The following is a 57,671-nucleotide window of genomic DNA, read 5'->3' as shown; positions in this document are numbered from 1 at the left end:
TATTTATAATGATAAAAAACACTCATTATCAATACATTACACAAACCAAGCGGCGGCCCGTGCGATTCCCCTCTTGAGAGGGGCGGAGGGGTGTGTTCTATGCGAGCGATTATAAATAGCATCTGGAGCCCTTGCATAAGTATATTGCCATTTTATAAACAACCCCATTTCGTAACTAAACGACATTGATTTATAATAACTTAATAACATCACCAGCCTATAGTTCTATCCTACCAATATCTCCTCGCCCAGGCCTTTAATCCATTGATCAAACAAAGCACGCTCCATAACCACTGCGTTATCGGCGTGTAATTGCCAATCCGGCGAGAAAGCTTTAAGTTGATTGATCATCTCTTCCAGGTGCCCTTCTTCCTCTAAAATGATGGATTTAACGTTAACCTTGCTGCCTGCGTTATCCAGGGCTTGCTGATAAATGGGATATAGCTCGTCAGCACGAACTTCGATGGCATAGGTTACCAGTAAATAGGCGGCAAACCTTAAATCAGCCCCGCTTAACTTGAGCTCGCGTTTCAGGTATCGGCACACTTCAACATCCAACTGGTTTAAATAATATTTGCTTTGAGCCGGGGCCAGCAAAAACTCACGGGCATAGGTGGGGCATACACCCTCGCCTATCTTATCTATTTGCTTTTTTAAATAAAAGGCATGGCGATGCTCTTCGGCGGCGTGTTTAAGGATGATATAGGTTACGTTAACGGTATCCTCGCTGGCCGAAATTTTTCGGGCGCCGGTATTCTCCATCAGCGATAGGGTGTTTAACCAGCGGGCGTGCAAATCAGGGTTAGCTACAATGGTATTCAATAAGTTCTCCATAGTCAATCAGTTAAAAAACATCCAGCGCATGTTCAATCTGGCTGTAAATATAATCCAGTTGCTCATTGGTAATGCAATATGGGGGTAAAATGTAAAGTACATTACCTAAGGGGCGCAAAATAATACCAGCTTCCAAAAAATGATTGTAAAGTTTATCGCGCAGGTTGCTAAAGTACGATGTTTGGCTACCTGTTTCCCACTCCAGGGCAATAATGGTTCCTGTTTGGCGGCACTCTTTGATTTTGGGATGCTGGCCCACCTTCAAACCAAAACGGGAGTGCCGCTCTTCAATCCGCTTGATATTAGCCATGGTTTCGGGCAACAAAAACAAATCCAGACTGGCCAGCGCAGCCGCACAGGCAATGGGGTTGGCGGTAAACGAGTGCCCGTGAAACAAGGTTTTAAGCTTATCTGCCGATAAAAATGCATCGTATATAGCCTGTGTGCAGGTAGTTAAACCCAGGGCCATTGTTCCGCCTGTTAAACCTTTGGAGAAACACATGATATCCGGCTGCTGCTGCAGATGATCGCAGGCGAAACGCTTCCCGGTACGGCCAAAGCCGGTAAGCACTTCATCAGCAATGGTTAAAACATTTTCGGCGCGGCAATGAGCCATCAACTCGTCCAGGTATGGCGCATCGTACATCAACATCCCACCCGAACCCTGTAGCAAGGGCTCAAAAATAAAGCAGGCTAAGTTAGCTTTGAGGTTGGTGATATGAGATTTGAGGTCTGAGATGTTAGCGGCATTTGGCAAGTCGATAAATTCCACTTCAAACAACAACGCCTCAAAAACATTGGTAAAGGCGCTGCGTGCGCTAACTGCCATGGCACCAAAGGTATCGCCATGATAAGCATTTTTAAACGCCAGCAATTTGGTGCGCGGCGCGCCCTGGTTGTGCCAGTATTGCAGGCACATTTTTATAGCCACTTCGATAGCGGTTGAACCGTTATCAGAGTAAAACACTTTAGACTGATTTTGTGGCAATATTTCCAATAACCTTTCGGCGAGTTCAACGGCACCAGTATGGGTAAAGCCCGCAAATATCACATGCTCCAATTGCGATAACTGAGCCGAAACTTTTTGGGCGATGTATGGGTGCGAGTGCCCATGAATATTTACCCACCAGGATGAAACCGCATCGATATAGCTTTTGCCTTCCTCATCAAACAGTAAAGCCCCCTCGCCCCTAACAATGGGGATAGGCGGCGCGGCGGTTTGCATTTGGGTATAAGGGTGCCATATTACTTTCAGATCGCGCTCAACTAAGTTCATGTTCGTTTTTTAATAATTCAACCACGTGTTTATCAATGGGGAAGGTAACATCATCGGGCGTAATGCTATCGATACTTACCCACCTAAACGCCTGTAAAACTTCGCCTTCGGCATCAAAATCAAACGGTTTGTGTTTAATAACCAGGCTGATGGGCGAAACATTTTTCACCAGGTAATATACGCTGATCAGCTGCCCGCCAACAAAAAGAGCCTCAACAAAAAAATGCGTTGTATAAAAGTGCTTCACCACATCTATCTCCATATCGCACTCCTCTAAAAACTCACGCTTTAAACCATCTATTAAACCTTCACCATATTCCAGCCCACCACCGGGGAATTTTGAAAACAGCGTGCCATATTCCTTTTCGTCGCTAATCAGCACCTCGCGCTTATCATTAATCAATAAGCCATAAACCCTTACATTAAATGACGGCATTATTCAAAGTGTTTTTTGTTACGTGTTACATTATCCATGGTCCATTCAATATCTTTTGATTTTGGCTCGCTGCGGATAGGGCAATCGGGCATGCTGCAATAATGGCAACAGGCGGGTATACAGGGGTCGGTATGGATAAACAGTTCAGTTTTAATACTTGCTTCCTGGTTAATCAATACATCAACCAACTGCACCTCGTGGTGCACGCGGTTCAGATCGAAATAGTTTGGCAGCGTCATGTGGCAATCAATATGCAACTCGTTACCATATTTTTGCGCTCGCAGGTTGTGTACATCAATCCACTCCACCTTGCGTTTGGCGTTTAAAATAGCAATAACATGTTCTACAATTTTAAAGTCGGCCTCGTCCATTAAGCCGGCTATGGCCCTGCGGGTAAGCTTATAGCCTGTAAAAATAATGTATCCGGCAACGGCTATCGAGAGTACATTATCAAGTATGGCTATCTTGGTAAAATAAATTAAGGTTAAACCTATTACCAGGCCGCCGCTGGTAACCATATCGGTTAATAAATGGCGCCCATCGGCATCCAGCGTCATCGATCGTAAACTTTCGCCCTTTTTTATCAGGTACCAGCCCAATACACCGTTAATAATGCCGGTTGCACCGATGATGGATGCGCCTTTTAAAACATCGTGTACCTCGTTAGGGTGAAACAGGCCGTAGGCAGATTTAACCACGATAACGATACCCGCTATCAGGATCAAAATTCCCTCAACAAATACCGAAAAAAACTCCACCTTGCCATGCCCGTAAGGGTGATTGATATCTTTTGGCCGCGACGAAAGGTAGATGCTGAAAAACGCGAAGGCACTGGCCACTACATTAACGATGCTCTCGGCGGCATCGGTTAGTATAAAGTTAGAAGCTGTTAAAAAATAGGCCGAAAATTTGGCTACCATTAACACGATACCTGTGATTAAAGAAATCAGAATTATCTTTCGTTGTTCCTGCAAGTTGTTTTTATTTTACGGCAAACTTATATAAAATTTCTCCTATAAATTTTACAGAAACGCAGTATGCCAGTTAATAGCCTATTCATCAATTAGTTTTAAAAGTGAAATTTATATTGGGCAGTATAACAGCAGCAAAGTTATTTTCTATATTTGGGCGCAATAACAACCAAATATTATGAATGTATTAAGCGACAGGATCCAAAATCTATCTGAGTCAGCAACGATTAAAATGGCAAAGCTGGGCCGCGAACTTTCAGCTAAAGGGGTTGATGTGATCAGCCTGAGTTTTGGTGAGCCCGATTTTCACACACCGGAGCATATCAAAGCCGCTGCCAAGCAAGCCATGGACGATAACTTCACCTACTATACCCCTGTATCCGGTTACCCGGAACTACGTAAGGCTATTGCCGCCAAGTTAAAAAACGAAAACGGCCTGGATTACGACTTTAGCCAGATTGTTGTTTCAACCGGTGCTAAGCAGGCTATTGCTAACGCGCTATTATGTTTGGTTAACCCCGGCGAGGAGGTAATTATACCTACACCGTACTGGGTTTCATACTCGGAAGTGGTTAAATTAACCGAAGGAACAAGCGTTTTTATCGACTCGACCGTTGAGCAAAACTTTAAAATTACGCCGCAACAGTTAGAGGCTGCCATTACGCCTAAAACCAGGTTATTTATGTTCTCATCGCCGTGTAACCCTACCGGCAGTGTTTACAGCAAAGAAGAACTGGCCGGTTTGGTAGAAGTGTTTGAACGCTATCCTGAAATTTACATCCTGTCTGACGAGATCTATGAGCATATCAACTTTGTTGAGGCCCACGAATCCATCGCACAATTTGAATCCGTTAAAGACCGCGTGATCATCATCAACGGTTTCTCAAAATCATACGCCATGACGGGCTGGCGCATTGGCTACTCGGCATCAAGCAAAGAAACCGCTGCTGCTTTTGATAAATTACAAGGTCAAATTACCTCGGGTACCTGCTCCATCACCCAGCGTGCAGGCATTGCCGCTTACGAAGGTGGCTTGGAGAGCGTTTTAGAAATGCGTGAAGCTTTCCGAAAACGCCGTGGTATTGTTTACGATATGTTATCAAAAATACCGGGCATACAAACTAACCTGCCGGATGGCGCCTTTTACTTTTTCCCTAACGTGACCTCGTTTTTTGGAAAAAGCTATAACGGCAAAACCATTAACGATGCCGACGAATTGAGCATCTTTTTGCTGGAAGAAGGACACGTAGCCACCGTAGGCGGTGATTCGTTTGGCGATCCAAAATCTATCCGGATATCATACGCTGCATCGGAAGAAAAACTGATTGAAGCCATGAACCGGATTGCTGCCGCTTTGGCCAAGTTACAATAATCACTTCATTTTATATTGTTTAACAGGATATATACCTTATGGGTATATATCCTGTTTTAGTTTGGTGCCAACGGTAAATTGAGTTAGCGCTGCGTTAAAAGCCATCTATACTCCATCAAAACGCCACAATGCTACTACGGGCTAAGTACTCTTGACTCCACATTAGTTTGCGCCCGCCCTGCCCTGCTCATCTTCGTCGCCGGTACTCCTCCTTCGCACGGGCTTAACAGACCGGCTTCCAAAAACAAAAGAAAAGCTAAGCTGGACTAACCTGAAAGAATTTTTTTGATTACCGCCGATGTTCAGATTCTGGTAATACGAAGTGTAGATATTTTTGTCTGTGTTAAATACATCATCCACCCTTAAAGATACCGTCGCTTGCTTTTTAAACAGGCCTTTACTCAGGCCTGCGTTAAAGTAGTAGTTGGGCTTGTACCTAAAAATGCCAAAGGTGGTGGCTGTTTCGTAAAGGCCGAACAGCTCCAGTCTAAAATTAAGGGGAAGCTTTAAATAATGCGTTGTTTTTAAAGTAACATCGGGGCTGCCGCTATCCAGGCTACCTCCCGACGATAGGTTACTAAAATGCTGATAAAGCATACTCAAATCAAAATCCACACTGTAGTAATTATTAAAAGCAATGGGCGTCATCAAATGTATGCCGTAGTTATAACGGTCGCCCAGATTCATTTTACTTAATGTAACAATCTGACTGTTATTGTTTTGCGTGTAAACAACCTGTGTAAACCGGTTAATAAGGGCAAAGCTTAATACAGTGGTTAGCTTCTCTTTATAGATATGAGTTAGCTCAAACGTATTTGAATAAAATGGTCGTAAATAGGGCGTACCGATTTGATAGGTATACTGATCGATGTAAGATAAAAAAGGGTTAAGATCTTCATACCTGGGCCTGGTGATGCGGCGGCTGTAGGTAAACAATAGCTGATGATTAGCGCTGATGGTATTGTTTAACTGCACATTAGGAAAAATATCGAAATAATTACTGCTGATGTTTTCCTTCTGATCCGGCGACAGGCCGTCGGATATGGTTTGTTCCACCCTTGTGCCTATTTCAAGGCCCATCTTTTTACTGAAGAGATGGTTATAATTAATATAGGCTGAGTTGATGCGCTCGGTATATTTAAACTGGTTGGTAAACAACGTATCGGCATGGTATGTGCCGTTAATTAACTGCCCAAAATCCGAATTGTTATCGGTTTTAACATAGCTGGCTTTAAAGCCAGCGGCAATTCTGTTGGTTAGGCTAATTTTGAGCTGGTAAGTAGCGTTAAAGGTATATAAATCAAACTCTGATGGCGAGGTATTTTGCAATGTTAAAAAACGGTACGCCGATTTATCATCGTCCTTAGTGTATTCGCTCTGAATCAGTTCGGTTGAGTGGCGGATGTAGTTGCTGTAATCTGCATCGATGGTAAGTTGCCCACCGCGACTAAAATCGCCCCGGTAATTAACGTTGAGCATCAAATTGGATAATTTTTTTTGCAAGTTGGATTTGGTCAGGATGGTAGAATCAATAACACCCAGAGTTGATATTAATGATGATGTGTTTTTATTGGCTGATAAATTACTTACCGAGCCGTTAACCAAAAAGCCAAGGATATGCTTAGGGTTGATACTATAATCCACGCCGAGCCTGTAATTATTGATCTGCCTGCGTTGCTGGCTAAACCAGTTTACATTGATCTGATCAAGCTCGTTTAGATAAGTAACCAGCCTGTCTGACGATGAAGACCTGTCTATCGGCGCACTGTTGTAGGCATATCCGCCAAATATATTTATCCTGCCTGTGTGATGGTTAAAGTTGAAGCCGGTATTCAATTTAACTTCCGAGCTGCGGTTTCCTCCCGGCTGATACAAACCCATACTGTTGATTACCTGCACGTTGGTGCCCGTACCCCTATCTTTTTTTTGTTTAATATTAATTACGCCGCCTGTACCGGCCGCGTCAAAACTTGAATTAGGATTGCTGATCAGTTCTATTTTATCAATCATGCTCGCTGGCATGCCTCCTAACAAATCAGCAAGGGCCTGGCCCGATAAATATGTGGGCTTATTATCTATCATTACCAACACATCGCTTCTGCCGTTTAATGATATATTATCGCTGTTATCTACCTGTACACCAGGGGCCCTTTTTAAAATTTCTATGACGTTACTACCTGCTGATAAAATATTATTACGCACGTTTAGCGTAATTAAACCAGGCAAAGCATCAGTAAAGTGATTGTTGTTGTTAACGGCAACTTCGGCCAGTTTAATTGTATTGGCAGCCAAATTAATGGCCCCTGCATTGAAGTTGATACCACTTTTTAAATCAAAGGCGGCTGTAGTTATCGCCTTGTATCCCACAAGTGTGGCCTTTATTAAATACTTGCCGGCCGTAACATCACTAAAGCTAAACATGCCATGCTGATCTGTAATGGCAAGTTTAACTACGGCAGAATCCTGACCTTTTAATAAAAAAACCGAAGCCGCCAGCAGGGGATTATTTTGAGCATCAGTTATTTCACCCTTAATGCCCGCATTTTGATATTGCCCGCAAGCAATAGATATGCACGACAAATTAAGCATGCAGATAAGCAGATACCTTGTTTGAAGCATTAAATAGAAGTCAGTTAATTATTATAAAAAAGCAATTTTACCAGCCTAAGGGCTAAAGCAACTTAAAAGCAAGTTTAATATTAAATTCCGGTATTAATTAAAAAATTAACAATTTATTATATTAATAATTACTTATATCGTTATTTAATATGTAAGCCATCGCAATATAGCAATTAGCCACAAAGTGCGCCTATCGATAAAACAAATAATTTTTTAACAATACAGTAATAAATATTTTATTTACTTTACAACTTCAAGCAAATGGTTAAAAATTTTAGTAGCTAATTAATTCATGGCAAATCCGGTTAAAAACGCAGAGCAAACAAGGTTAGACGAAAACGCAAAAAAGCCTGTTCCGTTAGAGCACTGGGGGCCTTACGTAAGCGAGCGGCAATGGGCAACCGTTCGCGAAGATTACAGCTCTAACGGTGATGCCTGGGGGCACTTCACGCACGACCAGGCCCGCAGCCGCAGCTACCGCTGGGGCGAAGACGGCATAGCTGGGATATCCGATTACTTTCAGCGTTTATGTTTTGCCGTAGCGGTTTGGAACGGTAAAGATCCCATTTTGAAAGAACGTTTATTTGGCTTGCCAAACGGGCAGGGTAACCACGGCGAGGATGTTAAAGAGCTGTATTACTACCTGGATAATGTGCCATCGCATTATTACATGAAGTATTTGTACAAATACCCGCAAACAGGTTTCCCGTACGATGAGTTGGTGAGTGTAAACATCCATCGCTCCAAAATGGAACCCGAGTACGAGCTTTTAGATACCAATGTATTTGATAACGATAAGTATTTTGATATATACATTACCTACGCCAAACACCACTCGGAAGATATACAGATCTGTATTGAAATTGTTAACCGAGGCCCTTTAACTGCCGATATTACCGTATTGCCCACGCTCTGGTTTTTTAATTACTGGCAAACAGATAAATCAAAGCCCAAACCGCTTATAACGCGGCTAAACCATAAAAGCGTTAAGGCCAGCCATTACATCATCGGCGATTATTATTTTTATTTTCAGGATACCGGCAAATCGTTATTTACAGAAAACGAAACCAACCGCGAGCGCATATACAGGCAACCCAACGAAAACGTGTTTGTAAAAGACGCTTTCCATGAGGCTATTATTGATGGTGATAACTTTGATGAATTAGCAGCCAAAAACGACGGAACAAAGTTTGCGCCCGTTTATAAATACACCATCAGGCCTAAGCAATCAAAAAAAATATTTATGCGCCTGAGCAAGGAGCCGGTTGAAAACCCGATAGGCCATAATTTTGAAGAGTTATTTGAACTGAGAAAGAAGGAGGCCGATGAGTTTTATAACAGCCTGATGCCTAAATCGCTCTCGCCCGAACTGGCTAACATTCAGCGGCAGGCTTTTGCGGGTTTGCTGTGGAACAAGCAATATTACCACTACGATACCAGGGAATGGCACCGCGCCAGTACCCACTCAGACCCATCACTGGCAACCCGGCCCAACGGCCGTAACGGCAACTGGAAATACCTTAACAACCAGGATGTGATATCCATGCCCGATAAATGGGAATACCCCTGGTATGCTGCCTGGGATTTGGCTTTCCACTGCGTGCCTATGGCTATTATTGACCCTGAGTTTGCAAAAAATCAATTGATATTGATTATGCGCGAGTGGTACATGAACCCCGAAGGGCAGGTACCTGCCTATGAGTGGAACTTTAGCGATGTTAACCCCCCCGTGCAGGCCTGGGCGGCCTTGCAGGTATACCGGATTGAAAAAGAGAAAAAGGGCGTTGGCGATCTGCGGTTTTTAAAACGGATATTCCAGAAGCTGATTATCAATTTTACCTGGTGGGCCAACCGCAAGGATGTTAACGGCAACAATATATTTGCCGGCGGATTTTTGGGGCTGGATAACATCGGCGTGTTTGACCGCAGCAGCCAGATCAAAGATGCCGTATTGGAGCAGGTTGACGGTACAAGCTGGATGGGCACCTTTGCCCTCAACATGATGGATATTGCGCTCGAGATATCCATGTACGACGATTCTTTCGAGGATATGGCCCTCAAGTTTTACGAGCACTTTGTATTGATTGCCGAAGCCCTGAACGAACTGGGCTTATGGAACGAGGAGGATTCGTTTTTTTACGATATGCTACGCATGAAGCACGGCAACCACCACTTAAAAGTACGATCGTTGGTGGGGCTTACCTCGATGTTTGCAGTATCGGTTTTCAACTATGATAAGCTCGAGGCTTTGAGGGATTTTACCAAAAGGGCGTCATGGCTCAATAAATACCGCACCCAGAATAAATTATTTTTGCCGATACACGATGACGGAAAGGGCAAAGTATTGCTATCCCTGGTACCTTTTGAGCGCCTGGCTAAATTACTGGAACGGATATGCGATGAGAGCGAATTTTTAGCCAAGGGAGGGATAAGAGCCTTATCCAAATTCCATGAAAAAAACCCTTATACCGCCAATATTGACGGGCGCCACTACTCTATCAAATACGAGCCCGGCGACTCGACAACAAACTTATTTGGCGGTAACTCCAACTGGCGCGGCCCCATCTGGATGCCTATGAATTTTATATTGATCAACTCGCTTAAAAAGTATTATGAGTTTTATGGCGACGAAAAGAAATTCAATTTCCCTACAGACGAAGGCATTAAACAAATATCGCTCGGCGAAATAGCCAACCAGTTGATCCGCAGGTTAATATCAACCTTTGAGACCGATAAAAATGGCGACAGGCCGGTTAATTATAAAACCCACCAGGCTTTTTACCGAAAACCAGAAAATGCCGACCTGATACTTTATTACGAATATTTCCACGGCGACGACAGTTATGGCCTTGGCGCAAGCCACCAAACCGGCTGGAGCGCGCTCATTGCCAATATGATTAACGATATTTATTGAGCCGGGGCTCAATAAATATCGTTTTAAAAGCTGGTATAGTGGACTACCCTTGTACCCATATCTTTTGCATGCCATTAGAATGCTCTATTGAAGTAAAATCGCAGTAGAATGATCAATCACAAAAGGTTTCGTGCCGTACGTACAATACCATGATGTATGCAGTTCATGCAGTATGCAGAGTTCGTCGTACGGTGAACACCTCCCAGCCAGCCGCAAGCCAAACCCGCACCCTCTCGAGAGAGACGAATAAAAAAAAACGCTCATTATCAATACAATACACAAGACAAGCGGCGGCCCGTGCGATTCCCCTCTCGAGAGGTGCGGAGGGGTGTGTTCTATGCGAGCGATCATAAAGCTAAGAGATTTTGTATTATAATCTTCTGTTCGTTAGCGCATTGTATCAATACAAAAACAACAAAACCATTCACGCGGCGATTGAGCGGGCCGATGCTGTAAATTAAGAATATATGCAAATTGACAATCATCGACTTAAGTAAGCGAATGATAAGGTACATCAAAAAAAACTTATACAGGGCCATGCCGCACATCCTTCGACAGGCTCAGGAGGACAGCCTTCGCGCACAGAAAAAGAACGTCATTCTGAGTGACGGACCCGGACATTCGGAAAAAAACAGGGATGACGTTTGAACCTTATAGATTACCAAGCGCAGATAGGAAAAGCGGACAAAGCCCCGACAGCACGCCGGGCCGGGTGTTGGCCTGTGGGCGGAAGGATCGGCAGTCTTGACTTTATTCACACCTATGTTTGTTTTTTTAAGGTGTTCATGAGCTTCCTCCGGTCGGTATTTGGTTCTTTTTGTGTCAAGACAAAATTGCGATAGCAACCATTCACACCAAAAACAAACAACAGTGAATAACGAACAAAGCCCTTCACGCGGCGTTTGAGCGGGCCGATGATCTAAATTAAAGAATACTGATTGTCGGAGCAAAGATTCAAATACTCTTCCCCTTGTCCCTACTATGGCCTTTTTAATAACTGATACACCCAATACCCCAGCCAAAGCAATATATTGGAGTAAACCCCGGCTAAAACATCATCCATCATAACGCCTAAGCCACCCGGAAAATCCTCCATCTTGCGGATGTATAATGGCTTCAGGATATCAAAAAAGCGAAAAAGAATAAGCCCCGCTATCAGGAAATAAATATTGGGCTGTATAAACAACATCGCGATAAGCATCCCGGCAACTTCGTCAATGACCACGCGCGAACTATCTTCGCCCCAGTCGGGCTCCACCTTATTGCCTACGTAAACGCCCAAGAGTGTAACCAAAACGGTAAAAACCAGCAAATACCAGGGGTTTTGCAAGGCCGGGTTTTGCCACCACAGCCAAATCAAACCGCAGGTTAATATGGCGGCATAAGTGCCCCCTCCTTTTAAAAACCCAACGCCACCAATTGATGCTATGGCTTTGTTAGCAAACTTAAACCCGTCCATCGATCTCTAAATATCTAAATCAAACCGGGATTAAAATTTATCAACCACATCCTCAGCAGATTCGGCCACCTCGGGTTTAATGATATTCTTTTTAGGAAAATTAAACAGCAAGGAAGTAATTACCGGTATCAAAAATATGGCTACCGTAAATACAGAAACCAATATATCTGCCGTTTCGCCTTCCATAGCTTCGGCCACGGGGCTGGCCGGGTAAAAGTGTACATAAATAGAAGCTGTTAATTTGATACCCAGCACGCCAATTACAATAAAGGCCACGGTTTCTAAAAAGCTAAATTTCTCCATCAGCTTCACAAAAGCCTGCGCCACAAAACGCATGGCCAGTATGCCAATAAATACGCCGGTATAAATTAAAAAAACATGATCGGTAAAGGCTACAGCAGCAAACACGTTATCGATAGAAAACGCAAGGTCCATCAGTTCAACCAAAGCTACCGTGGCCCAGAAAACGCCAAATACGCCCACGGTTGATTTATACAGCCAGTTTTGGTTCTTATCAACAGATTCATCTTCGCCGCCGCTGGCTTCGCTCATTTTGCCTTTAAAATAGTTAAAGGCCAGGTACAACAGGTACAAGCCGCCGATAGGTTTTAACCACCATATTTTTACCAGCCACGATGCTAAAAAAAGGCAAACGCCACGTAATACATAAGCGCCGATGATACCGTAACGCAGTGCCCTGGCACGTTGATGCTTGGGTAAATCAATCACCATGGTGGCCAGTACGGCGGCATTATCTACCGATAGTAAGCTTTCAATTACAATCAGGTTTAAAATAATTAACAGGCCGGCTTTAATATCAGGCCCCAAAAGGGTGTGTAAAAAGTCCATATCAGATAATATCAGTATTTAACATTGTTTTTAAAATATTGGCTTGCACATCAAAATTACTCAGATTTTCAAGGAAGTTAATGTCCTCAATCTTCTTGTAATTTTCGGCCAATAAAGTTTTAATTTCCACAGGCATATCGGCTTTCATCGCACCGGCGCTGCTCAATAGCTTGTCATTTTTATCGTTTAACTCGTGGATCAGCTTCTCTTTTTTCGACAGGTTGTTAGTCCTGTCGATGTTGCTGATCTTGTCGATATCGCAAAATAAGAATAAATTATTGGAGGGCAGGTATAAAAAACACCTTTCTACATCCAAAAACCGGTATAGCTCTATCACCTGGCCGCCCGCGTTAAGGCCACAGTAAAACTCCGTTTTAAAGTTATATTTACACAACACGCCCATCAATTTTTTTTGGATGATGGCATAACTGTTGGTATAAACGTCGGCCGGGTTGTATTGAATCAGATCGGCAAAGAGTGCAGGCGAAATGCTGTAAAAAAAATCGGCCGCAAAGTGCGAACTGAACGCGTTGATATTTTTGGAGAAAGGATTTTCGGTTGAGTTATCAGACAGCACCTGGAACAGCTTACGCAACGACAGGTTCATTTTTAACGATTGCCGCTGCTTATCCAGGTTATAATTTTTTTCGGTATAAACGGCGTCGTTCAGCTTGGCTATCATTTCCTTATTCAGCTGTATCTCATCAAATAAAAGGCTGATGTTGTTTTCGTTCCGTTTCTTGATCTTCCGCAACAGATCAACAAGGCTGGCGGTAAACTGTACGTGGAATAACTCGAGCTTGTTAATATCCAGGTCGGGGTTGGTTTCAAACAGTTTATGGATCACCTGGCTACGCAGGTGGATTTTAAAAATAACATCCTCTGCAAAAAAAACCGAAAGCAGTTGGAGCTTACTCAGCATCCGGTTGGATTCGTTTAAAATATGTAGCCGGTTTTCATCCATCAAATCTGTTAGTCAATTATGCCCTCTATCCGGTTACAAAATTACGAAATAGTTGGGAGTGTTGAGTTCTGAGCCCTGAGTCTTGAGCCGGGAGTCAGGAGTTCTGAGTCTTGAGTGCCTTTCCGTGGTGTCATTTCGACGAGGTACGAGGAGAAATCTTTTTCGCGCGAAAAGTCTGTAGTATACTTATCGCGCGAAAAAGGTCCCTCCTACCGTCGGGATGACAAAAAATGAATACATTACTGCCTCCCAACTCAGAACTCCTGACTCAAGACTCTTGACTCTTGACTCCGGGCTCAAGACTCCGGACTCCCTACTCAACACTAAGTCAAACTCGTTACGTTCTTTTTCAGTTCGGTTTCAAGGTTTTGCAATTCCGTATTGAGGGTTTTGCGGTTAGCAGTACCTTCGTCGTGGATGCGCTTCACTTCTGTTAGTGTTTCTATCAGCGATGCTGTTGTCCGTTTCAGGGTATCCAGCGAGACTACCGTTTTCTCGTTCTCGCGGGCTACATCAATACTGTTTTGTTTAAGCAGCTCGGCGTTTTTTTGCAGAATGGTATTGGTAGTGTCCGATATCTTTTTCTGCATCTCCACGTTTTCCTTTTGGCGATTAAGGGCTACGGCGATGGTGAGCTGGTTTTTCCAAACGGGGATGGTGGTTGATACAATAGACTGTGCCTTTTCGGCAATAGAAGTATTGTTGTTTTGTACCACCCTGATTTGCGCCAGCGATTGCAGCATAATAAAACGTACCACCTTTAAATCGGCCAGGCGCTTATCCAACCGGTTCACAAAATCGCGCATGTCGGCAATTTCATAATCGTTATAGGCCGATGGGTTGGCATCCATCTGCGCCAACTGCTCGCTCAACTCGTTATATTTTAACTGACCGGAGATAATCAGCTCTTCCATCTGGTGTATGTAGCCCACATTACTATCAAACATGGTTTGCAGCGAAGCATTATCCTTGATGGAGTTTACCCGGCCCGCTTTTATTTTATTGGTGATTTTATCGATGTTGTTAACTACCGTATCGTATTTTTGAAACAGTTTTTTTGCATCGAAAACCAATTTTTTAACAAACGGAATGTGTGATATGAAGGATGAAAAAGCGCTTTGATTTAACTCATCCACATCAATATAATTCAATTCGGTAAGTAAATCGGTAATGAGCACACCCACCTCGCCCGAGTTATAAGTACGTACAGACGTGAGGAAGGTATTGCTATACCTTTCCATCGAGTTTTGTACCTCGGTACCATAGTTCAGGATGGAGTTTACATCCTTCGGGTTCAGATCCTTACTTAACTCACCGTATTTTTTTACCTCTTCGGGCTTAATATTGCTGAGGTCAACATTGCCCTCCTTATCCACCTTAACCGGGGTGGTGCTTGCATCCAGGCTCACCGGTGTAATATTTAGTTCTTGGTTATCTGTGCTTTCCATTGTTTTACACTTTAATAATTACCTACAGTTATCAAATGGCCATTGGCCAATTTGATTTATAAAAAGTTTTGGCCTACGGTACGTACCGTTTCTTCCAGTTTTTTATCGCGGGTAGCCTCGCCTATGGCATTAAACTTCCACTCGCCGTTCTTTTTATAAAACACGCCCATCACCATGGATACATGCCCGGCAAAATCTTTGCTGTGTGCAATATCATAGGTAGCAAAAATCTCGTTCACCCGTTTAGGCGTACCCTCGTAAATGCGAATGGACGCAAACGGAATGGTACCAAAATCCTGCCCGCGAAAGCTGTTGAGCACAAAAGCCACATAGCTTATCTGCGGTTTCAGCATAGAAAAATCAAGGGTAATTACCTCGTTATCCAAGCCATCATCACCAGCCATATCGCCGGTTAAATCGTCACCGCTGTGTTTTACCGAACCATCTTTTGAGCGCAAATTGCCAAAATAGATCACCTCGGTTAGTTTTTTGGTTTCATCAAACAGCGCGCAGCTGGCGTCAAGGTCAACAGCCTCTTTGGTAGCGCCAAAGCCAAAAAGTCCTTTTTTTTCAATAGCGCCCCAGTTAATACCAACGCAAACGTTTTGCAGCTTGCTACCGTTGCTTTTTTCGAGACTGATGCGCTGCCCTTTTTGAAGATTGATTGCCATGTTGCTTAGTTATATTTGGTTAAATAATCCTGCAGGCCGCCCTTCATACCGGCACCTACGGCCTCAAACTTCCAGTTGTTATCGCGTTTGTAAATCCGCCCGAACTCAACTGCGGTTTCGATGGAAAAATCTTCTTCCAGCTCGTATTTTAAAATATCGGCATTGGTATCGGCATCAAAAATACGGATGAAAGAGTTGCGTACCTGGCCAAAGTTTTGCCTGCGGCTCTCGGCTTCGTGTATGGTTACTACAATACAAATTTCGCTAACCCTGGGGTCAATTTTAGATAGGTCAACTTTAATCTGCTCATCGTCGCCATCTCCGGCCCCGGTAAGGTTATCGCCCGTATGTTCAACGGCACCATCCGGCGAAACGAGGTTGTTGTAAAAAACAAAATGCTCTTCGCTTACAATTCTTTTGTTGTCGCCAAGAATAAAAACCGAGGCATCCAGATCAAATGCGCTGCCAGTTGATGAGCTGTTGGTATCCCAGCCCAGGCCTATAGTAAATTTGGGTGCGTTAATGGCTTCACGCTGCCCTTTTTGCAAGTTAATTGCCATGTTGTATCAGTTTATGAGTGTTTATTAACAGGTTAGAAGAAATAAAGTTCAAATTTTTAGCGTAAGCTTCGATAGTATGATAGCCGTTGCCCAGCGCCATATCATAAAGCAGATCAACAAAAGCACTGGTTTGGTTTTCGATAAAAATGCGGAAGCTATCAAAATCGTAATTGAGGATGTATTTTACTATCCGGGTATTGATGGCGAAGCTGCCGCTTTTGATAATTGGGTCGAGCTCAAAAATTGATTTCACCTGGTGATAGTTCAGGTAATTTTCGATATTGGGATGAATGGCTTTATTTACCAACTCGGCAAAATAAAGCATGTAGATATCGTTATCGAGCTGATAATTGCCAACCATTTTCATGATCATCCGCTCGTGGCTGCCGGTTATTTTAATATCATCTAAAAAAATAAGGGTTTTATTGGTGAGAAAATCCTTATCGATGTGGAACAGGTCGTTCCCGATGAGGCTGATTCGTTGCTCGGCATCCAGTTCGCCGTAATCTTCTTTATAGGTAACGGTGCGGTGTACCTTGGTTTCTTGCACTACCTGATAACCATGCCTGGCCAACCAGCGGTTTAAGTGGCAAACAAACCAGGTTTTAAGGGCAAAGGTAGCGGTAGGTATAAAGGAAAAAGGACTGGAAATGACCACAATTTGCTGCTCAATGGACTGCCTTACCAGGCAATTTTGAATAAAGCCCTCGGCAAGGCTGGTGCCATAGGTTTTGGCAACGGCTTCGTCGCCAAACTTAAAACGGCTATAGTCGTCCGGGTTAAACCCAAAGTAGTTGGCATTATCTATATGATGTAGCGAATAGGTAGCTAACATTTATTTAATTAAGCTTGAAATAGGTAAATGGTTCGAATTAATTAAAAAGCTGTTGATGCCTATCGCATCAGCACCTTCTATATCAGCCTTAGGGTTGTCGCCAATATGGATAATATTTTTCAAATTCACATCATTTGCGGACTTTACCTCGCTTATTTTTTTTAACATCAGGTTAAAAAAATCCGGATTGGGCTTGGACAGGCCTACCTCATCCGAATAAAGCTGAAAATCAAAGTAGGGATGCAGCTTCAGCTCCATCAGTATTTTCCGCAAGGTAACTCCGCGGATAAAGCCTGTATTGCTTAAGATACTAAAGGTGCTACCGCTCATATCTTTTAGACGCGCCAGCACCTCAATTGTTTCATCAGAATACAAAACCGGCATATATTGAAATACCAGTTGTTCCATACCGGCGTAAAGTTCGTCAGTATCAATATCGTAAAGGTTGAGTTGATTGTTATTAAGGAGACTGATCACCATGAGGTACATCTCGTCCGAATCGATATTTTTGCCGGTACGCTCATTCACGGCGTTGCACATCAAATCAACCTGCCGAAAGGCCAGGGCAACTTCGTCGATACTTTTATGGTCCGGATTAAAATCGCGGTGGAATATTTTGGTACGTTCGGATTTAAAACCAGGGTTTGATTTAATGAGCGTAAGCCAAAGGTCGAAGGAATAATGCTGGTAAAAGGGCATAGCATATCAATTGCAGGCAGCCTGAGTTACAAAAACCGGGCTGCCTGCAATATTATTGTTTTTAAGCAGTGTATTTGGTCAGAATATCGATAAAACTATCTGTTGTGCCGGGCTCGCCTATGGCCCTGAATTTCCAGGAACCATCCCTGCGGTAAACTTCGGCAAACGTCATGGAGCACATGCCATTATAGGTAAAGTTTCCGGATAGGCTGAACTTGGCAATTTCGGTACCGCGTGCATCTACAGCACGGATAAAGGCGTTCTCGACCATGCCAAAATGCTGGTTATTTTTGCGCCCCTGGTATATGGTAACCAAAAACAGGATGCGATCATACTTTGGATCGAGCGCGTCCAGCTTTACAATAATCTGTTCATCATCACCCTCGCCGGCCCCGGTACGGTTATCGCCCGTTAGCCAGATATGACCCGATGGATGCTTCATGGAGTTGAAATAGATTACATCGCTTTCAAACAAACTCAGGTTACGGCCATCGCTGGCTTTGATATTACGGCCCCGGTTGGCTACTTTTCCGTTTTTATCCAACAAAAAAGCAATGGCATCCAAATCATATTCGGCATCATCGCCACCGCCAAACAGCTTTCCTAAAAAGCCGCCGCTATGGCTCTGTTTAACATCCCAGCCTAAACCAATAGTTACCGACGACAAATCGTAACTTTCGCCCCGATCGTTTTTGCGCAGATCAATAGTTTGACCTTTTACTAAATTTATAGCCATGGTGTTTATTTTATAATCTGCCCTTTAAAGTATTTACTTAAAAAGAAAGCCAGGTCTTCCTTATACCCTACTCCCGAAGCTTCAAACTTCCACTCGCCGCCACGGCGGTACAAGCGACCGAATTCGATAGCGGTTTCTATCGAAAAATCCTCGCCCAGCTCGTACTTGCAAACTTCGGCGCCGGTTAAATCGTCAACAATGCGGATGTACGAATCGCGCACCTGCCCAAAGTTTTGCCTGCGGGCCTGGGCCTCGTGGATGGTGACCACAAATAAGATCTCTTGGATTTTAGCATCAACCTTAGTCAGGTCAACATTGATAGATTCATCGTCTCCGCCATCGCTGTTTCCTCCCGAAGGATCGTCACCGGTATGGTGTACGGCGGTATCGGGCGAATCGGCATTGTTATAAAAAACAAAAAATTCATCCTCGGGCACAAAGCGGTTAGCATCAATCATGATGGCGGAAACGTCCAGATCGAAATCGTAACCCGTGCCCTCGTTGGGGTTCCAGCCCAAGCCAACCGTCATTTTTGATAACCCTATTGTTATTTTTTGCCCCTTTAATAAGTTAATAGCCATTGTAAAATATTTTTATTTTTACTTGTTTTAATAATTTTGATTTGCCTGTTAATTACGGCGAATTATCGAACTAAGGTATATATTCGGCATAACATTGTAAATAGATTTAATAAGTTTATAAAGGGGGAGGTAGGGAGATGCCTTGGGGGGGGCGCGCGACACGCGCGCACCAGCGTGTGATGTTGAAATTAACTGATTTACAAACAAAAATCCCGAGTTATGGTACAGTTTAAGGTATTGTTAGTACTGATAGTGATTATTATAAACCTAAATCCAAGTCATAAAGTAGAGTTAAGTAGGAGCTATCAATGTAAAAATGGTTCAATGGTATTTTATAATAACATTGATACCGTAAATTTAAAAGAGGTTCAATATAAAATTGATTTGAATGAAAAAGGATTTAATTTAACTATTTTGGATAAGTCCCAACTTGACCATGTCGCAAAGATGGACAGTCCAGAAATATTTTTTTGCATTGATGGAAAAAAGAACTTAGCAAAAGGGTTAGATTTATTTAGTTCGTTCTTACCTGCAAAAGCTGATTATTTTTTTGGGTTAAATAAAAACAAAACAGTTGTCTTAATAACATCTAATGTATTGCAATTATGGAAAGTCAAGCCTTAAATTTATCAAGTGAATTTTATACCTCCCAATACTGGTGCGCCCGTGTCGCTGTTCCACCATTGGAATTAAAGAAAAGCAGATTCGCACACCAAACGCTGGCGCACGCCTGCGGCGTGTGCCTCAACGGGCACTAGCATTGGAAATTACGAGTTATAATTCCCATTTAAAAGTTGCGCTTATTTATTAAAAACTGTTAAGGCACACGCCACAGTCGTGTACCAGCATCGGGGCCGTACTATACGATATCATCACAAATAATCTAAAAGAAAGATTAGCTTTAAGCAACTTATACGCATTTTTATGAATTTCGATATCGATAGGCAAACGTTAAATGATTTGGCAATATTTCCAAATAACAATTCCCGACAATCTGTATATGAACTTTTTAACCACACCATTACAATTGGTGGCAATCAAGTGTTGCAGGATATGTTCAACAATCCGCTTATCGATGTTGCTCACATACAGGAAAGAATAAATGTGCTTTTGTATATTGAAGAGCACAACATTCAAATTAACTTAAATAGGAACGACTATGATTTTGCAGAGTTTTATTTGAAAAAGCATTATCATGCCAGGCCATTTTCAGTTATAACCCAGTTCATACAAAAAGTTATATATGCATTCAAATTTAATGACGATGATTATTATGTAATTCAAACCGGTGTAAAAAATATTCTGTCGATAGTTGATAGCTTAATAAAATTCACTGATACACTACACGGCGATCTGCCTAAAAAAATACAGGAGTTCCGTTCAATTATTTTAGACACTTTCCAACCGGAAGAATTTGAATGGCTACAACAACTGATAAAGAAACGCCATCGTAGTGCAACCGATATGGTGAAAGCAGATCACTTTTTCAGGCAACTTGCCAATGAGCAGATAAAAACCTTGTTAAAGGTTGCTTATCATTTAGATGTTTATCAATCTGTTAGTAAAAGTGGTAAGGCCCTTGGTTTCACTTTTCCTGCAGTTATTGAAACCAGCACAACGGCATTAATTATCAAGGGCTTATTCCATCCGTTTATAGCCAATGCTAAAAGTAATGACATTGAATTTAGTCCCGACAAAAATGTTTGTTTTGTCACCGGTACTAATATGGCTGGGAAATCATCTCTGCTTAAATCAATTGGAATTGCTGTTTATTTATCTCAATTAGGTTTTCCGGTGCCTGCAAAAAGCATGGTAACCTCCGCATTTAAAGGCCTGATCACAACCATAAACTTAGCAGATGATCTGGAACAGGGACATAGTCACTTCTATAAGGAAGTATTACGGGTTAAGCATGTGGCTGAAAAATTAAATCAGTCAAAAAATATACTCGTCATTTTTGACGAACTGTTTAGAGGGACAAATGTTAAAGATGCGTATGATGCCTCTCTTGCGATAATCACCGCTTTTGCGGAAGTAAGAACTTCTTTCTTTTTAGTTTCGACGCATATCGTGGAGGTTGCCCATGAATTATCATCCATCCAAAACATTAATTTCCGTTATATGGAAACTATTTTTGAAGATACTACCCCAGTAAACAGCTATCAACTTAAAGAGGGCATTACAGAAGAGCGATTAGGAATGTGGATAGTGAAAAATGAACGTATCCTGGAAATAATAAATAACTCTTTAAAAGCGTAGCTTTTTAAAGAACAAGTGTATAAACGTTTAAGATAATCAAGCTGCCTCTTCAGTTTAGTAAAGATTTTAATCCCTTGTAGCGTTTTGACTATTGTTTACGTATTTTATTTGACTAACCTTAATCTTATGAAATGCTTTAACTTATCTTTTATTTTTACAATTTTGGTTTTCGGATCATTGAGCTGTAAAAAAGACAATACAACGGATTTCCCATTAACGTTTAAATTACAGACCGCCAATTCCAGTGGAATGGTTACGACCTCATTCAGTAAAACCGATACCATCCATTTCCAGCTCATAATTTCCAATACGACCAATCGGGACGTTAATTTAAATAATTTCATGCCGGATCTCATTTGCAATCCAAAAAGCAACTTATTTCGTGCATACAGTGCAACGGGGGCTGATATGGGCAGGCCTTGTATCAGTACGAACTGTACGGATATCGGCCTCATTGTTATTAAAGCCGGGAGCACACAAACTATTGACTATCCCCGGCCAAGCGCCGGAATTGCCTGTAATACCGTAAGCCTGACTTCCGGAACTTATAATACCGGCCTCAGCTATGCTTTTACGATCAGTAATGCCACTTCTAACCAGGCACTTAAAACGTCGTTCAGCGTCAACAACTAAACTTTATCTTAATGAAAAAGATCTTGATGTGCATGCGCTTTACTATCAAACGCAGGCGTACGCCTGTGGCGTGTGCCTCAACAGAAATTCCGTTTCAATGCTTGTGAGGGTTTTCATAATACACTGGTTACTTAGCATGATGACCGCCAGTATAACGCTTGCAGTAGCGACAACGGTACAAGCTCATTTGCTGTTTAGAATGACTATAACCTCATCCTTAAGGAGGCCTTGCGAGTTCGCCCTGTACAGCTTAGAGATTGCTTCGTCGTTCCTCCTCGCAATGACGATCGTTTTATAACACTCACAATCAGCGCAATTATATCATCTCCAAGCGTCATTGAGGAACCGGTCCGGGGCCCGGAAAAGACAGAGATGAAGTCTGAACCTCATAGATTTTTTGGTGCAGAGGCAAAAGCGGGCAAAGGCCAGACTGCACGCCGGGCCGGGTGTTGGCCTGCGGGCGGAAGGATCGGGCAGTCTTGACTTTTTGGTTACTTTTGTGTCAAGACAAAAGTAACAGCCCTTCCCGCGGCGATTGAGCGGGCCGATGCCCTAAGTTAAGAATACTGATTATTAACGCAAAACACACTGATAATAAATAGCTTAAGAAGAAAGCATTATAAGGCACGAAGCAATCTCTACTTAGGCAGGACGCATTCCGGAAATACAATAATATTTTGTCATTGTTCTGGAAGACGATACAAAATTAAGCTTCTGAAAAGCTTTAATGAAGCTCAATTTAATTGAACTAACTTTCTGTTGCCCGGATCGTTTTGCCGTAACCTACGTGTGCCATTCGCTCCCCCATGGAGACATATTCTTCATTGTGTTCCGGGGCCCAGGTGTTTAAGCAATCCACATAACGGTTATACATGCAAAAGGCAGCAGCAATCAATACAGTATCATGAATTTCCAAATCGTCGGCCCCGCAATCTTTTGCAAAATCGACATCCGACTGCAAAACATGTTTAGTACCTTTCTGAACTTGCTGTGCAATCAGTAACAGGGCTTTTAACTTCGACGAAATTTCAACATCTGGAAACCCAGCCTTTATTTGGTCGAACAGCTCCATACCTGCCCCGAGGTGCGCTTTTGCAGCTGCCGCATGGGATGTATGACAAAAATGGCAATCATTCCAATAAGATACAGATGAGGCAATTATCTCGCGCTCTCCGCTTGTCAATGTTGACGGCCCACGGAGTAAAAGTTCAGCAAGATCGGCAAGAATTTTGCCTGTATCTTTCCTAAAATCGAATAACCCTACTATTCCGGGCAGTTGCGTATTTGGCAGGTTGATGTAAGCCATAAAATGCTTGAAAATTATTGTAAATATAATACATTATGATTTGAAAAAACATAATGTATTACCCGTTGACGGGTATGTATAATTTATTAATCCCGTAATTACAAGATTAAACTGAGTTCAGGTGCCTTAAAAACACATCGTAAAGGGCCATGCCGCACGTCCTTCGACTACTGAGCCCGACGAAGTATCAGGAGGACAGCTTTTACGCACAAAAGGGTTAAAGGAAATTACAAAATAAAGGTGTCATGAGCCTGTCGAAGCACGGCGCGGTGGCCTCTATAAGCAGCATTCTGTGAACCTCTCATTCACAGGCAGTGGCTTTAATCGCTCGCATAGAACACACCCCTCCGCCCCTCTCGAGAGCAGGGCTGTTGCATTTAAAAGAAGAAGGATTTAAATTTGCAGAAAAAAGAGTATGGACAAGGGCATCATAACCTATTTGCAGAAGTTGCCAGACGTGCGTAGAAAGGCTGGTCAGCGGCATGACCAAACGTTTATTTTGTTATTATTTGTGATGGGGACGATGAGTGGTTATTACGGCTATCGTGCTCTGGGTGATTTTATAAAGCGTAATCAAAAAGATCTTTTGACTTATTTCACTCCGAAAAAATCCCGTTTGCCTACGTTTTATACCGTGAGGCGTGTACTGCAGAATTTAGATTTTGAAAGTTTAAGCGAAGTTTTTTATCAATGGGCCAGTCAGTATACAGAAATCAATAAAAATGAATGGATGAATATAGATGGCAAAGCGATCAAAGGGACAATGAGTGATTATGCGCTTGAAAAACAGCGATTTGTAAATTTGGTGAGTATCTATAATGGGAGCCGTGGTCAAGTATTAGCCCAGGGTCTTGTAGACAATTCAAAGGAAAGTGAAATTCCGGTGGTACGCAAGCTTATTGCTGAACTGGGATTGGAAGGGGTAACGTTTACGCTTGACGCCTTACATTGCCAAAAAAAACAGTTGAGCTGATAATAGGTACGAATAATGATTATATGATAGGCGTAAAAAAGAATCAAAAGGGCCTTTATGAAAAAATAGCGGCGCTGACATCGGATACAGCAAAGGTTTGCAGCAAGTTCGTTGAATTGGAGAAAAATAAAGGACGTACAGAGCGCAGATCGGTATGTATATGCCCGGCGCCAGAAGAAATCAGTAAAGCCTGGATAGGCGCCAGTCAGGTAATCAAGGTAGAGCGTTGGGTAAAAGACAAAAATAAGATCAGTGAGGATTGCGCATTCTATATCAGCAGTGTGAGGGAAAATGCACAATTGTTATGCTATGGAATCAGAAGTCATTGGGGGATAGAGAATAAGCTACATTGGGTAAAGGATGTCACGTTTAAAGAGGATGCCTCCCGCATTAGAACTTCTCATGCACCAGAAAATATATCGGTGTTTAGAAACATCGCTATTAACGTTTTCAGAGCTCATGGCTTTCAAAATATAGCACAAGCACAAAGACTCGTTTGCAATGACATCGGCAGATTGAAACAATTACTCACTTAGAATGCAACAGCCCTGCTCTCGAGAGGGGAATCGCACTTTCCCACCTCTTTTGACTTTAATCACCCAAGGGATTTATCCCCCCACACCTCACTTCATCACCCAATGATTATTCACCCGGTTCACATCCGGCAAAGCCGCATCAGGGTCAATATCTACGCAGACAACTTCACTTGTTGAGGGGAAGGTAAACGTGGTGACTTTATTTTGCAGCCAGGTTTCTACCGGGAGTTGCATGCGTTGCTTGCTACCGTCTTTGTATTTCACTTCTACGGTACAGGGCATAACCATTTTTTCTTTGTTGGCTATGGTAACGCGGATTCCCTTTTTTAAGTCGTTGATGTCGGTGTATTCGGCATGGATAATGGCAAGGTCGAGTTTCCAGTTGTTGTAGTACCATCCTTTCCAAAACCACGATAGGTCCTCCCCTGCCCCGTTATCCATCGACCGGAAAAAATCATTTGGGGTAGGATGTTTGAAGGCCCAGTTGCGGATATAATTGCGGAAGGCATAGTCAAACCTTTCTTTACCTAAAATTTGTTCGCGCAACAGTACCAACCCAAAGGCGGGTTTGAAATAGGCTATGGGATGGCGATATTTTTCGCTGATGGCGTCGGCCGCCGTCATGATGGTAGGTGCATTCGGATCGGTAATGATGGGGATAATCTCATCAGCCGGGTTACCGCCTGCGGGAGCATATTCGCTATCGCGTTTGGGCGCGTATTCGCCTTTGTTAAACACGTCCGAGGCTCCAATATCAATAAAAGTATTAAAGCCTTCGTCCATCCAGGCAAAGCGGCGCTCGTTTGATCCTACAATCATCGGGAACCAGTTGTGTCCTATCTCGTGGGCGGTTACCCAGAACAACTCCTTGCCCTTATCGGTTATGCCGTCAAAAACAATCCCGGGGTATTCCATGCCTCCTGCAATACCGGCTTCATTAACCGCCACCGGGTAAGGGTAAACAAACCACTTGGCCGAAAAATATTCTATAGAACCTTTCAGGTATTCGGTAGCCCGGCCCCATGCATCGTTACCGGCACTCTCAACCGGGTAAACCGACATAGCCAACGATTTTTTACCACCGGGCAGGTTTACGCGCGCGGCATCCCAAATGTAAGCGCGTGATGCGCCAAAGGCTACATCGCGGGTATTGCTCATTTTAAAATGCCAGGTAAGCGTTCCCCGGTTAACCGGTCTGGAGGTGGGTTTTGCTACCTCGTCCGGGTTGATAATCATGATGGTTTTATCGCTGTTGCGGGCAGCCTGCAAGCGGCTTATCTGCTTGGGCGTCAATACCTCCTGCGGGTTAAGCAATTCGCCAGATCCGGCTACTATCATATCCCAGGGCACGGTAACCTGGTAATCAATATCGCCATACTCCAGGTAAAACTCGCCGCTGCCTAAAAATGGCAACGTATCCCAGCCGCTGGTATCATCATACACGCACATCCGCGGGAACCACTGGGCTATCTCATAAATCTTTCCGTTTTTAGTATCGGCATAATCGGTACGGCCGCCAAAAGCGCCCGGAATAACATAATGATAGTTAATGAGCACGCTTATTTTACCGCCGTTGGGCAAAATACTTTTAGGTAAACGCACCTGCATCCGGGTGTCGGTTAAAACATAGGGCACCTTTTCGGCCTTGCCATTTTGTATGATCTCGACAGATTCAAACTCGTAACCGTTGGTATGTTGCGCGGCGGCGGCTCCCGTAGGGAAGTTAGACCGGGCATCGGCACGATAGGTATTCTGATCTAACTGGATCCACAAAAACCGAAGCTGATCGGGGCTATTGTTGGTATAATTGATGGTTTCGCTTGCGCGGATCACTTTTTTTACGGTGTCCAGGTTGGCTTTGATCTGATAGTCTACCCGGTTTTGCCAGTACTTAGAGCCCGGCGCTCCGTTTGCGCTATGGTACTCGTTACCCCGTTCGGCATAGAACAAGGGCGAGAATATATCGGATGGCTGATAAACTGATGATACAGTATCGTTACTGTTAGGCCCTTTTTGTCTCCTTTGGGCATTAACGGTATCGGTAAATAGCAATAAAGTAACAACAGCCCAAAGGCTGGCAGGGTGTATTTTCATAAGCGTGATTACGAAACAGCAAGATACAAAGTATAGCCGGATTTTAAAATCTGAAGGATGGCGGTGGCCAATTATCAATATTCCTTTCCTTAGCGTATTGAATTTAACCGATAGGATAACATCTCTTAATCACCCAAAGCAATTAAGCCACCTTCTGTTTCTACAAACTTGTTATATAAATCAAAAAAATATGGTCTTTTTGCCTTCTCGTCGGATGAACTTATCTTTTCCAGGTGCTCTTTAATTAGCGAGGCAATTAACTTCACCTGAGTAGGATAAATTCTGGTTTTACCGTATTGATCGATATATATCCCGGTCGCGTTTTTTAACCCTAACCAAACATCTTTCAAACAATCAAAGTCATGATGCTCTATCTTAAATAATAGCTGCGCAAAATGTACATCGCCCAAATCATAAAAATCAATAGCCATTATTTTATTACTTGCTATAACCTCCTATATACCTTCGATTTGAAGTTAGCCTTGGTAGCGAGCCCCAGCAATTTAACACCAAGCCCTAAGGTGCACCTATAATAAATTATCGGTTTTAAATCTCTTGAGCACCTTGCGGCCTAAATCATAAGTTAATCTGAATGCCTGCTGGCTATCGCCGATATACCCCGGCGACGAATGGATGCTGATGATAAACTGCCCTTTAATGTGTTTAAAAACAAAAGGCGAGTAGATGATATCCAAACGGTTATAAGTGCTTTTTTCGTAAAACGAGTCGCCATAGTCCACATGGCTGCCCTGGCCGCCATAAAATTCTTCAAACAAAGCAAACTTATGGTAGCTGATAAAGGCACTGGCTACAAAGCCTTTAGGCACCCTAAAGCCATCTACACCACGGGTGCGCTCTAAGGATAGCATACCGCCAACGTCAAATTTCAAGGAGTCGAAAACCGTTCTGTGGCTGTAATCCAACCCTACCCGGATCTGGGCTGCACCGTTATCGCTGATACCCGGCTGTGGTGCTGTTGATGAGTTACCGGCATCATGCAGCAATAAAAAATAGTGCGATAAATAGAAAGGCCCTTTCGGGTTAGGCGTATAGGTGCCACAATCGCCAAACAAAAACTGCTCCCTGTCGGTAGCGGTTTGGCGGCTCACCCAGTCAATCCAAATAGTTTCGTAACCGTACTTGGTGTGCAGGCTGGTTAGCAAGCCCTCAACATTGGGGCGGTAATAACGTAAAGTATCGTTCAGTAAGGCACGCGGATATTGTGTTAATAAACCTTCGCGCGGAAATTGGCCTATATTAAATGTCCATTTATTGCTTTCGTAGTGATAATAGGCAATAGGGTCAACCTTTAAAAAATAAGGTTGGGCGCCAAACTCGTGGATGCCGTTAACACCCACAATAAAATGGTTCAGGCTATCCAGGTTAATTCCAAAATCTAAAGTAGTACGAGTGCCCGAGTAGGTGCGCGATCTCGGCACAAAAGCCGAGTATTCGCGGTTATCCATAAAGCCTAAGGCGTTGAAATGCACATCAAGGCTGCCTTGCAAAGTATCGGGCGTGCTTTGAGCAAACAGGTTAAAACTTAATAAAATTGAGGCGCAGAAAAGGTAGATAAACTTTTTATTCATATATATAAGAGTGATCAGGATGCAAATTTGAGAAAATACGGAACAGCTAATTAAAAATCACTGTAAATATTTCTGAACGAGCTACGCAAACCAACGGTAATCATGCTTGTTTTATTATTGAACAAGGCATTCTTTTCGTTTCGGTAAGTACCACCTAACTCTAACCGGAGGTTATATTTGGGGTTAAGCAGGTAGGCCACCTTGCCCTGCGCATAATAAAAATCGGTACGGAGGCCCTGCCCGGTGTAATTACCGAATTGCTTTGCAGCATTAAGGTACGACTTAAATATATCCTTACCGTAATCCAACCCATTGATATCCAAACCGTAGTAAGCATAGTTCAACTGGCCCTGCAGATCAAAGCGGCCTACGGAGTAATTCATAATGCCCAACCATTCCCTGAAGTTAGCGCCCATCGGATGTGCCAGAGGCTCATCATATTGCGAATAATTGCCTACACCCCTGGTTTCGGTATAGGTATAGGGCTTGGCGGTATTATATTCTAAAAGATAGTTAAGGCTTTTCACTTTAAACAGATCGGCGCCGCGGATACCTAACTGGTAAGCGTATTTATTGCGTACGCTGCCATTGCTTGAGAAAAAATCCTTCGCCTGGAATTCTGTCAACGAAAACTGCCCATACAATATCGTCTTATCAATAACCTTCCATTTACCGGTAAAACCTATGCCAGCTTTATCCGGCGAACCATTAGTTGCCTCAAGCGGGCGCAAAAATATAAATGGGTTGGCGTAGGTAAAATCAAAACCACGCTTATGGCCCTGGTCATCAGCATCAACAGACATGATGGAATTAAACATCCCCAACGATACACGCTTGCTTACATTCCAGTCCAAGTAGTTAAAGTATCCCCATTTGATGCGGTTATCGCTGCTGTTGGGTATTTTAGGCGCATTAGGATCTTCAAAGCGGGCATACATGGCCATATAGCGCACATTGCCCAGGTTAAAGGTTATTTTGGCAAAGGGATATGGGGAGGCATAATCAGATAAAAGCATCGACCGGTAGCCATCGCCAATAAAAGTTTTATCCTGCCCTATGGTAAAATTAACATATTTAACAGGCGTATAGGATAATAAAAACGTATAGTACGACCAATTGGTAATGCTGCTGCCCCTATTGGTTACCCGGGTTTGACCCGGCACAACACCGCTTGTGTTGATGTAATTGGTTAAGTAATCTGGAAATGCCGAGCGGTTGTTATACCCGCTACCGTAAAACGAAAACTTTGAACCGATGGTACCGCCAACCTGGTAACCCAGCGTAGTTAGCCAGGTATTTTTACTGCCCGAAAAATCGCGCCCTATTTGTACATCCGGAAGTACATCCCCGTAAAGGGTATAACCCGGATGTTGTATATCAATTAAATGCTCGCTAAACAGCTTCCGGTAGCCGTAGCTCTTGTTAGCCGTATTGATGCCCACGTTCATCAACGAATCGTACGTGTGCCTTAACAGGCTATCAACAAGGTAAGGTTTTAGCGAGCTGTGTATGCGCGTTTGCGTGGAGTACAGATCGGCGCTGAATTTTTGATAGAAAGAATAAGAATATGGCTGATAAACCGACTGCGCCGAAAGCCGGTTAGCTGCAAGCGTTACAATGATGAGGCAGGCAAACAGTAATTTATATCGGGTGGTAGAGGTAAATTTCATAAAGCGATAATTATAATCATTTAAAACGGACTTATTCACCAGATCAGAAATCATGATACAGATTTCTGAAACTGCTGCGCAAACCAAAGGTGAGCAACACTGTTTTGGTATCGCTTAGGGCATTGGTTTCGTTGCGCCATAAACCTCCCACCTCAACCCGCAGGTTATATTTAGGGTTCAACACAAAGGCCACCGTACCTTCGGCGTATTTTAAAGTAGTTGCTATCCCCTGCCCTGTACTGATGCTTCCGGAAGGTATGGATGCATTATCGGCAAGCGTTACATCTTTACCATAGTTAGTAGCGGTGGTGTTTAAGCCGTACTTAGCATAATTTAATTGCCCCTGGAAATCAAATTTACCAACAGAATAATTTACAATACCCAACCACTCCTTAAAATTTGCACCGTAGGGGTGCGCCAGCGGCTCGCTTAATTGCGTATAACTTACAATAGGATATTGGTTTGAGTACGTATAGGGCGCTGCGGTATTAAACTCAAACAGGTAGTTTAAACTGTTTACCTTAAACAGATCGGCCCCTCTGAAACCTAACTGGTAAGCACCACGGCTGTTGCTATTTGAGCTTGTGCCGGTTTGGTCGAAAAGTATCTGGCCGTAAACCGTTGTTTTATCAAGTACCTTATATTTACCGTTAAAGCCGGCGAGTGTATGGTCGGGTATGCCGCCGGGGCCCAGCGAGCGCAAAAACAGGATAGGATTAATATAGTTTACATCGAAACCATGGCGGTTGCCCTGATCGTCGGCCTCGGCGGCAATTAAAGCGTTAAAAAAGCCAAGGGATGCCCTGTTGGTTATATTCCAGTCGATATAGTGGAAGGCGGCCCAAGCCCTGCGGTAATTGGGGCCACTGGGGTTGACATCAAATGTGGGGGCGGTACGGTTATCCATATAGGCCCAACTGGCCATATACTGTACATGTTTACCTATGTTGGCCGTAAAACGTAATAAGGGATAAGTAGCCGCGTAATCCGACAGAAGTACCGACCTATATCCGTCACCAATAAAGGTTTTATCCTGTCCTAAAGCGATGGTGATGTTCTTATTCGGCATAAAACCGATCATCGCCGTTACGTACGACCAATCTTTACTGCCAATTACTCGCGAATCGCCCTTGGCTGTCCGGTCGTAGGCCTGGCCGGGTATCATCTTTACCGCGTTGATATAATTGTTAACGTAGTTGGCAAACTTCCCCTGGTTCTCGTATCCCGAAGTGTAAAAAAAGAAATTTGAGCCGATGGTGCCACCGATATCATACCCGCGGGTGTTTAAGTTGGTAGTTGTTTTATCATTAAACTCACGCCCCAACTGTAAATCGGTAATGTAATCCATGTAGAAGGTAAACTCCTTGTTTTTAACTTCTACCAAATGCCCGCTAAACAGCAAATGGTTAAGCCAGCTTTTTTTAGAGTTATCCACATTGTTATGCATCAGCGAATCGTACGAATGCCTTAACGAGCTTGAATCTGAAATAAAATAGGGCTTAACTGAGGTATGCAGGCTGGTGGCCGGCGAATACATATCCTTATTTAGCTTTTGATAAAACTGGTAGGAATAAGGTTGGTAAATTAGCTGTGCAAAGCCCTTGCCGGCGGCAAGCATCAAAACCAGGGTGGCAAAAATTAGTAGTCCTTTTTTACGGATCGGGTAGATGTATTTCATGAAAGAACATTAAGTGGGCAAAAACATATTGCAAACCGGCAAAGCATTTTCCGGCTTTGCTGCAAAACTACAAATAGAATATGGATTTTGTTTGTACAAATCCGAATTCTCTCCATCATGCCATCCCGACGGGAGGAGGGACCTTTTAAAAGCTGTAAGTATGCATCATATCTGGTGCGCTGATTATCAATGTGCTATCTTTGATCTGATGATCAGTATTCTTAATTTAGATTATCGGCATGCTCAATCGCCGCGTGAAGAAGCCCCACCCAACCCTCCCCGGTAGGCTACCGTGTACCCACATCTTTTTAAGTAAAACCCATCGGGGTTGAAGCTTTGTAGAACATTGGCGAAATGGGGTTTTCGTGCCGTCGGGTACGCTACTTCTTCACTTTTTATAAGCGCAATTCAAAAAAAATGGAGCAGCATACGGTCGATATGTGTCGTACCTACGACCAATATCATTAAGTTAAAATTGATTGCTTACAAGTTGATGATCTATTCACACCAAGCCAATAATACGCTAACAAACAGGATATTATAATACAAAATTTCTGCGCTTTATAATCGCTCGCATAGAACACACCCCTCCGCCCCTCTCAAGAGGGGAATCGCACGGTCCGCCGCTTTTTTTTCATATTGCATTGATAATGAGTGAATTTATTCAGATCCCCTCTTGAGAGGGGGCGGGTTTGGCATTGCGGCTGCAGGGGTGTGTTCACCGTGCGACGAACTCTGCAACCTGCCTGAACTGCTTAACTAATGGTAGCGTACCTACGGGCACTAAACGTTTTTTGATTGATCATTTCTACCGGCCTTTTACTCCTCCGGGAGTATTTTTAATGATACCTAAAAGATGTGGTTACACGGTAGGGAGGGCTTAAAAAGTCTCCCCTACCGAGGAGATTATGCACTGTGTTTGTTTTTTTGTATGCATGAGAGCTTACGCTGTTTAGAGGAGGCTTTGGACTGCACGATCCTTCCGCCCACAGGCCAACACCCGGCCAGGCGTGCAGTCAGGCTTTTACGCACTATCTTTCTGCACCAGAGAAGGTCATTGAGGTTCAAAACGCCATTGCTATTTTTTTCGGCTGGATAGGCTCGTTACTTATAAAGACATATAACATTGATAATCAATGGCTAAATTAAAAATAAGATCTTAAAACAGTAGTGGAACTTCACGAAAAATATCATTAGTAAAATATTGGCTTAGCCTATCACTCACAAATTGTATTTTTAGTACCCATACAAAACGTCATAGACACTTTATTTAATATGAAACACACCCCAAAATATTTTTACAATTCATTATTTACAGCCTTCATGCTGTTTTGTTCCTGCTCTCTGAAACAAAATATGTACAGAAACTCGAATGGTTCTTCTACATATTCAATTATCAAGAGCACATCGAATGCCGATCCTGTGGTGACCGGAAAAATTTATGAATATGGAACGACAGTTGCTTTAAAAACCACAGGAGCGATTAGAGTTGATGGCAAAGTTATGAGCAAAACAGACGCCGAAGGTAAGTTTTCTTTAACCTTACAACCGGAAACTTATCATTTTGAAGCCATTGGTATCCCCTATCAGACTTTCGAAACACAAAAAATCAAAGTAAACAGAAGTGATTCAATTAAGCTAAACATTTATGTAAAGCTTTATAAGAATCCTTTGCAGTAGTGGGGCAGCGCCTTACTGCAAGCCTCGCTTGTAGATTAAGCAAGCTACGCTTACCGATCAATTCACACCACATACCTCATAACATACTGCTATGGCCACAAGCGGGGACACTTGCCGTAGCATCGGAGATTCGCCGCAAGGCAAGCCACAGGTTTAGTAAACCGCTAAATAAAAAAGGCCAGGTATTAGCCCGGCCTTAGTTTATATCAAGTAAATCAATTAGTGCCCTATTATTCCGGCAAATTTACTTTCGTAATCTTTTAACTGTGCAGCAAATTTTGCGCTTAGCGCAGTTTGATGGTATTGTTTAGTGGTATTCACCATCGAGTTGATCAACGAAACACCGTATTGTATTTCTTGCCCGTTGATGCCCCCGCTATTTTTCTCTAATAACCTGTAGTCGTAATTTAACTGGTCAACCACATAATCGTCAATGCTGTTCAGCATTTTGTTGGCAGCGGCAACGTCATTAACTTCATAAAGCATCTGTGCCAGGTAGTTTTTACGCAGGGCAACGGTAATGTCCGGATAAATATCAGGCATTACATCAACATATTTATGAAGTGTGTTAGCTGCAAGGTCTGTATGCCCTTCGGCCATTAAATTTTGCGACAGGTTAACAAACAGCGATAAAATAACCGGGTAGAACATATTGGTCGATTCGTGATCCAGGTAACTGGCGTTCTTCATGTTACCCCATTTAAATTTCTCCATTACGTTATGGTACATCACCAAAGTATTGGTTTTATCCTGATCTTTTGCGGCTGTATCAACTTTTAAAGGCATCAAATGATAAGCAAAACCTTCCTTATATAAATAAGGCTGCAGGCCTATCATGTTTTCGTTACCTACGGTGATGGCAAAATAAACCGGGCGTTTCCAGTTATTGTGGGCCAATATATCCAGCATGGCCAGGTTATCCTTGGTTACATAATTGGATGTATATTTCCAATCCATTACCGGGGCTATCTTATCCCGTTGATCTGCCGGAACCACGCCATTTTTAATAACATCATCAGGATTGATGCTGATTTTAAAGTTTTTAGTAGGCAGATAGTTCATGGTTTCGCCGCTTTGGTATTCAACCTTGGCGCGGCTATCGTCGGATGTTATAAAATCAAATACTTCTTTCAACTCAACAGATCCTGGAATCTTGGAGTCGTTATAGTAGATCACATCGCGTACACCTAACTGAAACTTCTCGTCGGGCATAGTGATGGGCAACGGCTCAGAAGCATTCATTTTATGTTTCATGCCACGGATATACCAATCGGTACCCAATAAGCTCAGGTTAACGATACGTACATCGGGCCTGATGCCTTCCACCTCCTGATCATACCATAACGAATAGGTATCATTATCGCCGTAGGTAAAAAGGATAGCGTTGGGTGCGCACGAAATTAAGTAATTGTACGCCATATCGTGCGGCGTCCACTTGGTCGACCGGTCATGACCTCTCCACTCCTGCTTGGCCATCAATACAGGCGCCGCCAGTAAACATGCACCGGCTGCAATTAATCCCGATACTTGTGGGCTCAGCTTTTTACGCAACACATCGGCCACGGCAATAACGCCCAAACCAATCCAGATGGCAAACGCATAGAACGAACTTACGTAAGAGTAATCGCGCTCGCGCGGCTGCAATGGCGGCTGGTTAACGTATAATATAATGGCTAAGCCGGTAAAAAAGAACAGCAGTGTTACCACCAGGGCGTTCCGTCTGTTTCGGCGGAAATGGTATACCGCGCCAAATACGCCAATTAAAAACGGCAGTGCATATAAAGGCGCATAGTTTTTGTTTTCTAATATTGATTTAGGCAAATTTTTGGAGCTATCAAAAAAACCCGAAGTCCAGTTACCATCAATACCTGCTATATTGCTTTGTCCGTCCATATCATTGTAACGGCCAACATAGTTCCACAAAAAGTAGCGGACATACATCTGGTAGATTTGCCAGCTGAACAAAAACTTAATGTTATCTACAAACGACGCATTCTGTCCCTCGGCGATGTGCAGCCAGTCTTTATAAAACTGCGGGTGATCGCCTTCCTGGTCGTAGATGCGGGGCAGCAGTGTATTCCTTTCGTACGGAATAGAATATTTCCTGCTGGCCTCTTCGTACTGGGTTTTGCCTTTACGGTAAACAATGCTACCGCTGTTTTTTAACGCCGTAATCTCTTCGGCGCTTAAGTCAGCCTGTTTGGAGTCGAAGTATTGGCCGTAAATAAGCGGCCTGTCGCCGTACTGGTCGCGGTTTAAATAACTTAATAAGGCAAAGGCGTTATTAGGGTCGGTGTTATTTAAGTTCGGATCGGCAGTGGCGCGGATAGGGATATAGGCAAAAGAGCTGTAACCTAAATAGATAAAGGCCACACATATAAAAGCCATGTTTAACCGCGGCATATTGTGGCGTGTGGTATAGATGATGCCGTACACAATTGCGCCTATCAAAATGATAAAGAAGGCCAGGGCACCGGTACCAAATCCCATTTTCAATGTATTCACAAAAAACAGATCAAAATAGGCGGCAAATTTAACAGTGTATTGGATGATACCGAACTGTACAAACAGTAATATACCCACACCTGTTAAAATAGCGATGATGGTGTTTTTAGGATCGATCAGCTTACCACGGCGGAAGTAGTATACCAACGCTATAGCCGGTATGGTAACTAAGTTAAGCAGGTGGATACCGATAGATAAGCCCATTACATAGGCGATAAAAACGATCCATCTGTCGGCGCCGGGCTCATCAGCATGCGCATCCCATTTTAATATTCCCCAAAAAACAACGGCGGTACACAAAGTTGAAGTTGACCATACGATGGTTTCAACAGCCGAAAACCAAAAAGTATCAGAGAAAGCAAAGGCCAGCGCCCCTACCAAACCGGCACCCATGATGAGGATAGTACGCGACTGATCCATCACATCGTTGGTTTTAGCCATTAATTTTTTAGCCATGGCGGTAATGGTCCAGAAAAGGAACATCACGGTAGCCGAGCTGGTTAAGGCTGTGCCGAAGTTAGTGTAAAAAGGCACTTTTGCATTATTGCCGAATGAGAGTAAGGAGAAAGCCTTTTCTATCATGGCAAATAAAGGGTAGCCTGGCTGGTGTGATACCTGTAATCTGAAAGCGCAGGAGATAAACTCGCCGCAATCCCAGAAACTTACTGATGGCTCTAAGGTTAAGGTGTAGGTAACTGCCGCTATGACAAAGCAAAGCCAGCCCAATAGATTATTTAGTCTGTTGTATTGCATGGCTCTTTTCAGGAAATAAAAAATATCATGTGTAGGTTTATATGGGTATAATTATTCTTTTGTTGGCGGGGGCGTCTGGCGCACATCGTTAACAGGCGTATATTCCGGCAAATCGCTTTTTTGTACAGGCGTAACGGGCGGAACCGGGTTTACAGGCGCAGCAGGTGGCGCTGGGTTTACGGGTTCTTTGTTCACCTGATTCTGGATATCGGTTTTAACACCTTCGGTGGCATCTTTAAACTCACGAATTCCCTGACCGAGGCCGCGGGCCAGTTCAGGAAGCTTTTTTCCGCCAAATAACACAAGGGCCACCACCAGGATGATGGTAATATCTGGAGCGCTCAGAAATAATAATGTTGAACTTAACATAACAATTAAATTAATAAGAATTAAACCATGTCCGTTTGAAACAGATCGTTATAATCAACTGCAAAGATATGTCTAAAATATAAAGTATCCGAATCTGAATAAAATTAGCAATGGTTTATCCTTTTTATCATATCATAAACGCCAAAGGTAACAACCGTAGTGTTTTTACCTTTACTAAAAAAAAGGTTTAACATTTTTTAACAAAAGGCTATATCGAAGCTTTGATATTAGACTAAGGAGTTAAAGCTGTATTTTAAATAACTAAAAAATACAAAACAAGCTATACATTAGTTTAATTCCCCGGTTTAAGTTAGAAATAGTATAACTATCCCAGGTTTATCTATATCAATAGCCATCATTTAATTTTTTTAGTCAACAATTTCATCCCAGCATCGATATTTAGCTAAAATTTGAATTTATTTTTTAAAAAGATTATAACAAAAGTTAACTTTAGCCACAATTATCAAGTAAATTGATAAATTCTATAGTACTTATTTAAATAATTCCTATATTTAGGCATGCTTAAAAGATTTTTAAGATCTACTTTATTCCTTTTACTGGCAATGGGCCTGGGTGCGAAGAGCACCACGGTTGATTTGAGCCATGTAAGCAGGGTAAAGCACGCCGTTAAGCATACCACTGTAAGTGCAACCACTCCAAAAAGCGGCAATAGCGTTATTGATTTGTTATTAAATCAAGGCAGCGTTGCGCGGATTAGTTCGCAAAATTATAAACCCGCAAATTTCGTAAAGCTCGCGTTTGTTTTAAACCCAAACATGTTCGCGGGTATTCGCAGCTTAAAACATATTCCCGGCGGCAGCGTTGAGGGCTTTTCCCGCTTCCGCAGACTGCTCCTCTTTCCTTTTCATGCCTTTTGGTGATTATTTGATCAATCGTACTTATTTAAGTTAACAATACCTGCCCAAAACGTTGCGTAAACTAATGGCTGTGTATTGCATTTATACGGCCTTGCAGCCTAAAGGGCTAATTGCGCTTTTACCAAACATTGATCAAACTCATTATTACTGATTTCCTTATCATGAAAAAAATCATACCCTTTGCGTTACTCGTTATTGTAGTGATACTTGCACTCATTTTTCCGTCGGCCGAAACGGTTAACATCGCCACCAACAAAATAGATACCGGCGATACGGCCTGGTTATTAACTTCTACCGCACTTGTATTGATCATGACACCGGGCCTGGCCTTTTTTTACGGTGGCATGGTTAACAAAAAAAACGTACTATCAACCATGATGCAGAGCTTTATCTGCATGGGCGTAATTACTGTTATCTGGGTTGTGTTCGGTTTTAGTTTAGCCTTCGGCGATTCTATAGGCGGCATCATAGGTAACCCTGCTACATTTTTCATGATGAAGGGCATGCTGGGCAACGCTACCTGGAAACTGGCCCCTACCGTACCTTTGGTATTGTTTGCCATGTTCCAGCTTAAATTTGCGGTAATTACCCCGGCACTGATAACCGGCGCTTTTGCCGAGCGTATCCGCTTTAACTCGTACCTGATTTTTATCTGCCTGTTTATCGTGATCATTTACGCGCCGCTTGCGCACTCTACCTGGCACCCGGATGGTATCATGTTTAAATTAGGGGTATTAGATTTTGCCGGCGGCACAGTTGTACACATGTCTGCAGGTTGGGCAGCCCTTGCTTCGGCCTTATACCTTAAACAACGGAACGAGCCCGTACACGCGCCAGCCCGTATCAGCTATGTATTATTGGGTACAGGTTTACTATGGTTTGGCTGGTTTGGTTTTAATGCAGGGTCGGCTTTGGGCGCAGGCCCGCTAGCGGCTACCGCGCTGGCAACAACAACAACAGCATCGGCGGCGGCAGCTATGTCGTGGGTGTTTTTTGATATCCTGTTAGGCAAAAAACCATCTGTTATGAATGCCTGTATAGGCGCCGTAGTTGGTTTGGTAGCCGTTACACCGGCAGCCGGTTTCGTTACCGTATCAAGCTCTTTAATTATAGGTATTGTTGCAGCTGTGGTAAGTAACCTGGTGGTAATGTGGCGCTCACGCACCTCTATTGATGATACGCTGGATGTTTTCCCTTGCCACGGTGTTGGCGGTATGGTGGGTATGCTATTAACCGGGGTATTTGCCAATACCAACGTTAACGCAGGTAATACCACTGGTAACGGTTTATTTTATGGCGAAACACATTTGTTTGTTACGCATTTAATAGCGCTGGTATCGGTATCGGTATTCGCGTTTTTCGGTTCGTTGTTGTTACTGAAAATTACCGACCTGATTAGCCCGCTGCGTGTAACTGCCGAAGACGAGGTTGTCGGCCTTGATATGAGCCAGCATGGTGAAGAACTTTAATAATGTAGTTTTAGTTTAGTTTTAAAACCAGTGCCGCCGCACTCCCGGGTGTGGCGGTTGCTCATTATCACATTAATGGTGTTAGCTGGAGCCTGTATCCGCAATAGCGAAATACTTCGGTTTAAAACTATCCCACCCAAACAATCAACACCTAAGCAACTTATCTTGTTATGTAATTTAGAATTTGCCCCTGACATGGGTGGAGAAAGAATTTAAATAACCCGGTTGGAACCTGTAAAAAGGGTTCCAATTGAGTTCAGTTTGTTTGTTAAGTAACACCACACTCCCGAGGTGTGGTGTTTATTACCAATAAAATGGTTACCATCCTATGATGATGGGCAGCTCGCGAAAGAACGCAATAACCGAAAAGAAATTAAATAGCCCCGTTGGAACCTGGTAAAAAAGGGCTCCAACTGAGTTTAGTTTGTTTGTTAAGTAACACCACACTCCCGAGGTGTGGTGTTTATTACCAATATACGTGTACCGGTTAGCGGGGCATAACAGCAAATGTTTGAAAACCTTTGGCTGAAAAGAAATTAAAAAACCCAATTGGAGCCTGATAAAAAGGGCTCCAATTGAGTTCAGTTTGTTAGTTAAGTAACACCACATTCCCGAGATGTGGTGTTTACTATAAATATAATAATAAATAGGAATAAATTCCTAAATCTTTAGGGCTCAGAAGTTAAAATATTTGGAACTACTTCCGCATTTAACGCAGAAGCATTTTTTTTGCTTTCCAGGTAAGGTTGGTGATACTGCTCTAAAAATTGTTGTTTAGAATCGCGGTAAAAGCTCACCCCTCCTATCATACTTAAAAACTTAATATAGTACCAGGCAAAATCAACCTGGTGCGGCATAAAGCCGGTACGCGCGCTTTTAGGAAACAGGTGGTGATTGTTATGCCACTCGCCAGCCACAAAACCCGGCCAAAGTTGATTGATAGACATATCATCGCGACTATAATCTACCCCATCCTGCCGTTTATCTTCGCCCTTACCGTGCCCTTCGTAATTAAAGGTACGCACACCTACCGCCCAAAAACCGGCGGCGCCAAAAATAGTACAGGCCAGCGCGTGGCCACCCATCAGGTAAAAGGCCAGGTACCAAAAGCTCCAGTTAACTATCCAATATAAAATAGCCATGCCCGGGTTAGCCAACGAGCCCCATTTTTGGTACTGCTCATAAGTATTGGTTTTGAGCCCGGTATGCTTCATGAGTTGTACGGCGCGGTTATAATCTTCCTTGCTCAAATCCTTGGCTATGGGTTGGTGGTTCACATCGGCCAAAAAGCAATATAAAAATCCGCCAAAGGCATTGTAAGGGTCTCCAGGGCGATCAGATTTGGCATGGTGTACATGGTGCGACACCACGTAAATTTCTTCGGGAATTATTTTTAGCGTTAGGTTTTGAGTTAAAAACCGCCAGAAGTTATTTTTAAACTTATAGGCGCCATGTGTGCAATACCGGTGATACCAAATGGTACCGTGTGTCCCCATGATAATCATGCTGTATAAAAACGCGATGAGCAACATCCATACACTAAAAAACTTAAATACAAATAATAAAAAAAACGGCACCAGGCAAATTACTTTGAGCCAGCTAAAAAAGCCGAGCCAGTTTTTACGGTCCTTAAATACATTTAGCCGGGAAAAAAACTCGTGCCAGATTTGTTTGGAGGAAGGTTTTACTAAATCGCCGTTTTCATCTTGCCATCCATATGCAGGCGGCTGTAATACATGGTCTAAAAATGCCATTTAAATTTTTTTAAGTTAGGGGGCTAAAACATTTAAGGATTATAACTGTGCAGAATTTTGCTAAGATAGGCACATTAAACCGGATAACATATAAACAAACCGTTAATCTTTGTTAATATTGAACACCAGGCTCAAGATTATTGCAATTGTAATTTACTAAAAATAAACACATTTACTTTTAACTATGTAAAAAGCAGTGAATAAATCTTCGGAAGGCAAAATTCACTAAAGGTAATGTATAGAAAGGTTGATGTATTGGTATACGTTTTAACGTAAAATAATCTGCTTTGTTTAAATTATCTAAGCCTCAAACCACTATTTAGCCAACAAGCACATAAAGCACCCCACAGAGAGCATAAAACAAATTTATAATATTGATTTACAGATATCTAAAATTATTTTAAATAAAGACTATAAAATCCATATACATTATAGTATATTTGTATTCATTAAATTTAAAGATATCATTATGAAACGCTACACAACAACTACAACAGCGCAAACAGTTATAACCATTGGTAAAAACCGGTTTATAATGCGTTGTTATATGTGTGCTTAATTTTTAATCCTGCGTATCAAATCACTTCAATAATTTAATAGTTCACCATCTTCAATATCATAACATCATGTTAGCATTAAACTATATACCTTATTTTGATCTTTCAGAAATCATTACCGAACTCAATATACCTTTAAAAAAACACAAAGCACTTATTCCGCTAACTGCAGGCAACCTTTCGCCCGATTTTACTTTGCAAAGGGAGCATGGCAAATGGCAAAAGTTTTTTAATGGCCGCGAGGTTAGAAACACTATTTTGCTGCGCGATATTTTAACTAAACCCTTGGTTATTGCTTTCTATTCGGCACAATGGAAAGATCATGGCCTGGCATTACTTAAAAACCTGGATGCTTTACAGCACGAAATCAGCGCTGCGGGCGGCAATTTGCTCATTGTAAGCGACGAAAAGGAAAGCGCCGAAAAAATTGCCTGGAACAATAACCTGTCGCTTAATTTTTACTTCGATTATCAATACAGCATTGCCGAAAAATTCAGGCTCTACTCTGAAAGCGACCCGATATGGAACAGGTTTTCGGGTATTGATAACAATGTGCCCCTGCTTGCCACCTATGTGATATCGCCCTCAAGGCAAATTATTTACGACCATGTAGAGCAGGATTTTACAGAAAGCCTCAATTCTGCAGATTTGCTAACTGCCGTTAAGCAATCCGCAGCCCGTTAGCAGTATATAGCATTGCATAGTTTAATCATTGTTTAAGTTTGGCAGCATTACCGTATTGTAATGCTGCTTTTTTGTTTCAAAAGGTTTTTGTAAACCTATAGTTTAGCCCATTGCCCACGGGCGCAATAACATGTTAACTCCATGTTATTTTAAAAAATGTTTGTTGTAAAATCAAAAAATTATACCCTATTTTGCAGTAAAATTCAAAGCTTAACAAAAACATTAATTATAATGAATAAGCAAACCTTAAATACGTTATTAACCAGGGCGGTTTATGCCCCGGTAGCTCGTGCTTTGGTTTCTACTGTTTTTGTATTCTCCACTTCCCGACGAAGGCTTTTTATACCAAGGGTTTGATTGATCATTCGATCATCGTCCTATCCCGGAAAAAGAAAACATTTTTTTTTCCATCATCTGTTTCAATTAAGGCCCCAAACGGCCATTTAATTTTCCAATTCATATTTTCTTTTTAAATGACCATACAAGATTTTGATATTCAGGTTGCCACCGGACAACATGTTGAATATGCACAGGCGATATGCGACGAGATGGCCGAATCAGCAAAAGCGCGTGGTACGGGTATAGCCCGCCGTTCGCCCGAATATGTGGCCGATAAAATGCTGGAAGGCAAAGCTGTAATTGCTTTGTATAAGGATGGCACCTGGGCGGGTTTTTGCTATATTGAAACCTGGAGCCACGGCGATTTTGTGGCCAATTCGGGTTTAATTGTTAATCCCGAATTCAGAAAGGTTGGTTTAGCCAAAGCCATCAAGCACAAAGTGTTCGAATTATCGCGCACTAAATACCCGCACGCTAAAATATTTGGTTTAACTACGGGCCTTGCGGTAATGAAAATCAACTCCGACCTGGGCTACGAGCCCGTAACCTACTCGGAATTAACGCAGGACGAGGATTTTTGGAAGGGCTGTACCAGCTGTGTAAACTACGATATTTTAATGAGCAAAGGCCGCAAAAACTGCATGTGTACCGCCATGCTGTTTGACCCAGCCGAAAAGCAAAAAGAGTACGAAGAAAAAATGAAAAAAATTACGCACAAAGCTACCCTGCTCGAGCGGATTGAAAACGCATTGAAAAAAATAGGACAGGATTATTGAAGAGTGGTCCATAGTCGATAGTCCATGGTCCATGGAAAAAACTATCGGCGATCGACTGACATTATGGACTATGGACTAAACACCATGGACTATGAACTAAAAAAACACCCCATGGACCATCGACTATGGACCATGGACTAAACAAACACCCCATGGACCATCGACTATGGACCATGGACTAAAAATTACACAATGAAGAAAAAAGTAGTATTGGCATACAGCGGTGGTTTAGATACCTCATTCTGCTGTATTTATTTAACCCGTGACCTGGACATGGAGGTACATTCGGTAATTGTAAATACCGGTGGTTTTAGCGAGGAAGAATTACAAGCGGTTGAAAAACGCGCCTACGAAATGGGTGTTACATCGCACCACGTAGTTGACGAAACCATCAACTTTTACAATACCTGCATCCGTTATTTAGTTTATGGCAACGTATTAAAAAACAATACCTACCCCCTGTCAGTTAGTGCCGAGCGTGTTAGCCAGGCTACTGCCATTGCCAACTACGCCAAAGAAATTAATGCCGAGTACGTTGCCCACGGCAGCACCGGCGCCGGTAACGATCAGGTGAGGTTTGATATGATCTTCAATATCCTGGTGCCCGAAGTACAGATATTAACCCCCATCCGCGATTTAAAGCTGAGTCGCGAAGAGGAAATTAAATACCTGAAGGAACACGGTGTTGAAATGAATTTTGAGAAAGCCAAATACTCCATTAACAAAGGCATCTGGGGTACATCAGTTGGCGGCCGCGAAACTTTAACATCCAACCAGGGCCTGCCCGAAGAAGCCTGGCCAACCCAGGTATCGCAAACCGAGCCTAAAAAACTGGAGCTTACTTTTGAAAAAGGCGAGCTGATTGGTATCGACGGTACCACTTATGCCCACCCTACCAAGGCCATCCAGGCGCTGCAAGCTATTGCCCAGCCTTATGGCATTGGCCGCGATATTCACGTTGGCGATACCATCATCGGCATTAAGGGCCGCGTAGGTTTTGAAGCCGCCGCGCCTATCATCATCATCAAAGCGCACCATACTTTAGAGAAACATGTGTTAACCAAATGGCAACTATCGTGGAAAGACCAGTTATCGTCTTTCTATGGCAACTGGTTGCACGAAGGGCAGTTTCACGACCCTATTATGCGCAACATTGAGGCTTTTTTAACCGATACCCAAACTTATGTAAGCGGTAAAGTGTTTGTTGAGCTTCACCCCTACCGCTTCCAGGTTATCGGTATCGAATCGGATCATGATTTGATGTCGAATAAATTTGGCACATACGGCGAAATGAACAACTCATGGAGCGGTGAGGATGTAAAAGGTTTCTCCAAAATATTTGGTAACCAGGTAATGATCTACCATAAAGTAAACGGCTAATTTTATCCCCTTACGGGGATAAAAAATAAATATGGATAACGACATAAAAAATGATGTAACGGCGGCAGATTTACCATTGGCGCTTGGGGCGGTTTCTAAATCAAACTGCCTTAACCAGTACACCTGGGGCGATGATTGCTATGGCTGGAACTTTGTTGATACCGAAGCCCTATCCATTAAGCAGGAATTAATGCCGCCCGATACCCGGGAGCAATTGCACTACCACGAGGTTGCCAACCAGTTCTTTTTTATTTTAACCGGAAGGGCCACCATCAACATTGATGGCACGGAACACATTTTAAAACCTAACGAGGGGATTGAAATTAAAGCCGGGCAAAAGCATTACATCAGCAACAACGTTAATACCGACCTGGAGTTTATTTTTTATTCGAGCCCATCAACCAACAACGATAGGCAAAACGTACTTTAAATTAATAATTATGCACTACAATCATAACACCACAGAGCCCGCCCTCAATACAGATCCGGAAAAGCCGATCACTGTACGGGCCGGTATTATTGGCGGTGCCGGTTATACCGGTGGCGAGTTGTTGCGTATCCTTATCAATCACCCCCATGTTGAAATTGCGTTTATACACAGCAACAGCAATACGGGTAACTACGTTTACGAAGTACATACCGATCTGTTTGGCGAAACCGACCTCAAATTCAGCGGAGAAATATCGGATGATATCGACGTGCTGTTTTTATGTGTTGGCCATGGCGATGCCAAAAAGTTTTTAGATGCGGTGCCTGTAGCACCACAGGTAAAGATTATCGACCTGAGCCAGGATTTCAGACTGAGCCATAACTCAAAGTTCCAGCTCAAAACCATCACCGCCGACCCTGAACCTACCCTGCGCCAGTTTGTTTACGGCCTGCCGGAGTTAAACCGCGAGGCTATCCGCACGGCAAAAAACATTGCCAACCCGGGTTGCTTTGCCACTTGTTTGCAATTAGGTTTGTTACCCCTTGCATCAAAAGCATTATTAACCCACGAAGTACACATTACGGCTACAACAGGCTCAACCGGCGCAGGCCAGAGTTTGTCGCCCACATCGCACTTCACCTGGCGAAATGATAACCTATCGGTATACAAAGCGTTTGACCATCAGCACCTGAACGAAATTGGCGAGTCGTTAAAGCAATTACAACCCGATACGGCAGTAGGCACCCTAAATTTCATCCCCTACCGGGGCGATTTTACCCGGGGAATCATCGCATCCATTTATACCGACTGCGATTTAACCGAAGAGGAAGCCACAGCCCTGTATACCGAATATTATGCCGGGCACCCGTTTACCCATGTAACCAACCGCAATATCGATTTAAAGCAAATTGTAAACACCAATAAATGCTTTATCCAGGTAAAAAAACATGGCAACAAGTTGCTCATCATCAGCATTATGGATAACCTGCTCAAAGGAGCATCAGGCCAGGCCGTACAAAACATGAATTTGCTGTTCGGCCTTGATGAAACAGCGGGATTGAGATTGAAAGCGGTAGCTTTTTAAGCTTGAAGATAAAAAAATGGTGCTTGCGAGAAGCACCAATAGAAGCCATAACGTATCGCACCGCACGTCATTGCGAGGAGGTACGACGAAGCAATCTCTAAACTATACAGGGCGAATTACAAAGACGCTCTGCTTACGTAGAGATTGCTTCGTTCCTCGCAATGACGTGTGTAGATTTAATTGATGGCGCGTGAAGATTTAACCGGCTCGTCGCACCTCCCCCCGCACGTCATTGCGAGGAGGTACGACGAAGCAATCTCTAAACTGTACAGGGCTAACTTGCAAAGACGCTCTGCCTATGTAGAGATTGCTTATTTGGCGCACCTCCCCCCGCACGTGATTGCGAGGAGGATCCGGCCAACCGAAAAAAGGCAGGGATGAAGGGTGAAATGGCAAGGGAATGCCGCATGTAGAGGCCACCACACCGTGCTTCGACAGGCTCAGCATGACACCCCTTTTTTATGCGCGAAAGCTGTCATGCTAAGTATCCAACCGGGTGCCACAAAAAAACAGAGATGACGTTTGAAACTCGTGTTTTTTGGGTGCAGAGGTAAAAGCGGGCAAAGGCCAGACTGCACGCCGGGCCGGGAGCTGGCCTGTGGGCGGAAGGATCGGGCAGTCTTGACTTTTTGGTTACTTTTGTGTCAAGACAAAAGTAACAGCCCTTCACGCGGCGATTGAGCGTGCCGATGTAGTAAATTAAGAATACTGATTATCAACGCAAAATAGACGTACTGATAATCAGCGCCTTAGCAATACGTCATTATAAGGAGGTACGACGAAGCAATCTCTAAACTATACAGGGCGAATTACAAAGACGCTATGCTTACGTAGAAATTGCTTCGTTCCTCGCAATGACGTGTGTAGATTTGATTGACGACGCGTGAAGATTTAACCGGCTCGTCGCACCTCCCCCCGCACGTCATTGCGAGGAGGTACGACGAAGCAATCTCTAAACTATACAGGGCGAATTACAAAGACGCTCTGCTTATGTAGAGATTGCTTCGTTCCTCGCAATGACGCGTGGAGATTTAACAATATTAAAACTTGTGAATGACTTAACCATTCACCTTTAACTTCAAAAGAAAATGAAATTATTTGATGTTTATCCTATCAACAACATTGAAATTGTTAAAGGCAAAGGGAGCCTTGTATACGATGAAAATGGTACCGAATATCTCGATTTATACGGTGGCCACGCCGTAATATCCATTGGCCACACCCATCCACATTATGTAGAACGACTGGAAACCCAGTTACATCAAATCGGCTTTTATTCCAACTCTATCGAGATCCCTTTACAGCAGGAACTGGCTACCAAACTGGGCCATGTATCCGGTAAAGAAGATTACCAACTGTTCCTGGTGAACTCCGGCGCCGAGGCTAACGAGAACGCTTTAAAACTGGCATCGTTTTATAACGGCCGTAAAAAAATCATCGCTTTCCGCAAGGCTTTTCACGGGCGTACATCCTTAGCGGTTGCCGTTACAGATAACCCTAAAATTGTTGCGCCGGTTAACGAAACCGACAATGTAATATTTTTGCCCTGGTGTGATGAGGCTGCGCTTGAGCAGGCTTTCGCCGACAATAAAGATCAAATTTCGTCGGTTATTATCGAGGGGATACAAGGTGTTGGTGGCATCCAGGTGGCCACTGAAAGCTTCCTGAGGAAGATCCGCACCCTGTGCGACGAAAACAACACCGTATTTATTGCCGACTCCGTACAATGCGGATATGGCCGTACCGGCAAATTTTACTCGCACGATTTTGCAGGCATCAACGCCGATATTTACAGCATGGCTAAAGGTATGGGCAACGGCTTCCCTATCGGCGCCATATCCATCGCACCAAAAATAAAACCTGTTTATTATATGCTGGGTACTACTTTTGGCGGCAACCATTTGGCCTGCGCAGCAGCGCTGGCCGTTTTAGAGGTAATGGAGCAGGATAAGCTGATGCAAAACGCAGCCGAAGTTGGTGGCTACCTGATTGCCGAGTTAAACAAATTTCAGGAAGTTAAAGAGGTACGCGGGCGTGGCCTGATGATTGGCATTGAATTGCCCGAAGAACTGGCCCACGTAAAAAAGGAGCTGTTATTTAAGCACCATATTTTTACCGGCGAAGCCAAACCAAACGTAATCAGGCTATTACCGGCTTTAAATTTAACCAAAGCTCATGCCGACCGTTTTTTAGAGGCATTTACCACAGTTTTAAAAGCCAGCGCGGTGGTTAGCCATTCATAAATTGGTTTTTATTTTGACTGATGGGATAGTATCCTGCCTGTCAAAAAACAACATCGTTTTATCTATTTTAATACTAAAAATGAAATTATTCTCTTCCGTACACGACGTTACCGACATTAAACAACTGGTTGCTGATGCTTTAAAACTAAAGCAAAACCCTTATGCCGACCAACATTTGGGTAAAAATAAAAGCTTGGGCCTTATTTTTTTAAACCCCAGTTTGCGTACCCGGTTAAGCACCCAAAAAGCTGCCATGAACCTGGGCATGAATGTGATGGTGATGAATATTGATAAGGAAGGCTGGGCGCTGGAGCTGAACGACGGCGTGGTGATGAACGGCACCACGGTTGAGCATATCCGTGAGGCGGCAGGAGTAATGGGCCAGTATGTGGATATTTTGGGTGTACGCTCATTCCCCGGATTAAAGGATAGAACATTAGATTATAGCGAAGATATTTTTAACAAGTTTGTAAAATATAGCGGCATCCCGGTAGTAAGCCTTGAATCGGCTACGCGCCACCCGCTGCAAAGCCTGGCCGATTTGGTTACCATTACCGAGCTGCAAAAACGCCCCTGGCCCAAGGTGGTTTTAACCTGGGCACCCCATGTTAAAGCGTTGCCACAGGCGGTACCCAATTCGTTTGCCGAGTGGATGTGCAAAGCCGAGGTTGATTTTGTAATTGCCCACCCCGAAGGTTACGCGCTGTGCGAGGATTTTACCAAAGGCGCAACCATTACCCACAACCAGCAGGAAGCCATACGCGATGCGGACTTTATTTATGTAAAAAACTGGTCGGCTTACGAGCCTTATGGCAAGGTGTTTACCGGTCACGACGACTGGATGCTCACCAATGCCAAACTAACCCAAACTAACGATGCAAAGGTAATGCACTGCCTGCCCGTAAGGCGCGACCTCGAACTTTCTGCCGAAATTTTAGATGGCCCCAATTCGCTTGTCGTACACGAAGCAGGTAACCGGGTATGGGCTGCCCAGGCAGTATTAAAAAGCATGCTGCAAGAATTAGTTTAGCAATGATATAAAAATCTTGGTATGGTCTTGATGTCGTTACACTTCAAGATCATACATCATCGCTAAAATAAATAAAAGTAGATTTTGAATTGATTTGTGTCGGGGTCGATTCGGTTTGCGTTATGGTTAGGCTTAATCCGGGAAGATCTTCTAATTGAGTGATTATTGCAATAGCACTCTCACTAATACTTTTGCTTGCTTTATCAAAGTCGTCGTCTTCCGAAAGAAGAATCTTAATGTCCCAAACCACATCCCAGGATATCACATAATCTTTTCCTTCAAATTCAGCTTTTAAAATGTCTACAATTTCATCAGTGGTCATCACAGTCAGGTTAAGTTGTAAAACTAATCATTAAATTTAAACAGGTATTTGGCTTGTCAATTTCCATCGGCAGAACCTACAAAGCTACAACCAGATACCTTTAAATCTCCCCCACAAACGTTGATGCATCTGCGCTTGCTAAAAATCAAATTCCCACCGCATACCATCGCCCACCAGTGTCCCTCGGCGCTGGTTTAAAGCAATAATTTCAGATGGATTTACCCCGCCATCAAACACCATCACCTTACTCAAAAAGCATCCATTTTTCAGGGCAAACGCATTAAAAAGTTCATTTGATTTTATTGACGCAAAAAGGAAAACCTGCTGACAAGGAGGCACCTACGGAGCCAAAACTTCTTCTTTTGTTTTGCTATAAACAGGTAGCTCCTACCGGAGCTCTATAATGGTTTGTTTTTGACTCCAGCGGAGTCGCCTGTTTATAGGAAAAACGCTTTTAACCTGTCTTTGGCTCCGTAGGTGCCCCCTTCTTGTCTTTTTTAATGGGTTTGCCCTGATCCATTTTTACTTATAGTTGTGTTTTTTACTAATAAGGCATATCTTCAAACCGTTTATTTAGCAACAACCTGTACATGAAAAAACTGATAACCATCCCGCCAACCTTTAAACAATTTGGCAATGATCATTTTGGTGGAGAAGACTACTATTTTGATTCAGACCCGAAAGAAGGCAAAGTTGGTTCGGGGGGCGGTACCGTTAATTTATTATACCAGGCCAGTAAACAAGAAAACAACAGCGGCTCCATCGGCGATTGGCTTCGCCAGGAAAACCGACTCATTATCCATGCCGGGGGCCAAAGCAGGCGCTTACCAGCCTATGCGGCTGTAGGCAAGGTATTTACCCCCATGCCCATTTTCCGCTGGAAAAGAGGGCAGCGCATCAACCAGTCGCTTATCGATCTGCAATTACCACTTTACAACTCCATTTTAAACAAAGCCCCTAAAAACCTCAACCACCTGGTAACCAGCGGCGATGTATTGGTACGTACAGAAGGTACCCTGCCCGAAATACCCGAGGCCGATGTGGTTTGTTTCGGTTTATGGGAACAAGCCGAAAAAGCATCCAACTTCGGCGTGTTCTTTTCAACCAAAAGCTCCCCGAAAGAGCTGGCCTTTGCCCTGCAAAAGCCATCGGCACAAAAGCTGCAGGAGCTGCAACCCAACCACTTGTTTTTTATCGATGTAGGCATCTGGCTGTTGAGCCCCAAAGCCATCGAAGTGATGTTTGAGCGCTGCGGCTGGGATAAGGCAAGCAACTCGTTTACCAACGGTACCCCTGCGTTTTACGATATGTATACCGAGTTTGGCCAGGCCCTGGGAAAAAACCCAACCCTGAAAGACGATGCCATCAACAGCCTTACCGTAGCCATTGTACCCCTGCCCGAAGGCGAATTTTATCACTTCGGCACCAGCGCAGAGCTCATTGAATCAACCGATAAACTGCAAAACCTGGTCAAAAACCAGGAAGAGATCTGGCACAACAAAATCAAGCCCAGCGCCGATCTGTTTACCCAGAATGCCATCACTAAAATTAATTTCACCAGCCAAAACAGCGCCATCTGGATCGAGAATAGCTACATCTCCCCTACCTGGCAGCTGCAAAACAAACATATTATCACCGGCGCGCCGGTAAACAACTGGACACTTACAGTGCCCGAAGAAACCTGTCTTGATTTTATTCCCGTTGGCGACGGGACCGATTGGTGTGTTAGGGTTTATAATTTTTATAACCCCCAATTACCCAGGCGTGGTACCGGGGCCGACAGGATATATGCCGCCCCCGACTGGTTCAACGAGCCCGTGTACCCGGTATTTAACGAGGCCGACCTCAGTAGCGAAATTATCCAGGGGCTGATTGACCAACCTTTTAACTACCCTGCCCAAAGCAAAAGGCTAATTGCCGCAGCCGATGTTGCCGACGAGGTAAACCTATACCGCCAATATGCGCAGCGCCAGGGCTTTTTAGAGAGCAACCTGCAAAGTATGGCCAATAACTGGCGGCAATCTGTTTTTTATCAGCTCGATCTTAAAAACGCAGCCGCTATTTATAAAAAAAGTGGGTTGCCGTTGCCCCCCGCCCTACCCGAAGACGCGCCATTACTTACCCGCCTGCACGACCAGATGTTCCGCAGCGAGGTATTGGGTTCTGCCAACCCCGAGGCAGCAGTGTTCGAGGCCCGGGCTTTCGGCCTCCTGGGCGAAACCATTGTTGAAACCGCAAAAACACAACTGGCTTCCCCGCGGATGGATGTCATGTCCGACCAGATTGTTTGGGGCCGCAGCCCCATCAGGCTCGATTTAGCCGGCGGCTGGACCGATACCCCACCTAACTGCCTCATTAACGGCGGCAAGGTTTTAAACCTGGCGGTTGAGCTTAACGGCCAACCACCCCTACAGGTATTTATCAAACCATCGGATGATTATAGCATCACCCTCCGCTCTATCGATTTAGGCGTTAAAGAAGAAGTAACCACCTACCAGCAGTTAAACGACTATAATAACTCCGTAGGCTCGGCATTTTGCATCCCCAAGGCCGCGCTTTGCCTGGCAGGCTTTAGCCCCGAGTTCTCGGCAATTCAATACGGTTCGCTCCAGGAGCAGCTGAAAGATTTTGGGATGGGGATTGATATCACGCTGTTGGCCGCCATCCCTAAAGGCTCAGGGCTTGGAACAAGCTCCATCCTGGCAAGTACCGTACTGGGCACCCTGAGCGACTTTTGCGACCTCAAGTGGGACAAATACACCATCTGCTCGCGCACGCTTGTGCTCGAGCAAATGCTGACCACCGGCGGCGGCTGGCAAGATCAGTATGGCGGCGTTTTTGGCGGCATTAAACTGCTGGAAAGTAAACCAGGCATATTTCAACAACCAACAGTACGCTGGGCGCCCGAGTTTATTTTTACCGACGCTTCCGCGGCGTCAGTATTGCTTTATTATACCGGCATCACCCGCGTTGCCAAAAACATCCTGGCCGAAATTGTAAAAGGCATGTTTTTAAACGGCAACAAATATTTAAGCATCCTGGAAGAGATGAACCACCACGCCCTTAAAACCTACGAAGCGTTTCAATACGGAGACTTGCACCATGTAGCCCAGGCCGTAGGCCTCAGCTGGAAGCTTAACCAACGCTTAGATGGCGGCACCAACACGCCCGAAACCCAAGCCATTATCGACAGGATAAGCGATTACATCATCAGCTGCAAACTACTGGGTGCAGGCGGCGGTGGCTTTATGCTGATCTTCGCCAAAGATGTAGCCGCTGCCGAACGGGTACGCACCGCCCTTAACACCAACCCCATCAATAAAAGAGCAAGGTTTGTCGACTGGAGTATCTCAAAAGACGGCTTTAAGGTTTCAAGAAGCTAAAGGCTTAAAAAAGCAAACTGCTCAAGGGCAATTGCCAGGTACAAACACCTCCCCGGCTTCAAAAAAACGAGGCGATGTTTGTACCTCTCATCAACTTGCTTAACCAAGGGGCGGTTTTGCTGCGTGCCCGTGGGCGTATGTATCGTTGATGCAGTTTCGCTAATGCAAAATCCCGCTTAAAATAACAAATATCGCTGGCTATCCCCATCAGTTAACTGGTCTACCTCACAGAGCTACAGGGGCAGCGCAGCCGCGGCATTCAGGCCCAGGCAGATATAATTGACATGCTTCCAGTAGCGGATCTATTTATTTAAGTCGAGCAGGTCAAAAATTTTAAACATTTCCGCTTTAGCTTGTTGGGGATTGCTGATATTAAAATCCCCCAATTTCCTTGAGTTCCTGTAGCCCGTTGTTTGGTATGGCTTTAATCTTCTATAGATATCATTAGCCGAATTTGTAAAATACTTTTTAGTTTTCTCGTAATCTTCTACAGGGTGAAATTTCTTCAGCTCTTTGCTAATCGGATCGCATTCAGCGTAATATTTACCTGTTTCCTTTACATGCAAAAGAAACCAAAATTCGAAACAAGGCGTATTAATCAAAACATCAATTTTGTTATTTCCGGCCACCTTATCTAAAATCTTCTTCAAATCCGCCATCGGGTCCTGTTTCGACTGAGCTTTTTCGCGGTTTTCTTTGATAACAGCATCCAAATCCAACACCCAAATCGACTTATCATAGTTCTCAGCATTTTCTATAACTAGTGTCACGTCAAGTTAAAATTGTCGGGTAAAGGCGTTTGAGTTTAATCCTTGCATCGTCATTTGTAAATTGCCAGTTAATGGTAGCTTCTTTATTGTTTCGGTGGGTTTGCCAGGCCAACACTTCTTTTTGCATCTTTTTGATATTGTCAATCCTTCGGTTTAGACATTGTCCCATCAAAACATTTAACTCTATTTCTGCCATGTTCAACCAACTGCCATGCTTTGGGGTGTAAACAAATTCAAACCTGTCCCTTAGTCGTTTGGCTTCTTTCGGCTCAAAGGCCTCGTACAACGCTGCTGGTTTATGTGTGCCAAGGTTATCCATTACCAAGGTTATTTTAGTGACTTTCGGGTACCAATCGTCGGCTATTTGTTTGATGAATTTTGCCCAGTCTGTTTTTGTTTTCCGTTCTGTCACCTCCACATATCTTTTCCCGTTCAATGGCTCTGATGCCAAGAATATATTGGCTACCCCGCAACGCGCATATTCAAAATCTTCCCGAGCATCTTGTCCGGGTTTCATTGGGATGGGCAACCGTGTTTCTGTAATCAGCTGTTTTGGGGACTCATCCATACAAACGACCGGAAACTCTTGGCTATAAGGTCGTTTATATACATCCAGCAAATGCTCCATATTAGCAACAAAATCACTGCTTTGGTGCGGTGGTATTACCCAGCCTTTTACTTTCCAGGGTTTTAACTCGTTTTTTTTAACGTCTTTCTTATCGTTTCATAGGAAATATCTTCTACATATTTCAACTCAACCATTTTATCAGCCAATAAACGTAGCGACCATTTTGAAAAGCCTTCGGGTGCTTTGCCACAACTTAATGCTATTAAATGCGCCTCGGCTTCCCCGTCTATTTTTTTTGCTTTTGTCTTGATTATAGGCTTACGGTCCAGGCACGCTTCAAAACCGTCTTCAACAAAACGCTGTTTGACCCGGTCAATCATTCGCATGCTTACTTTTAAAACACGGCTGACTTCTTCGTTGATGATCTTTTCCCCAAGTCCACTTTCATCGCAATTCAATAAAATATAAGCATTGCGATACTGTTGGGCACTGTGAGAACCCTTGCTGATTATTGCACTTAGCCGCCCCCGCTCTTCTTCTGTTAACGTTACTCTATACTTTATCATATCCGTTTTGGATGATAAAGGTATAATAAATATACGACAATATCAAATTGACGCGACACTAGGCGACATTGATCATCTAAAGTCTTCTTCTTGGGCAATTCCGGCTTAACCGTAATGGTGCAATTGGGTTCATTGCGTTTCAACATTTGCAGGTACCACATTTCGGTCTGCCCATCAACCACAACCGCGTAGGTTTTAAACCCGGTACCTTTTCTTACCCCTTTATTTCTCGTCTGCATTAATATCTAAATAGTAATCACTCAGCGCCGGGACAGCCCCAAGCTTCCCAGATTTATAGGCGTTAAATACCGAAGACGTATTTCGGACAACGGACGAATCAAATTCACTAAGGGAATATAAGTCCATACTACCATTAGCTTGTTTCTGTGCAAACCAAATCACATCCTCTCTCAACATATCTTTTTCCATTAATAGCTCCCGATGGTGAGTTGTGGCTATCAACTGAGAATTTTTAGAATTAACTAAAAAAATCAAAAGAAAGTGTTTGACCAAGTCAGGGTGCAAGGAAGATTCCAATTCATCAATAGGAAACACAGTTTGTTGCCGAAGCATAATATCAAGCAATCCGCTAAATTGGTAATAGCGTTGCGTACCCTGCGATTCATCCTTATACGGTAATTTATAAAGTGCTTCTTTCCCTTCATTTATAACTACATGTTCAAAATAAATTTGTTTACGTGATATTTTACCCTCTTCTTCCATTTTCTTAATGCTGTCTTCAGCCGAAGTGGAATCTCTACTTAATACTTTCATCAACTCCAATAATTGCTCAGGTACAGGTTCATCTGTTTTCTCAATTAGTATATCGTTGATTTTAAAATCCGCTTTTTTTAGCAACTCAATAACTGTCTTCTTGTCAACTTTCTTCGCATCTAACCGGTCCGATATATAGCCGAGCAAATTTGTCTTCGGAGTAATTAATGCTTTTAAAACATTTTGAAACCAGTCTACACTATTTTTTAGCTCTTCCGACTCAATATTAGTCTTCATAAAGCCTCCTAACACGGTATTATTCCACAGAGTATTTGCTTCTAAGGTCTCCTTATGCGATTTTTTTATTTTGATTTTATTGCCAAATTCAATTAGTGATAGGCGCTTTTCAGCATCAGTAGTTCTTTTATACACCAGCGCCTTATTCGGCGAGTAAAAGTGCAGGCTCTCAAACGTTATTGAATTGGTGTTAAAACTAACGTTATATAAAAACTTGACTCCATTCGCCACAAAAGCCACTTCTAAGACAGAATCTTCGACTGGCGTTGAATCATCAAACAAAAACGGGCTAAAGTCGAGCAATTCGCTTTTCTTTTCTAACGGCTCAATAACCAAGCGGCGTAGAAAATTTAATGCTTTAAGAAGGTTTGTTTTACCTGAACCATTAGGCCCATATATCAACCCAAGCTTAAGTAGTTTAAGGCCTTCAATCGGTTCAACTAAGTAATATTGGTCAAGATCCTGTGCTTTCTCCGGCTCAAAAGACAGCGTAACCGTGTCTTTTATACTTCGAAAGTTGCTCGCAGAAAAGTAAATAATCATACCTTTTCCTTTTAAAATGTAAATCAATTACAAATATAGAGATAAAAATACTTTATTTTATTATTACTATTTCAATCTCTACCATCCAATAAATGGTGTTATTGACTGAATAATTGATTTTTGAGTATTGATTGTGAAAGGACAGATTTTTACTCCACCTTACAACCCTTCATTCAACACCACCTCTTCTTCAAAAGCAACCAATGCTTTACCGGCAGCTTTCTTCAATACCAGCTCGCTTACCCTGTACATCAGCAAAATACCAATGATAGATATCCCCACAATCACATAACCTACAATATTGTAATGCTCCAGCGGACTAAAATTGTTTTTCTGTACTACAATCATCCCGGCAACCGCCGCTGCTACGCCGCCCGCTATTTGTTGTAACGATGCGTTGATGCTCATAAAGGCTCCTCTGTCTTCCATATCGGGCACGGCGCTGGTTAAGGCTGATGATGGTATCACGCGGCTCATCACCCCCATCATCATCAGGATATTAAAAACCATAACCAGCAAAAATGGCGTTACCGATAGGTTGGTATAAAGCACGCACATCACCATCATCCATATCGAGGCTATCATAAATAACCTAAACTTACTAACCTTATCGCT

Annotated in this window: 46 protein-coding genes and 1 pseudogene (1 of these 47 running past the window's edge); 17 read left to right on the top strand and 30 right to left on the bottom strand. The window is 43.3% G+C overall.

All coding sequences use genetic code 11. The annotated features are described in order from the left end of the window. Window positions 1–225: 225 nt before the first annotated feature. Genes MUCPA_RS30185 through MUCPA_RS30170 form a run of 4 tightly spaced genes read right to left on the bottom strand, consistent with a single transcriptional unit; the run spans window position 226 to window position 3,520 of the window. Entirely contained in the window at window positions 226–834 is a 609-nt protein-coding gene (locus MUCPA_RS30185) for a hypothetical protein (RefSeq protein ID WP_008511681.1), read from the bottom strand. Between the two features lie 10 nt (window positions 835–844). After that, window positions 845–2,110, bottom strand: coding sequence for an adenosylmethionine--8-amino-7-oxononanoate transaminase (gene bioA, locus MUCPA_RS30180; RefSeq protein WP_008511680.1), 1,266 nt, complete (start codon window positions 2,108–2,110; stop codon window positions 845–847). Next, complete coding sequence (locus MUCPA_RS30175; RefSeq protein ID WP_008511679.1) at window positions 2,097–2,546, bottom strand: NUDIX domain-containing protein; 450 nt, start codon at window positions 2,544–2,546, stop codon at window positions 2,097–2,099. The genes bioA and MUCPA_RS30175 overlap by 14 nt, the downstream gene beginning before the upstream one ends. Beyond that, a complete protein-coding gene (locus tag MUCPA_RS30170) occupies window positions 2,546–3,520 on the bottom strand; it encodes a cation diffusion facilitator family transporter (protein WP_008511678.1) in 975 nt (324 codons plus the stop codon). Before MUCPA_RS30170 ends, MUCPA_RS30175 begins: the two co-directional genes overlap by 1 nt. A gap of 175 nt (window positions 3,521–3,695) precedes the next feature. Between MUCPA_RS30170 and MUCPA_RS30165 the strand changes: the two genes are divergently transcribed. Beyond that, the gene (locus MUCPA_RS30165; protein WP_008511677.1) at window positions 3,696–4,889 is read left to right on the top strand and encodes a pyridoxal phosphate-dependent aminotransferase; all 1,194 of its coding nucleotides are present in this window, start codon (window positions 3,696–3,698) and stop codon (window positions 4,887–4,889) included. A 162-nt stretch (window positions 4,890–5,051) separates the two neighbouring features. Here MUCPA_RS30165 and MUCPA_RS30160 read toward each other — a convergent pair whose 3' ends face one another. Beyond that, window positions 5,052–7,508, bottom strand: coding sequence for a TonB-dependent receptor (locus MUCPA_RS30160; protein ID WP_008511675.1), 2,457 nt, complete (start codon window positions 7,506–7,508; stop codon window positions 5,052–5,054). Between the two features lie 292 nt (window positions 7,509–7,800). Here MUCPA_RS30160 and MUCPA_RS30155 point away from each other — a divergent pair, with 292 nt between their 5' ends. Beyond that, window positions 7,801–10,422, top strand: coding sequence for an MGH1-like glycoside hydrolase domain-containing protein (locus MUCPA_RS30155; protein WP_008511674.1), 2,622 nt, complete (start codon window positions 7,801–7,803; stop codon window positions 10,420–10,422). Window positions 10,423–11,401: 979 nt separating this feature from the next. Here MUCPA_RS30155 and MUCPA_RS30150 read toward each other — a convergent pair. The 10 genes from MUCPA_RS30150 to MUCPA_RS30105 all read right to left on the bottom strand — a co-directional run bounded on the left by MUCPA_RS30150 (window position 11,402) and on the right by MUCPA_RS30105 (window position 19,224). After that, window positions 11,402–11,881, bottom strand: a complete 480-nt coding sequence (locus MUCPA_RS30150) for a phosphatidylglycerophosphatase A family protein (RefSeq protein WP_008511672.1) — start codon at window positions 11,879–11,881, stop codon at window positions 11,402–11,404. A gap of 30 nt (window positions 11,882–11,911) precedes the next feature. Further along, complete coding sequence (locus tag MUCPA_RS30145; protein WP_008511671.1) at window positions 11,912–12,730, bottom strand: TerC family protein; 819 nt, start codon at window positions 12,728–12,730, stop codon at window positions 11,912–11,914. Window position 12,731: 1 nt separating this feature from the next. Then, window positions 12,732–13,694, bottom strand: coding sequence for a hypothetical protein (locus MUCPA_RS30140; RefSeq protein ID WP_008511670.1), 963 nt, complete (start codon window positions 13,692–13,694; stop codon window positions 12,732–12,734). Window positions 13,695–14,017: 323 nt separating this feature from the next. Beyond that, window positions 14,018–15,142 (bottom strand): toxic anion resistance protein, encoded by a 1,125-nt coding sequence (locus MUCPA_RS30135; protein WP_008511669.1) that lies wholly within the window; start codon window positions 15,140–15,142, stop codon window positions 14,018–14,020. A 56-nt stretch (window positions 15,143–15,198) separates the two neighbouring features. Next, complete coding sequence (locus MUCPA_RS30130; protein WP_008511668.1) at window positions 15,199–15,813, bottom strand: TerD family protein; 615 nt, start codon at window positions 15,811–15,813, stop codon at window positions 15,199–15,201. Between the two features lie 5 nt (window positions 15,814–15,818). Continuing rightward, window positions 15,819–16,373: a TerD family protein gene (locus tag MUCPA_RS30125; RefSeq protein WP_008511667.1), complete on the bottom strand. Its 555-nt coding sequence runs from the start codon at window positions 16,371–16,373 to the stop codon at window positions 15,819–15,821. Continuing rightward, window positions 16,363–17,208 (bottom strand): phosphoribosyltransferase family protein, encoded by an 846-nt coding sequence (locus MUCPA_RS30120; protein ID WP_008511666.1) that lies wholly within the window; start codon window positions 17,206–17,208, stop codon window positions 16,363–16,365. Before MUCPA_RS30120 ends, MUCPA_RS30125 begins: the two co-directional genes overlap by 11 nt. Beyond that, on the bottom strand, window positions 17,209–17,907 hold the full coding sequence (locus tag MUCPA_RS30115; RefSeq protein WP_008511665.1) for an HAD family hydrolase: 699 nt from the start codon (window positions 17,905–17,907) through the stop codon (window positions 17,209–17,211). A 61-nt stretch (window positions 17,908–17,968) separates the two neighbouring features. Next, window positions 17,969–18,643 (bottom strand): TerD family protein, encoded by a 675-nt coding sequence (locus MUCPA_RS30110; protein ID WP_008511664.1) that lies wholly within the window; start codon window positions 18,641–18,643, stop codon window positions 17,969–17,971. A gap of 5 nt (window positions 18,644–18,648) precedes the next feature. Then, window positions 18,649–19,224 carry a TerD family protein gene (locus MUCPA_RS30105; RefSeq protein ID WP_008511663.1) on the bottom strand — a complete coding sequence of 192 codons (576 nt, stop codon included), beginning with the start codon at window positions 19,222–19,224 and terminating at the stop codon, window positions 18,649–18,651. Between the two features lie 219 nt (window positions 19,225–19,443). On the opposite strand from MUCPA_RS30105, the gene MUCPA_RS30100 reads away from it, so the two are divergent. From MUCPA_RS30100 to MUCPA_RS39070, 3 genes are all read left to right on the top strand, one after another. After that, entirely contained in the window at window positions 19,444–19,848 is a 405-nt protein-coding gene (locus MUCPA_RS30100; protein ID WP_008511662.1) for a hypothetical protein, read from the top strand. Between the two features lie 300 nt (window positions 19,849–20,148). Further along, window positions 20,149–21,483 (top strand): MutS-related protein, encoded by a 1,335-nt coding sequence (locus MUCPA_RS30095; protein WP_008511659.1) that lies wholly within the window; start codon window positions 20,149–20,151, stop codon window positions 21,481–21,483. A gap of 342 nt (window positions 21,484–21,825) precedes the next feature. Beyond that, window positions 21,826–22,116 (top strand): hypothetical protein, encoded by a 291-nt coding sequence (locus tag MUCPA_RS39070; RefSeq protein ID WP_233276808.1) that lies wholly within the window; start codon window positions 21,826–21,828, stop codon window positions 22,114–22,116. A 748-nt stretch (window positions 22,117–22,864) separates the two neighbouring features. Here MUCPA_RS39070 and MUCPA_RS30085 read toward each other — a convergent pair. Next, entirely contained in the window at window positions 22,865–23,422 is a 558-nt protein-coding gene (locus MUCPA_RS30085) for a carboxymuconolactone decarboxylase family protein (RefSeq protein ID WP_008511655.1), read from the bottom strand. 415 nt (window positions 23,423–23,837) lie between these two features. Between MUCPA_RS30085 and MUCPA_RS39650 the strand changes: the two are divergent. Then, window positions 23,838–24,931, top strand: a pseudogene (locus MUCPA_RS39650) (ISAs1 family transposase). An 87-nt stretch (window positions 24,932–25,018) separates the two neighbouring features. Here the strand turns inward: MUCPA_RS39650 and MUCPA_RS39055 are convergent. The 5 genes from MUCPA_RS39055 to MUCPA_RS30050 form a co-directional block, all read right to left on the bottom strand. Then, window positions 25,019–27,025, bottom strand: coding sequence for a M1 family aminopeptidase (locus MUCPA_RS39055; RefSeq protein WP_008511654.1), 2,007 nt, complete (start codon window positions 27,023–27,025; stop codon window positions 25,019–25,021). Window positions 27,026–27,150: 125 nt separating this feature from the next. Then, on the bottom strand, window positions 27,151–27,456 hold the full coding sequence (locus tag MUCPA_RS30065; RefSeq protein WP_008511653.1) for a hypothetical protein: 306 nt from the start codon (window positions 27,454–27,456) through the stop codon (window positions 27,151–27,153). A gap of 96 nt (window positions 27,457–27,552) precedes the next feature. Continuing rightward, window positions 27,553–28,614, bottom strand: a complete 1,062-nt coding sequence (locus MUCPA_RS30060; protein ID WP_008511652.1) for a hypothetical protein — start codon at window positions 28,612–28,614, stop codon at window positions 27,553–27,555. Between the two features lie 50 nt (window positions 28,615–28,664). Beyond that, entirely contained in the window at window positions 28,665–30,284 is a 1,620-nt protein-coding gene (locus MUCPA_RS30055) for a hypothetical protein (protein ID WP_040628376.1), read from the bottom strand. A 43-nt stretch (window positions 30,285–30,327) separates the two neighbouring features. Further along, window positions 30,328–31,962 carry a hypothetical protein gene (locus MUCPA_RS30050; protein WP_008511650.1) on the bottom strand — a complete coding sequence of 545 codons (1,635 nt, stop codon included), beginning with the start codon at window positions 31,960–31,962 and terminating at the stop codon, window positions 30,328–30,330. Window positions 31,963–33,237: 1,275 nt separating this feature from the next. Between MUCPA_RS30050 and MUCPA_RS30045 the strand changes: the two genes are divergently transcribed. Continuing rightward, window positions 33,238–33,642 (top strand): carboxypeptidase-like regulatory domain-containing protein, encoded by a 405-nt coding sequence (locus MUCPA_RS30045; RefSeq protein WP_233276807.1) that lies wholly within the window; start codon window positions 33,238–33,240, stop codon window positions 33,640–33,642. A 219-nt stretch (window positions 33,643–33,861) separates the two neighbouring features. Here the strand turns inward: MUCPA_RS30045 and MUCPA_RS30040 are convergent, their stop codons facing one another. Further along, window positions 33,862–36,900, bottom strand: a complete 3,039-nt coding sequence (locus tag MUCPA_RS30040) for a glycosyltransferase family 117 protein (protein ID WP_008511648.1) — start codon at window positions 36,898–36,900, stop codon at window positions 33,862–33,864. Window positions 36,901–36,951: 51 nt separating this feature from the next. Next, window positions 36,952–37,269 (bottom strand): Sec-independent protein translocase subunit TatA/TatB, encoded by a 318-nt coding sequence (locus MUCPA_RS39445; protein WP_008511647.1) that lies wholly within the window; start codon window positions 37,267–37,269, stop codon window positions 36,952–36,954. Between the two features lie 518 nt (window positions 37,270–37,787). Between MUCPA_RS39445 and MUCPA_RS30030 the strand changes: the two genes are divergently transcribed. After that, window positions 37,788–38,150: a hypothetical protein gene (locus MUCPA_RS30030; protein WP_008511646.1), complete on the top strand. Its 363-nt coding sequence runs from the start codon at window positions 37,788–37,790 to the stop codon at window positions 38,148–38,150. Between the two features lie 158 nt (window positions 38,151–38,308). Further along, a complete protein-coding gene (locus MUCPA_RS30025) occupies window positions 38,309–39,616 on the top strand; it encodes an ammonium transporter (protein WP_008511644.1) in 1,308 nt (435 codons plus the stop codon). Between the two features lie 668 nt (window positions 39,617–40,284). On the opposite strand, the gene MUCPA_RS30015 is transcribed toward MUCPA_RS30025, so the two are convergent. Further along, window positions 40,285–41,370 carry a fatty acid desaturase gene (locus MUCPA_RS30015; RefSeq protein ID WP_008511641.1) on the bottom strand — a complete coding sequence of 362 codons (1,086 nt, stop codon included), beginning with the start codon at window positions 41,368–41,370 and terminating at the stop codon, window positions 40,285–40,287. Window positions 41,371–41,996: 626 nt separating this feature from the next. Here MUCPA_RS30015 and MUCPA_RS30010 point away from each other — a divergent pair. The 7 genes from MUCPA_RS30010 (at window position 41,997) to MUCPA_RS29975 (ending at window position 49,893) form a co-directional block, all read left to right on the top strand. Next, a complete protein-coding gene (locus MUCPA_RS30010; RefSeq protein WP_008511639.1) occupies window positions 41,997–42,611 on the top strand; it encodes a redoxin domain-containing protein in 615 nt (204 codons plus the stop codon). 473 nt (window positions 42,612–43,084) lie between these two features. Then, entirely contained in the window at window positions 43,085–43,726 is a 642-nt protein-coding gene (locus MUCPA_RS30000) for an N-acetyltransferase (RefSeq protein ID WP_008511637.1), read from the top strand. A 192-nt stretch (window positions 43,727–43,918) separates the two neighbouring features. Further along, window positions 43,919–45,106 (top strand): argininosuccinate synthase, encoded by a 1,188-nt coding sequence (locus tag MUCPA_RS29995; protein ID WP_008511636.1) that lies wholly within the window; start codon window positions 43,919–43,921, stop codon window positions 45,104–45,106. Between the two features lie 31 nt (window positions 45,107–45,137). Further along, complete coding sequence (locus MUCPA_RS29990; protein ID WP_008511635.1) at window positions 45,138–45,536, top strand: cupin domain-containing protein; 399 nt, start codon at window positions 45,138–45,140, stop codon at window positions 45,534–45,536. A 10-nt stretch (window positions 45,537–45,546) separates the two neighbouring features. Beyond that, window positions 45,547–46,620: an N-acetyl-gamma-glutamyl-phosphate reductase gene (argC, locus tag MUCPA_RS29985; RefSeq protein WP_008511634.1), complete on the top strand. Its 1,074-nt coding sequence runs from the start codon at window positions 45,547–45,549 to the stop codon at window positions 46,618–46,620. A gap of 1,088 nt (window positions 46,621–47,708) precedes the next feature. Further along, entirely contained in the window at window positions 47,709–48,863 is a 1,155-nt protein-coding gene (locus tag MUCPA_RS29980) for an aspartate aminotransferase family protein (RefSeq protein WP_008511632.1), read from the top strand. A 79-nt stretch (window positions 48,864–48,942) separates the two neighbouring features. Then, on the top strand, window positions 48,943–49,893 hold the full coding sequence (locus MUCPA_RS29975) for a Rossmann-fold NAD(P)-binding domain-containing protein (protein ID WP_008511631.1): 951 nt from the start codon (window positions 48,943–48,945) through the stop codon (window positions 49,891–49,893). Window positions 49,894–49,942: 49 nt separating this feature from the next. On the opposite strand, the gene MUCPA_RS29970 is transcribed toward MUCPA_RS29975, so the two are convergent. Then, a complete protein-coding gene (locus MUCPA_RS29970; RefSeq protein WP_008511629.1) occupies window positions 49,943–50,215 on the bottom strand; it encodes a hypothetical protein in 273 nt (90 codons plus the stop codon). 590 nt (window positions 50,216–50,805) lie between these two features. Between MUCPA_RS29970 and MUCPA_RS29960 the strand changes: the two genes are divergently transcribed. Next, a complete protein-coding gene (locus MUCPA_RS29960; protein WP_008511628.1) occupies window positions 50,806–53,598 on the top strand; it encodes a bifunctional fucokinase/fucose-1-phosphate guanylyltransferase in 2,793 nt (930 codons plus the stop codon). Between the two features lie 302 nt (window positions 53,599–53,900). Here the strand turns inward: MUCPA_RS29960 and MUCPA_RS29955 are convergent, their stop codons facing one another. The 5 genes from MUCPA_RS29955 to MUCPA_RS29930 form a co-directional block, all read right to left on the bottom strand. Next, window positions 53,901–54,368 carry an RloB domain-containing protein gene (locus MUCPA_RS29955; RefSeq protein WP_008511627.1) on the bottom strand — a complete coding sequence of 156 codons (468 nt, stop codon included), beginning with the start codon at window positions 54,366–54,368 and terminating at the stop codon, window positions 53,901–53,903. 1 nt (window position 54,369) lies between these two features. Further along, window positions 54,370–55,502, bottom strand: a protein-coding gene (locus MUCPA_RS37295; protein ID WP_085983319.1) for an IS630 family transposase whose coding sequence is annotated in 2 segments (ribosomal slippage) — window positions 54,370–55,076 and window positions 55,076–55,502 — 1,134 coding nt in all. Because the reading frame shifts where the segments join, the coding sequence is not laid out codon by codon here. After that, window positions 55,499–55,741, bottom strand: a complete 243-nt coding sequence (locus MUCPA_RS29940) for a hypothetical protein (protein ID WP_040626672.1) — start codon at window positions 55,739–55,741, stop codon at window positions 55,499–55,501. The genes MUCPA_RS37295 and MUCPA_RS29940 overlap by 4 nt, the downstream gene beginning before the upstream one ends. Next, on the bottom strand, window positions 55,725–57,056 hold the full coding sequence (locus MUCPA_RS29935; RefSeq protein WP_008511625.1) for an AAA family ATPase: 1,332 nt from the start codon (window positions 57,054–57,056) through the stop codon (window positions 55,725–55,727). Before MUCPA_RS29935 ends, MUCPA_RS29940 begins: the two co-directional genes overlap by 17 nt. A gap of 159 nt (window positions 57,057–57,215) precedes the next feature. Beyond that, on the bottom strand, window positions 57,216–57,671 hold the 3' end of the coding sequence (locus tag MUCPA_RS29930; RefSeq protein WP_008511624.1) for an MFS transporter. It continues 825 nt past the right edge of the window; 456 of the gene's 1,281 nt are visible here — the last part of the coding sequence; its start codon lies off the right edge, out of view — the gene reads right to left on this strand; the stop codon is at window positions 57,216–57,218.

Origin of the sequence: Mucilaginibacter paludis DSM 18603, assembly GCF_000166195.2 — a bacterium.
Classification (GTDB): domain Bacteria; phylum Bacteroidota; class Bacteroidia; order Sphingobacteriales; family Sphingobacteriaceae; genus Mucilaginibacter; species Mucilaginibacter paludis.
Note: the sequence above shows the minus strand (reverse complement) of the source record. Positions and strands in the feature narration are given on the sequence as shown.

Bases quoted from the DNA above. Each gene is read 5' to 3' on its own strand.
- MUCPA_RS30185 (WP_008511681.1), bottom strand. From the start codon at position 834: ATGGAGAACTTATTGAATACCATTGTAGCTAACCCTGATTTGCACGCC.
- bioA (WP_008511680.1), bottom strand. From the start codon at position 2,110: ATGAACTTAGTTGAGCGCGATCTGAAAGTAATATGGCACCCTTATACC.
- MUCPA_RS30175 (WP_008511679.1), bottom strand. From the start codon at position 2,546: ATGCCGTCATTTAATGTAAGGGTTTATGGCTTATTGATTAATGATAAG.
- MUCPA_RS30165 (WP_008511677.1), top strand. From the start codon at position 3,696: ATGAATGTATTAAGCGACAGGATCCAAAATCTATCTGAGTCAGCAACG.
- MUCPA_RS30160 (WP_008511675.1), bottom strand. From the start codon at position 7,508: ATGCTTCAAACAAGGTATCTGCTTATCTGCATGCTTAATTTGTCGTGC.
- MUCPA_RS30155 (WP_008511674.1), top strand. From the start codon at position 7,801: ATGGCAAATCCGGTTAAAAACGCAGAGCAAACAAGGTTAGACGAAAAC.
- MUCPA_RS30150 (WP_008511672.1), bottom strand. From the start codon at position 11,881: ATGGACGGGTTTAAGTTTGCTAACAAAGCCATAGCATCAATTGGTGGC.
- MUCPA_RS30145 (WP_008511671.1), bottom strand. From the start codon at position 12,730: ATGGACTTTTTACACACCCTTTTGGGGCCTGATATTAAAGCCGGCCTG.
- MUCPA_RS30140 (WP_008511670.1), bottom strand. From the start codon at position 13,694: ATGGATGAAAACCGGCTACATATTTTAAACGAATCCAACCGGATGCTG.
- MUCPA_RS30135 (WP_008511669.1), bottom strand. From the start codon at position 15,142: ATGGAAAGCACAGATAACCAAGAACTAAATATTACACCGGTGAGCCTG.
- MUCPA_RS30130 (WP_008511668.1), bottom strand. From the start codon at position 15,813: ATGGCAATCAATCTTCAAAAAGGGCAGCGCATCAGTCTCGAAAAAAGC.
- MUCPA_RS30125 (WP_008511667.1), bottom strand. From the start codon at position 16,373: ATGGCAATTAACTTGCAAAAAGGGCAGCGTGAAGCCATTAACGCACCC.
- MUCPA_RS30120 (WP_008511666.1), bottom strand. From the start codon at position 17,208: ATGTTAGCTACCTATTCGCTACATCATATAGATAATGCCAACTACTTT.
- MUCPA_RS30115 (WP_008511665.1), bottom strand. From the start codon at position 17,907: ATGCCCTTTTACCAGCATTATTCCTTCGACCTTTGGCTTACGCTCATT.
- MUCPA_RS30110 (WP_008511664.1), bottom strand. From the start codon at position 18,643: ATGGCTATAAATTTAGTAAAAGGTCAAACTATTGATCTGCGCAAAAAC.
- MUCPA_RS30105 (WP_008511663.1), bottom strand. From the start codon at position 19,224: ATGGCTATTAACTTATTAAAGGGGCAAAAAATAACAATAGGGTTATCA.
- MUCPA_RS30100 (WP_008511662.1), top strand. From the start codon at position 19,444: ATGGTACAGTTTAAGGTATTGTTAGTACTGATAGTGATTATTATAAAC.
- MUCPA_RS30095 (WP_008511659.1), top strand. From the start codon at position 20,149: ATGAATTTCGATATCGATAGGCAAACGTTAAATGATTTGGCAATATTT.
- MUCPA_RS39070 (WP_233276808.1), top strand. From the start codon at position 21,826: ATGCCGGATCTCATTTGCAATCCAAAAAGCAACTTATTTCGTGCATAC.
- MUCPA_RS30085 (WP_008511655.1), bottom strand. From the start codon at position 23,422: ATGGCTTACATCAACCTGCCAAATACGCAACTGCCCGGAATAGTAGGG.
- MUCPA_RS39055 (WP_008511654.1), bottom strand. From the start codon at position 27,025: ATGAAAATACACCCTGCCAGCCTTTGGGCTGTTGTTACTTTATTGCTA.
- MUCPA_RS30065 (WP_008511653.1), bottom strand. From the start codon at position 27,456: ATGGCTATTGATTTTTATGATTTGGGCGATGTACATTTTGCGCAGCTA.
- MUCPA_RS30060 (WP_008511652.1), bottom strand. From the start codon at position 28,614: ATGAATAAAAAGTTTATCTACCTTTTCTGCGCCTCAATTTTATTAAGT.
- MUCPA_RS30055 (WP_040628376.1), bottom strand. From the start codon at position 30,284: ATGAAATTTACCTCTACCACCCGATATAAATTACTGTTTGCCTGCCTC.
- MUCPA_RS30050 (WP_008511650.1), bottom strand. From the start codon at position 31,962: ATGAAATACATCTACCCGATCCGTAAAAAAGGACTACTAATTTTTGCC.
- MUCPA_RS30045 (WP_233276807.1), top strand. From the start codon at position 33,238: ATGAAACACACCCCAAAATATTTTTACAATTCATTATTTACAGCCTTC.
- MUCPA_RS30040 (WP_008511648.1), bottom strand. From the start codon at position 36,900: ATGCAATACAACAGACTAAATAATCTATTGGGCTGGCTTTGCTTTGTC.
- MUCPA_RS39445 (WP_008511647.1), bottom strand. From the start codon at position 37,269: ATGTTAAGTTCAACATTATTATTTCTGAGCGCTCCAGATATTACCATC.
- MUCPA_RS30030 (WP_008511646.1), top strand. From the start codon at position 37,788: ATGCTTAAAAGATTTTTAAGATCTACTTTATTCCTTTTACTGGCAATG.
- MUCPA_RS30025 (WP_008511644.1), top strand. From the start codon at position 38,309: ATGAAAAAAATCATACCCTTTGCGTTACTCGTTATTGTAGTGATACTT.
- MUCPA_RS30015 (WP_008511641.1), bottom strand. From the start codon at position 41,370: ATGGCATTTTTAGACCATGTATTACAGCCGCCTGCATATGGATGGCAA.
- MUCPA_RS30010 (WP_008511639.1), top strand. From the start codon at position 41,997: ATGTTAGCATTAAACTATATACCTTATTTTGATCTTTCAGAAATCATT.
- MUCPA_RS30000 (WP_008511637.1), top strand. From the start codon at position 43,085: ATGACCATACAAGATTTTGATATTCAGGTTGCCACCGGACAACATGTT.
- MUCPA_RS29995 (WP_008511636.1), top strand. From the start codon at position 43,919: ATGAAGAAAAAAGTAGTATTGGCATACAGCGGTGGTTTAGATACCTCA.
- MUCPA_RS29990 (WP_008511635.1), top strand. From the start codon at position 45,138: ATGGATAACGACATAAAAAATGATGTAACGGCGGCAGATTTACCATTG.
- argC (WP_008511634.1), top strand. From the start codon at position 45,547: ATGCACTACAATCATAACACCACAGAGCCCGCCCTCAATACAGATCCG.
- MUCPA_RS29980 (WP_008511632.1), top strand. From the start codon at position 47,709: ATGAAATTATTTGATGTTTATCCTATCAACAACATTGAAATTGTTAAA.
- MUCPA_RS29975 (WP_008511631.1), top strand. From the start codon at position 48,943: ATGAAATTATTCTCTTCCGTACACGACGTTACCGACATTAAACAACTG.
- MUCPA_RS29970 (WP_008511629.1), bottom strand. From the start codon at position 50,215: ATGACCACTGATGAAATTGTAGACATTTTAAAAGCTGAATTTGAAGGA.
- MUCPA_RS29960 (WP_008511628.1), top strand. From the start codon at position 50,806: ATGAAAAAACTGATAACCATCCCGCCAACCTTTAAACAATTTGGCAAT.
- MUCPA_RS29940 (WP_040626672.1), bottom strand. From the start codon at position 55,741: ATGCAGACGAGAAATAAAGGGGTAAGAAAAGGTACCGGGTTTAAAACC.
- MUCPA_RS29935 (WP_008511625.1), bottom strand. From the start codon at position 57,056: ATGATTATTTACTTTTCTGCGAGCAACTTTCGAAGTATAAAAGACACG.